Here is a 57,060-nt window from a genome sequence, read left to right as displayed (position 1 = left end):
TTGTTTCAGGACCGTCTGCACACCGCCCTGCAGCACGCCGAGCGTCAGCATGCGTGGGTGGTGTTGATGTTCCTGGATCTGGACCGTTTCAAGCCTATCAACGACTCGCTCGGCCACGCCGCTGGCGATCGCATGCTCAAGGAAATGGCTTTGCGCCTGCTGGCGTGTGTAGCCGAAGACGATACCGTGGCGCGCATGGGCGGCGACGAGTTCACCCTGCTGCTGCAACCGGGCGCCACGCAACAGGCGGCATTGACCCGCGCCATCCATGTGGCTGAACAGATTCTGGCGAGCCTGGTGAAACCGTTCGTGCTCGAAGGCCGCGAGTTCTTCGTCACCGCCAGCATCGGCATCGCGCTGAGTCCTCAGGACGGCAACGAACTGAGCCAGTTGATGAAGAACGCCGACACGGCGATGTATCACGCCAAGGAGCGCGGCAAGAATAACTTCCAGTTCTATCAGGCTGACATGAACGCCAGCGCCCTGGAGCGCCTGGAGCTGGAAAGCGACCTGCGTCACGCGTTGGAGCAGGAAGAGTTCACCCTGTATTACCAACCGCAGTTCAGCGGCGACGGCAAGCGCCTGACCGGTACCGAGGCACTGTTGCGCTGGCGTCATCCGCGTCGGGGGCTGGTGCCGCCAGGGGACTTCATCCCGGTCCTGGAAGAACTCGGGCTGGTCGTGGAAGTCGGCGAGTGGGTGCTCAAGGAAGCCTGCCGCCAGTTGCGCGAATGGCACAAGGCCAAGGTTCGCGTGCCCAAGGTGTCGGTCAACATCTCCGCGCGGCAGTTTTCCGATGGGCAGTTGGGCATGCGCATTGCCAATATCCTTCAGGAAACGGGGTTGCCGCCGGCATGCCTGGAGCTTGAGCTGACCGAAAGTATCCTGATGCGCGAAGTCAGCGAGGCCATGCAGATCCTCGACGGCCTCAAACGTCTGGGCTTGAGCATTGCGGTCGACGACTTCGGCACCGGCTACTCGTCGCTGAATTACCTCAAGCAGTTCCCCATCGACGTGCTGAAGATCGACCGCACCTTCGTTGACGGTCTGCCTTCGGGCGAGCAGGACGCGCAAATCGCCCGCGCCATTATCGCCATGGCTCACAGCCTGAACCTGGCGGTCATCGCCGAGGGTGTGGAGACCCACGAGCAGCTTGAGTTCCTGCGTGAACACGGCTGCGACGAGGTGCAGGGCTACCTGTTCGGTCGCCCGATGCCGGCCCAGCGCTTCGAAGCGCAATTCAGCAATGACGCGCTGTTTATGCTCGATTGAATGAATCGGCGCTCAGCTTTTTATGCTGGATTGATATGACACGGCGCCCACCGTAGCAGTCCGGCTTGCCGGCGGCAGCGATCCTGAGGACGTCACCGCCGGCAAGCCGGACTGCTACAGGATCAGGTGTCAGCCGTTCAGCCGTTCAGCCGTTCAGCCGTTCAGCCGTTCAGCCGCATGAAAACCGCTTGTCCACGACATGACCGGCTTTCATATGCCAGATAAAAGCCGATGGGGTAGAATGCCCCCCTTTTCTACCGCCTGATCCCCGAGGACCGCCATGTTCAGCCGTAATTTGACTATCGCCAAGTACGACTCCGACCTGTATGCCGCTATGGAGCAAGAAGCCAAGCGCCAGGAAGCGCACATCGAGCTGATCGCCTCGGAAAACTACACCAGCCCAGCCGTCATGGAAGCCCAAGGTTCGGTACTGACCAACAAGTACGCGGAAGGCTACCCGGGCAAGCGTTACTACGGCGGCTGTGAATACGTCGACATCGTTGAGCAACTGGCCATCGACCGCGCCAAAGAGCTGTTCGGCGCCGACTACGCCAACGTTCAGCCGCACGCTGGCTCGCAAGCCAACAGCGCCGTTTACCTGGCTCTGCTGAACGCCGGCGACACCATTCTGGGCATGAGCCTGGCCCACGGTGGTCACCTGACTCACGGCGCCAGCGTTTCTTCCTCCGGCAAGCTGTACAACGCTGTTCAGTACGGCATCGACGGCAATGGCTTGATCGACTACGACGAAGTCGAGCGCCTGGCGGTCGAGCACAAGCCAAAAATGATCGTGGCCGGTTTCTCGGCCTACTCGCAGATTCTGGACTTCGCCCGCTTCCGCGCCATCGCTGACAAGGTCGGTGCTTACCTGTTCGTCGACATGGCTCACGTGGCCGGTCTGGTCGCCGCCGGCGTCTACCCGAACCCGGTTCCATTCGCTGACGTCGTGACCACCACCACCCACAAGACCCTGCGCGGTCCGCGTGGCGGCCTGATCCTGGCAAAAGCCAACGCCGAGATCGAGAAGAAACTGAACTCGGCCGTATTCCCGGGCGGTCAGGGCGGTCCTCTGGAGCACGTCATCGCGGCCAAGGCAATCTGCTTCAAGGAAGCACTGCAGCCTGAGTTCAAGACTTACCAGCAGCAAGTCGTGAAGAACGCCAAGGCCATGGCCGCGGTGTTCATCGAGCGCGGTTTCGACGTGGTGTCCGGCGGTACCGAAAACCACCTGTTCCTGCTGTCCCTGATCAAGCAGGACATCTCCGGTAAAGACGCCGACGCCGCGCTGGGCAAGGCGTTCATCACCGTGAACAAGAACTCCGTGCCAAACGACCCACGCTCCCCGTTCGTCACTTCCGGCCTGCGCTTTGGTACTCCGGCCGTCACCACTCGTGGCTTCAAGGAAGCAGAGTGCAAGGAACTGGCTGGCTGGATCTGCGACATCCTGGCTGACCTGAACAACGAAGCGGTGATCGACGCCGTTCGCGAGAAAGTCAAAGCCATCTGCGCCAAACTGCCGGTTTACGGCGCTTGATAGCAGTCGCTTGAACTGAAAAGCCCGGCTCTTGAGCCGGGCTTTTTGTTGGCAGTGATGAGTACCCCGTAGGAGTGAGCTTGCTCGCGATGGGCTAGGTCAGACACTGCTCTGGCAACTGACGTACCGAATCGCGAGCAAGCTCACTCCTACGATTGCCCGGTGAGCAGACTTACTGCGCCGCCACCCTGGCAAACCCTTCCCGAATCTTTTCTTCCGGCAGATCATCGGCGATGAACACGATCACACTCTCGCGCTTTTCGTCTGCGCCCCACTCCACATCGAAGTCGAAGCCGTACAGTTTCAATACGCCCTGAAACACCAGCTTGCGGTCTTCACCGGCGATGTTGAGCACGCCTTTGTAGCGCAGCAACTGTTTGCCGTGGTCTTCGAGCAACTCGTTCATGAACTCGCTGAGTTTGTCGATATCCAGCGCCTTGTCACTGCGCAACACCAGACTGCTGATGCGGTCGATGGAGCGCCCAGCCGGCGCCGCCGGACGAAGCACCATGCCGCCGACATCGGCATTGAGGTTGAAACCACGCACATCGAGCAGCTCAGCCAGATCGATCTTGCCATGCTCGACCACGCGGATCGGGGCACGGCGGTTGATGCGGGTCAGTCGGTCGCTCAAGGCGTTGAAGGTCGCCTCGTCTACCAGATCCGTCTTGCTCACCAGCAACCGGTCAGCGAAGCCGATCTGCGCCTGAGCGATGGTTTGTTCAAGGTGGGTGTCGGCGTGGGCGGCGTCCACCAGGGTGATGATGCCGTCCAGGATGTAACGCTCGCGCAGCTCTTCGTCGATGAAGAACGTCTGTGCCACGGGGGCGGGATCGGCCAGACCGGTGCACTCGATCACCAGACGGTCGAATGCGATCTCGCCACTGTCCAGCCGTTCCAGCAGCAAGAACAGCGCCTTGGTCAGGTCGGTGTGAATGGTGCAGCACACGCAGCCGTTGGACAGGGTCATGACCTGCACCGGCTCGTCGCCCAGCAACTGGGTGTCGACGCCTGCATCNCTCTTCCTTGAGCAGGTGACGCAGCAACGTGGTCTTGCCCGCGCCGAGAAAACCACTCAGGACGGTGACGGGTATCGGTTGCGAAGCGGTCATGCGCTCTCCTAACGTGTCAATACTTCTAACTGTAGGAGCGCGCTTGCCCGCGATTCCTGTCTGTCTGTGCCTGATATGGCGACTGACACAACGCGATCGCGGGCAAGCGCGCTCCTACAAGGTGGAATGGAGCCAAGGTATCAGCCAAATGAAAACGCGCCACGACAGGCGTGGCGCGTTGTTCAACCAAGTGTAAACGGACTCAAGCCATCAACAGCACTTGGGCCCACCCTTGCCACCGTAACGCGCGTCCTGGCGCTCGCGAAAGAACGCCTCGTACGACATCACCGGCTTGTCCGGGTGTTTGTTCTGCATATGTTCGACGTAGTTATCGTAGTCCGGCATGCCCACCATCAGGCGCGCAGCCTGGCCCAGATACTTCCCCAAACGACTCAGGTCATTGAACATATGCAGCTCCTCGCCTCACAGCGCACTCAGTTGGTTTTCGGGAAGGCCTGGAATGGCGATTCCTTGTCGGTACGCTCTTTCTTGGTCCAGGCAGCTCGTCCTACCTTGATTGCGTAGAACAAGATGCTCAACACCACAAACAGGAACAGCGTGGTCAAAGCGGCGTTGGTGTAAGCGTTGAAAATCACGTGCTGCATCTGATCCATCGATTTGGCCGGAGCCAACACCTGACCGGCGTCAGCGGCCGCGCTGTACTTCTTCGCCAGCGCCAGGAAACCGACCGCAGGGCTCGGGTCGAACAGCTTGATGAAGCCCGCCGTCACGGTACAGATCAACAGCCAGGACGCCGGGAGAATGGTGACCCACACGTACTGCTGACGCTTCATCTTGATCAGCACGACAGTCGCCAGCATCAGCGCGATCCCCGCCAGCATCTGGTTGGAGATACCGAACAGAGGCCACAAGGTGTTGATGCCACCCAGCGGATCGATCACGCCCTGATACAGCAGATACCCCCACAGCGCCACGCAACCACCGGTACCAATGGCGTTGGCGGTCCAGGATTCGGTGCGTTTCAGGGCGGGCACGAAGCTGCCCAGCAGGTCTTGCAGCATGAAGCGTCCGGCACGGGTACCGGCGTCGACAGCGGTCAGGATGAACAGCGCCTCAAACAGAATCGCGAAGTGGTACCAGAACGCCATGGTGTTCTGACCGGGGAACGCCTGGTGCAGGATCTGCGCGATGCCCACAGCCAGCGTCGGCGCACCACCGGCACGCGCCAGTACGGTGTTCTCGCCAATGTCCTTGGCCGTTGCGATCAATTGGTCCGGGGTAATCACGAAGCCCCAACTGCTGACCATTTGCGCGACAGCATTGACGTCGGTCCCGACAATCGCCGCCGGGCTGTTCATGGCGAAGTAAACGCCAGGTTCGATGACTGAAGCCGCGACCATCGCCATGATCGCCACGAACGATTCCATCAGCATGCCGCCGTAACCGATGTAGCGCGCGTTGACCTCGTTATCCAGCAATTTGGGCGTAGTACCCGAGGAAATCAGCGCATGGAAGCCGGACACGGCTCCGCAGGCGATGGTGATGAACAGGAACGGGAACAGGGTGCCCTTCCAGACCGGGCCGGTGCCGTCGGTGAACTGGGTCAGGGCCGGCATTTTCAGCTCAGGCGCCAGAATCAGGATGCCGATCGCCAAGGCGACGATGGTGCCGATTTTCAGGAAGGTCGACAGGTAGTCACGTGGCGCCAGCACCAGCCACACCGGCAGCATCGCGGCCACGAACCCGTAACCGACCAGCATCCAGGTGATCTGCACGCCGGTGAAGGTGAACAGCGGCGCCCACTCGGGGCTCGCTGCGACCTGGCCGCCGATCCAGATCGACAGCAGCAATAGCACGACGCCCACCACCGAAATCTCGCCAATACGGCCCGGACGGATGAAGCGCATGTAGATGCCCATGAACATCGCGATCGGAATGGTCGCCATGACGGTGAACATGCCCCACGGACTTTCGGCCAGGGCCTTGACCACGATCAGCGCCAGCACCGCGAGGATGATGATCATGATCAGAAAGCAGCCGAACAAAGCGATGGTGCCAGGGATGCGGCCCATTTCTTCGCGGACCATGTCCCCCAGCGAGCGGCCGTTACGGCGCGTGGACAGGAACAGGATCATGAAGTCCTGCACTGCACCAGCCAGAACCACACCGGCGATCAGCCAGAGCGTGCCGGGCAGATAACCCATTTGCGCGGCGAGCACCGGGCCGACAAGCGGTCCTGCGCCGGCGATGGCGGCAAAGTGGTGACCGAAGAGGATGTGCTTGTTGGTCGGAACGTAGTCCAGACCATCGTTGTTGAGCACCGCAGGCGTGGCTCGATTCGGGTCCAGTTGCATGACGCGCGAAGCGATGAACAGGCTGTAGTAACGATACGCAACCAGATAAATGGCGACCGCAGCGACGACGATCCAGAGTGCGTTGATTGCCTCTCCCCGACGCAATGCAACCACCCCCAGAGCCCAGGCCCCGAGAATCGCAACCATCAGCCAGGGCACGTGGCGCAGCAGACTATTATTGTTTTTCATTTTTTTTTATTTCCAGCTGAGTGGACTTGTGTGAGCAGCCACCAGAGTTTAGCGCTGCTGGAGCGAAAGGCCACCCCCCACAATGGTCTGGCTCGGGATTTGACCTATAGTCAACGAAGCCAAGGAGAAGTCGACTCATGACAGATTCCCACGAAGACCGCAGACGCTTTAAACGCATTTCGTTCGACGCCAAGACCGAGTTGACTCAGGGTGACAAGAGTTGGGCGGTGCACCTGATTGACCTGTCGCTAAAAGGTCTGCTGATCGAGCGCCCATCGTCATGGCTCGGCAATCCCGCCGAGCCTTTCATCGTCGACATTCATTTGAACGTTGATATCGATGTGCAGATGGAAGTACGCCTGACCCACGACGACCACAACCATCTGGGGTTCGTCTGTGAACACATAGGGCTGGACTCAGTGACCCACTTGCGGCGATTGATCGAACTCAATCTGGCGGATCACGACGAGCTGGAACGGGAGTTGGCGGCGTTGATTGAGGTCTGAAAGCATGCATTTAACAGATACACCCCTGTAGCAGTCCGGCTTGCCGGCGGTAGCGGTTTCGAGGACGCCACCGCCGGCAAGCCGGACTGCTACAGGTGAAAAGTACAGCGCCAGCTCGCTGGTTACTCCTCAAACAACGCATCCAGCGCCTGATCGAGCCGGGTCACGGCAATCACGGTCAGCCCCGGCGGAGACTCCTTCGGTGCGTTGCCCTTGGGCACGATGGCGCGCTTGAAGCCGTGCTTGGCCGCTTCTTTCAAGCGTTCCTGACCGCTGGGCACCGGACGCACTTCGCCAGACAACCCCACTTCACCGAACACCAACAGATCACCCGGCAACGCACGGTTGCGCAGGCTGGACATCACGGCGGCCATCAGCGCCAGGTCTGACGCGGTTTCCAGCACTTTCACCCCGCCGACGACGTTGAGGAACACGTCCTGATCGTGGGTTGGAATGCCGCCATGCCGATGCAGAACGGCCAGCAGCATCGCCAGACGGTTCTGATCCAGGCCCAGCGTCACGCGACGTGGATTGGACAGATGGCTGTCATCCACCAGCGCCTGAACTTCGACCAGCATCGGCCGGGTGCCTTCCCACGTCGCCATGACCACACTGCCCGCAACCGCTTCCTGCGCTCGCGTCAGAAAGATCGCAGAGGGGTTGGAGACTTCTTTCAGGCCCTTGTCGGTCATGCCGAACACGCCAAGCTCGTTGACTGCGCCAAAACGGTTCTTCACCGCGCGCAGCAGGCGCAGACGACCGTCCGATTCGCCCTCGAAATACAACACGGTGTCGACCATGTGTTCGAGCACGCGCGGGCCTGCCAACGCACCCTCCTTGGTTACGTGACCGACGAGAAAGATGGCCGTACCGCTCTGTTTGGCGTAGCGAACCAGCAATGCTGCGCTCTCGCGAACCTGGGATACACCGCCCGGCGCCGATTGCAGTTGTTCGGTGAAAATCGTCTGGATGGAGTCGATCACCATGACTTTCGGCTGCTCGACCCGCGCCGTGGCGATGATGCTTTCGATACAGGTTTCGGTCATCACCCGCAGTTTGTCCTGCGGCAGGCCCAGACGCCGGGCACGCATGGCGACCTGCTGTTGGGATTCCTCACCCGTGACGTACAGAGCAGGCATGCGCTCAGCGATGGCACAGAGGGTCTGCAAAAGAATGGTCGATTTGCCGATACCAGGGTCACCGCCGATCAGCACCACCGAACCATCGACCAGGCCGCCACCCAGCACACGGTCCAGTTCGGCGGAGTTGGTGGAGAAGCGCGGGATCTCTTCGACGCTGACTTCGGCCAGGGTCTTGATCTGCGCCTGCTGGCCGGTCCAGCCTGCACGGCCACTGGGAGCCGCCGCGCCACCGCTTTCAATGACCGTTTCGACCAAGGTGTTCCACGCGCCGCATTCGCCGCATTGCCCGGCCCATTTGGGAAAGGTCGCCCCGCACTCGGTGCAGCCATACATGCGTTTGGCCTTGGCCATGAAACCCCCGCTGTAAAAAAGAAAGAATGATACCCCATGGCTCGAACACCTGCGTGTGAAGGGGTCGCTACCCACCTTTTCGGGTGATTCGATAAAACTTACCCAACAGGAGCCGGTCGATTGCATGGATTACGCGGGATTCGTGTAGCTGACATACACTGCATCCACCACCCTCATCTGTAACAAAGGAATACACCATGAGCGTACTAAGCGAGTTCAAAGCCTTTGCCGTCAAAGGGAACGTGGTCGACATGGCCGTCGGTATCATCATTGGCGCGGCATTCGGCAAGATCGTTTCGTCGTTCGTCGGCGATGTAATCATGCCGCCTCTGGGGCTGCTGATTGGCGGCGTGGACTTCAGTGATCTGGCAATCACCTTGAGAGGCGCAGAAGGAACGGCACCCGCCGTCGTGCTGGCTTACGGCAAGTTCATCCAGACCGTGATCGACTTCATCATCGTGGCCTTTGCGATCTTCATGGGCGTCAAGGCGATTAACCGCCTAAAACGCGAAGAAGCCAAGGCCCCAAGCGCTCCACCGGTTCCAACCCCTCAGGAAACCCTGCTGACCGAGATCCGTGATCTGCTCAAAGAGCAGAACAGCAAGCCGGCAGCGCCGCTGCCTGTAAATCCGGATCGACTCGTTTGAGTCGCATCCTTTGCTCTGGGCAAAGATGCTGTCGAGGTTAAACAACACCACCCTGTAGCAGGCCGGTTTGCTGGCGGATGCGGTCCTGAAATCGCCACCGCCGGCAAGCCGTGCTGCTACAGCGTGACAGTAGCGATCTCAATGACGCCACCGCCGGCGACCCGTGCTGCTACAGTGATCAGGAGCGACAACTACCAATAATTCTCCACTGCCACCTGCCCCGGTTTGCGGGTCAGGGCCAGGCGCATGTCGCGGGCCTTGAGAAGGGCTCGGGTGTCGTCGATCATCTGCGGATTGCCGCAGATCATGACCCGCGAGTGCTCCGGCGTCAGTGCCACCCCAGCCGCCCTTTCCAGCTCGCCGTTCTCGATCAGCGTGGTGATACGCCCATGCATTGCACCGGGATGCTCTTCGCGGGTGACCGTGGCGATGAACTGGAACTTGTGAGCGTATTCGGCCAAGTACTCACGCTGGGTCAGTTCGGCGATCAGGTCCTGGTAGGCCAGCTCCTGCGCCTCCCGAACGCTGTACACCAGAATGATGCGTTCGAATTTCTCCCACACTTCGAAGTCCTGCAGGATCGACAGAAACGGCGCCACGCCCGTGCCTGTGGATAACATCCAAAGGTCTCGACCGTCGGTGAAGCGGTCCAGCGTGAGATAACCCACCGCCTGTTTTTCCACCATCAACGTGTCGCCTTTGCGCAGGCGGCTGAGCTCACTGGTGAACTCCCCTCCCGGAACCACAATAGAGAAGAATTCCAGAAATTCGTCAAAGGGCGACGACACCACCGAGTATGCCCGCCAGACCGTGCTGCCATCGGCTTTGGTCACACCCAGCCGGGCAAACTGCCCGGCCGTGAAACGAAACCCCGGGTCGCGGGTGGTGCGCAGGGTGAACAGGCTGGGGGTCAGCGGGGTCACGTTCAGCAGCGTTTGCCGGGTGAATTTTTCTGCACTGGCAGTCATGGGCGCTCCTGGCTCCTGTCACTCATTGAAGTGCGGCCAGTTTCCCGCAAACCGGTCCCGATAAACACCGCGGGTTTGTAGTGGTATCTCGTGCACCACGCTGCAAGAGACATCCACTTTCTTAGACTATTTCGCGATTGGGTCTATCGCGTTCGGCGACAAGGATTCAATTGCGCGGACATAACCCCCTGAGTTTTCAGACATTTAAATCATCACCGACTTTTTTTCAGGCTCATCCAGCCATGAGTCGCGCGACCTCCGCGCAAATTCGCAATCGGTTTTTTTCCTAGACTCCAATTGAAACCCGATGGAGTACAAATCGAGCATGGAGGCTTGAGATGAAGCAGCAAACGCTGGATCTGGGGCAGATGACGGAGGTGTCCATTCCCCCAGCCAAAGACCTGACCATTCGTGAAGTGGAAGTCCTCAAGTGGAGCGCTGAAGGTAATACGGCGTCAGAAGTGGGGGACATTCTGAGCCTTAGATCGAGGACGGTGAACTTCCACATCAGAAATGCGATTCGCAAAATGGGCGTCAAAAACAAGATGTCAGCCGTGGTGAAGGCAGTGCGCAACGGCGTTTTCTAGCATTCGAGGCCTGGATGCCCATTGCAGACGGCGAGAAAACCACAGGTGCGCCAGACGCAAAAACACGTAAAATCGCGGCCTACATCAGCTCGATAACATTGCAACTGACGCGACCTCCGCCGACCGCAATTACGTGTCGTCACCGAACGGAATAACCCTGCGCATGCCCCTGCTCACCACACCTTTCGCCCAGCTCGACCTGATCCGCCAACCCGAGCAGTCGGATGAACCCTTGCAGGCATTCGATGCTGCGGACGAATACCTGCTCAATCATGTCGCCGAGCAGGGGCTGACGCTGCAGACCCGCGTGCTGATTCTCAATGACAGCTTCGGCGCCCTGGCAGCCAGTCTCGCGCCTCACGCCGCCGTGTTCAGCAGCACCGATTCGTTTCTGGCGGCGCAGGGGCTGGAGAAGAATCTGGTGCGCAACGGCCAGGCCTACGACGCCGTGCCTGTGATTCCCGCCAGCGAGGCACTGAGCGGCCCCTTCGACTGGGTGCTGATCCGTGTGCCGAAAACCCTCGCGCTTCTGGAAGAACAGCTGATTCGGTTGCAAGGCCAACTGGCGCCAGATGCCAAAGTCGTCGCGGCGGGAATGATCAAACACCTTCCACGCTCGGCCGGCGAGTTGATGGAGGAATACATCGGCCCGGTGCAGGCGTCTCTGGCGGTCAAAAAGGCGCGCCTGCTGATCTGCAGCCCTGAGATAAAACCGGTCCAGCCGTCACCGTTTCCGACCCGCTATACGCTCGACGAGCCGAAGATCGAGCTGATCAACCACGCCAACGTGTTCTGCCGAGACGGACTGGACATCGGTACGCGGGCGTTTCTGCCCCATCTGCCGAAAAACCTGGGCTCGGCGCGGGTGGCGGATCTGGGTTGCGGCAATGGCGTGTTGGCGATTGCCAGCGCACGGGCCAACCCCGATGCGCAGTACACGCTGGTGGATGAGTCATTCATGGCTGTGCAATCGGCGCAGGAAAACTGGAAGCTGGCCTTCGGCGATCGCGAGTCGGTGATCCGCGCCGGTGATGGTCTGGCGGGTCAGGAGCCTGATTCACTGGATGTGGTGCTGTGTAATCCGCCGTTCCATCAACAACAAGTGGTGGGGGATTTTCTGGCGTGGCGCATGTTCCAGCAGGCGCGTTCGGCGCTGGTCACTGGCGGTGCGTTGTACATTGTCGGCAACCGGCACCTGGGGTATCACAGCAAACTGGCGCGGTTGTTCCGAGGGGTGGAACAAGTGGCGGCAACGCCGAAGTTCGTGATCCTCAAAGCCCGCAAATAAGCGACATCCCTAAAGCAGCCCTCCTTGCTGGCGGTGGCATCCTCATGATCGCTACCGCCGGCAAGCCGGACTGCTACAGGGATCTGTGCTGAAATCAGTATGTCGTACACGCGAAAACCCGCCGAAGCGGGTTTTTGTTGGTCAAAAAACGCTCAATGCGTCTTCATCCCCGCCGCAGTCATGAACATGCGCAACAGGCTGGCGACGATGAACAGGGCGAACACACTGCCCGCCCAGATGATGACCAACCAGCCAATGCGCTGCCAGAGTGGTTTCTTCTGCGCAGGATCGTCGTCGTGAAAAGATTCTTTGCCGGACATCGCTAAACCCTCTTCTCTCGAATACCGGCCCCGAGGTTGATTCGGGACCGGCTCCCATCAGTGGTAACCGTCTTCGTGGGTGACCTTGCCGCGGAACACGTAGTAGCTCCAGAAGGTGTAACCCAAGATAAACGGGATGATGAACAGCGTGCCCACCAGGATGAAGCCCTGGCTCTGTGGCGGCGACGCAGCGTCCCAGATCGAGATCGACGGCGGGATGATGTTCGGCCACAGGCTGATGCCCAGACCGCTGTAGCCCAGGAAGATTAGCACCAGCGTCAGCAGGAACGGCGTGTAGTGCGCGTTGCGCTCCACAGCCTTGAACAACCCGTACATGGTCACGAGCACCAGTGCCGGCACCGGCATGAACCAGAACAGATTCGGGATGCTGAACCAGCGATCGGCGATGTCCTGATGCGCCAGCGGTGTCCACAGGCTGACGATGGCCATCACCACCAGCGTGGTAATCGCCAGTGGCCGCGCCAGATCGTGCATGGCTTTCTGCAGGCCACCTTCGGTCTTCATGATCAGCCAGGTGCAGCCGAGCAGTGCATACGCGACGATCAGCGCCAGACCGCAGAACAGCGAGAACGGCGTCAGCCAGTCCAGCCCGCCACCCGCATACGCGCGGTTGACCACCGGAATGCCATCGATGAATGCGCCCAGCGCCACGCCCTGGAAGAACGTCGCTACCAGCGAGCCGCCGATGAACGCCTTGTCCCAGAGATGACGTTTGGCTTCAGTCGCCTTGAAGCGGAACTCGAACGCCACGCCGCGGAAAATCAGCCCGATCAGCATGAAGATCAACGGCAGATAAAGCGCTTCGAGCACCACCGAGTACGCCAGCGGAAACGCGCCGAACAAACCGGCACCGCCGAGCACCAGCCAGGTTTCGTTGCCGTCCCAGACTGGCGCTACGGTGTTCATCATCACGTCGCGGTCAGTCTTGCCCTTGATGAACGGGAAAAGAATGCCGATCCCGAGGTCGAAGCCGTCCATGATGACGTACATCATGATGCCGAAGATGATGATCACGGCCCAGATCAGTGGAAGATCAATACCCATGGCTCAGTTCCCCTCACTCAGGCGGTCTTTACGATCATCGGTGCTGCTCTCATCGGCAGCGGAGAGAGGACGTGCTGGCGTGCGTTTCTGGCCAGGACCACCGTGTGGCGTGTCATCGCCTTCGTGGGTTTTGGGCCCTTTGCGTACCAGACGCATCATGTAACCGAAGCCTGCGCCGAACAGCATGAAATAGACCACGACGAACAGTACAAGCGTCAGGCTCATTTGTTCGACGCTGTGGTTGGAGGATGCATTGGCTGTGCGCATCAGCCCGTAAACCACCCAGGGCTGACGACCTATTTCAGTGGTAAACCATCCTGCCAGCAACGCGATCAGCCCCGAGGGTCCCATGCACATGACAAGGGTGAGAAACAGCCGGTTGCTGTAAAGTTTCCCGCGCCAACGTAGCCAGGCACTCCACAGACCGGTCGCGATCATCAGCAAGCCGAGCGCAACCATTATCCGAAACGACCAGAAGATGATGGTCGAGTTGGGGCGGTCTTCTGGGGGGAAGGATTTCAAGGCCGGGATCTGCTTGTCCAGGCTGTGCGTCAATATCAAGCTTCCCAGATACGGAATTTCTACTGCGTATTTTGTCCTCTCCTCTTTCATGTCTGGCCAACCAAACAGGATCAGCGGAGTGGGTTCGTCCCCTACGTTTTCCCAGTGACCTTCGATTGCGGCGATTTTCGCAGGCTGATGCTCCAGAGTATTCAGACCATGGGCATCGCCTACCATGGCCTGGATCGGCGCGACGATCAGCGCCATCCACATCGCCATCGACAACATCCGCCGAATCGCAGGATTGTCGCGACCGCGCAGCAGATGCCAGGCCGCCGATGCACCGACAAAAAACGCGGTGGCGACGAACGCGGCAATTGCCATGTGAGTAAGACGGTAGGGGAACGAAGGGTTGAAGATCACGGCAAACCAGTCGACAGGAATAACGCGGCCGTCGACGATTTCGTAACCCTGCGGCGTATGCATCCAACTGTTCGAAGCCAGAATCCAGAAGGTCGAGATCAGCGTGCCCACTGCCACCATAACGGTCGAAAAGAAGTGCAAACCCCGACCCACACGGTTCCAGCCGAACAGCATGACGCCCAGGAAACCTGCTTCTAGGAAAAATGCGGTCAGCACTTCGTAAGTCAGCAGCGGACCGGTCACGGCACCGGCGAAGTCGGAGAATCGACTCCAGTTGGTCCCGAACTCGTAGGCCATGACCAGACCGGAGACCACACCCATGCCGAAGTTCACGGCAAATATCTTCGACCAGAAGTGGTAAAGATCGCGGTAGGTGTTGTCATGAGTCTTGAGCCACAGGCCTTCGAGCACCGCGAGGAAACTCGCCAGGCCGATGGTGATGGCAGGGAACAGGATGTGAAATGAAACAGTGAACGCAAACTGAATTCGGGCGAGATCGAGTGCCTCTAAACCGAACATAGGTCTTCCTCTATCAGGTGGTACTGGCTGCAGACCCGGGGCCTTCAGCGACTGCCCCCACGGTGTATTGAGTACGACGGTGTGTGTTGGTTCTTGTAAGTTCGCGCTCAAATTGCTGACGCGGGGGTTGTGTCAAGCCGACAGATCAATCGAAACCAACCGCAGAATTGATGCAGATCAACCAACGTTGAAAGAGTAGTCCCATTTCGGCACATGATCCGCGTGGTCTTTTGTCGCGTGACGAGTTGCCTCACCCCCTGATGCAGAGCAGTCGCAGGCAGACCGGATCAGGGCGATGGGATTCGAGCGAGGAGACTGCGTCTGGCACAGAGGCCTATAAAGGGCTGCGGATAAAGCCCAGCAGTGCGCAGACCAGTCGCCGATAGAGATCGTCCACTTCCGGCACCAGGCCTTTGGCTCTCAGACTGCCGTGCACAAGCCCCGGCCCGGGATCGAAGTCGGTCGCCACACCCGCTTCGCGCAACGCCCGCTCGTAGCAGATGCCGTCATCGCGCAACGGGTCGAACTGCGCGACGGCGATGAACGCAGGCGCCAGCCGTCGAAAATCCGTCGTATTGAGCGGCATGGCGTAAGGTGAACGCTCGTCCTCGTCCATATAGAGCCGCCAACAGAACGCCAGCTCTTCAGTGCTGAGCAACGGCGCATCGAAACATTCGCTGCGGGACGGCAAGTCGTCGGCACCACCCAGAACTGGGTAAATCAGCGCCTGCCCTACCGGTTGTCGCTCTCCCGCCTCGCGTAATGCCAGACACAAGGCCGCCGCCAGATTGCCGCCAGCGCTGTCCCCGGCAATCGCTATCCGGCGAGGGTCGATGTCCAACCGTGGCGCCTGAACCTGCAAGGCATGCCAGACCTCCAGACAGTCATCGAAACCCTCTGGAAACGGATGCTCGGGCGCCAGCCGGTAATCCACGGCGATGACCACCGCATTGAGATCGCTGGCCAGGGCAGCGGTGAGAAAGTCGTGAGAATCCAGATCGCCCACCACCCAGCCGCCTCCATGCAGGTAAACCACACAGGGGGCGGGGTGTTCGAGGGACAGACGATGGGGGCGATAACTGCGCACCGCGACCCCGGCCAGGGTGAAATCCTTGACCTCGAGACCGGCCGGTCGGGTGGGGGTGAAGGCTTCGCACATACGAGAATAGGAACGTCGCTGACCGGCGATTTCCAGCGAATCGACACTGAAACTGAGGGTTTTGGCAATGAAAGCAGCCATTTCTGGCGAAAGGGGGTAACGCATTCCTGTACTCCCATCATCCCGTCTCGCGTCGCTGATATGGCCAACGACGATCACCTGTAGCCATCCGGCTTGCCGGTGGCGGCGATGTTCATAACGCCGCCGCCGGCAAACCGGACTGCTGCCGGTTCCGTGTACGAACGGTTATTTGTTGACAGCCACCTGCACGGCCGCCGCTGCGTCCTTGCCATCGAAGGTGGTCACGCCCTCCAGCCAGCGCCTGGTGTCTTCAGGATGGTCCTTGAGCCACTGTCTGGCGACGTCGTTCGGCGCCTTGCGGTCCATGATCGGCACCATCATCTGGCTTTCCTGCGCCGCGGTGAACTTCAGGTTGCTCATCAGCTTGTTCACATTCGGGCAACGGGTCGCGTAGTCCGGTGCAGTGACCACGGACACAGTCGCGGCGCCCTCGCCGGGACCGAACACATCTTCGCTGCCGGTCAGGTAGGCGATCTTCATGTTGATGTTCATCGGGTGCGGGGTCCAGCCTACGAAGACGACCCACTCATTGCGCTTGGTCGCGCGCTGCACGGCGGCGAGCATGCCCGCCTCGCCCGATTCGACCAACTGGAAGCCGCCGAGACCGAACTGGTTCTTCTCGATCATGCCCTTGATGTTGGCATTGGCGCCGGTGCCCGGCTCGATCCCGTAGATCTTGCCACCCAGCTTGTCCTTGAATTTAGCGATGTCGGCAAAGGTTTTCAGACCGCCGTCTGCCACATACTGCGGCACAGCGAGGGTCGCCTGGGCGTCGCTCATGCTCGGCGCGTCGAAGACCTTGACCTGATTGGCGGCCACGAAGGGGGCGATGTTCTTGTCCATCGCCGGTTTCCAGTACCCCAGAAACACGTCGAGACGGTCATCGCGCAGTCCACCGAAAACGATTTGCTGAGCAGCGCTGGTCTGTTTGACGTCGTAACCCATGTTCTGCAGCAGCACTTCGGCGATGGCGCTGGTGGCAATCACATCCGTCCAGTTGACCACACCCATCCGCACGCTCTGACACTTGGCGGGTTCCGCCGCCATCAGGGCGGTACTGCTCAGCATCAACACACCGCAACTGATCTGACGAATAAATCTCTTCATGCGTGCTCCTCGGGTCGGCTCGTTATTTTATTCAGCTCTTTTCGGCAGTTTTAAGGCTTCAAGACCCACGGCAATACGAATGCTGCCGCGTTGACGCAAATTACGCAGCAGCACCCTGCACGAAGCGCACCAGCGCGACCTGTGGTTGCACTGGGGCGACATTGAATGTTGAAGAGAGGTGCGACGCATAGACGGGTAGGAGTCCGGCTTGCTGGCGGTGGCCATTTTAAGGGCGCAACCGCCGGCAAGCCGTGCTGCTACACAAGAACGCTCAACACCACCGTCGGCAATCCGTGTTGTTATAGCCAACGTTGGCAAGCCTTTCTGCTGATAGCGTCAGAGCACCTTGTCCAGCGTGATCGGCAACTCCCGCACGCGCTTGCCGGTCGCGTGATAGATGGCATTGGCTATGGCCGAGGCCACGCCGACAATACCGATCTCGCCAACGCCCTTGGAACCCAGTTCGTTGACGATGTCGTCGTTTTCCTCGACGAACACCACATCGATGTCGCCGATGTCCGCGTTTACCGGAATGTGGTACTCGGCCAGGCTGTGATTCATGAAGCGGCCCAGATTGTGGTCGGTCAGGGTTTCTTCCTGTAACGCCTGGCTGATACCCCACACCACACCGCCGAGAATCTGGCTGCGGGCCGTCTTGGGGTTGACCACCCTCCCCGCCGCTACGGCACTGACCACCCGATTGACGCGAATCGTCCCCAGATCTTCATCGACCAGCACCTCAACGAATACCGCCGAATGCGTTGCGGTGGCGAAGCCTTCGCGTTTCTCGTCAGGCTCGGCGTCGATGCGTACCTCCAGAACCTCATGGGACGACTGGCGAACGATGTCGGCATACGCAAACCGCTGCCCGCGAATCTGCAGACAGCCATCGCCGATCTCGACCTCTTCCATGTCCACCACCGCGAACTCCGGATGGGCCATGCGCACCGCGTCCAGCAATTTGGTGCGCAACCCTCTACAGGCCTGCTGCACCGCGGTGCCCACCGAAGACACGGTGAACGAGCCGCCCTGCAACGGCGCGGTAGGAAGCGAACTGTCGCCCAGTACGAAATTGACGTCTTGGGTCTTCACCCCCAACGCTTCGGCAGCGATCTGGGTCATGACCGTGTACGTACCGGTGCCAATGTCAGTGGTGGCGCTGCTGACGGTGATCTTGCCGTCGCTGTCGATACTGGCCTTGGCGCTGGCCTTCATCTGCATCGCCTCCCAGACGCCACCCGCCATGCCCCAGCCGACCAGTCGCTGGCCCTGGCGCATGCTGCGTGGTTCGGCGTTGCGCTTGCTCCAGCCGAAGCGCTCGGCGCCTTGTTCGTAACAGGCAAGCAGTTCCTTGCTGGAGTACGGCTTGTCTTCGTTACCGTTTCGCTCGGCAAAGTTGACTCTGCGCAACTGCACCGGATCGACGCCCGCCGCACACGCCAGTTCGTCCAGTGCGCATTCCAGGCCGACCATGCCCGAAGTCGCTCCCGGCGCGCGCATGTCCAGCGGCGTGTACACGTCCAGCGGCGCCAATTTGTAGGTGAGCTGCACGTTGTCGCATTGATAGAGCATGCCGCTCCATTCCACGACATGCTCGGTGAAATCCTCGAATCGCGACGTCTGACCGATTACATCGTGTCCCACCGCCACCAGCCTGCCCTCCGCTGTCGCACCCAGCTTCAGGTGCTGCAACGTATTGGGGCGATAGCCGAAGGTGAACATCTGTTGACGCGTCAACGTCACGCGGACCGAGCGCTTGAGATGCAATGCCGCCATGACCGCCAACGGCAACTGATACTGCGGGCGCAGTCCCGATCCGAACGCGCCGCCGACGAATGCGGCCAGGATACGAATCTTCTCCTTCTCCAGCCCGAACACCTTGTGCAGGTAGTCCTGACAGTTCTGGGTGCCTTGGGTCTTGTCGTGAATTTCGAGGCTGCCGTCATCCTGGTACACCACCGTAGAGGCGTGTGGCTCCATCGGATTGTGATGTTCGTTCGGCGTACTGTACTGCGCGTCAACCGTGACCGCCGCTTGCGTCCAGGCACTTTGGAAATCTCCGCGAGGCTTGGGCGTTTCTGCGGGCGCAGTGTGGGCGTCGCCTTGCGCTTGAGTCAGGTCGGTCTGGTGAGCGTGAACGTCGTACTCGATGCGCACCAGCGAACCCGCGAAACGCGCTATTTCCAGCGTCTCGGCGACCCCCAGAGCCAAGGGCTGGCCGCTGTACAGGACGTTATCGTTGTATAGCGGCCGAAAAGGTGAGCCCTCGGCCGCGTCAGCGTCCGCATAGTTCTTATCGTAACTGGCGACCGGTGGCCGGTTGGTGTGGTCAAGCACCGCGACCACGCCCTTGACCTGCATGGCCTCGGAGGCGTCGATCTTCAGCACCCGGCCGCACGCGATGCTGCTGGACACGACGCTGCCATGCAGCAGCCCCGCTTGCGGGTACTCTGCGGCGTACCGAGCCTGACCTGTGACTTTCAGATGACCATCGACCCGGTCAAGTGGCTGCCCCACGGGAGACACTTTACCGTTGGGAGACATTTTCGCGTTCATCAGACATTCCCTCCCACAGCGGCTTCACTCAGCGCGCGAACAATCGCGCGCTGGGCCAGCTTGATCTTGAAAGCGTTGTGCGCGAGCGGCCTGGCGTCCCGCAGCATGGCATCGGCAGCGGCGACAAAATTCTCTCTGGACACCGGTTTGCCCCTGAGCGACTGCTCGACCGACTTGTCCCGCCAGGGTTTATGGGCCACGCCTCCCAAGGCCAGGCGCACGTCACGGATGACATCGCCATCGAGTTCAAGCGCTGCAGCCACTGATACCAGGGCGAAGGCGTAAGACGCCCGGTCGCGAATCTTCAGGTAGTGGTTGTGGGACACGAATCCGGCGGGTGGCAACTCGATCGCCGTGATCAACTCGTCATCGGCGAGCTGGTTGTCTCGCTGGGGGGCGTTCTCCGGCAGACGGTGAAAGTCTGCGAATTCGATGCTGCGTTTTCCGGCACGACCTTCGACATGCACCACCGCCTCCAGTGCTGCCAGCGCCACGCACATGTCGGAGGGGTGAGTCGCCACGCATTCGTCACTGGCGCCCAGAATGGCGTGGATCCGGTTCAAACCGGTCTTCGCCGGGCAGCCACTTCCCGGCTCGCGCTTGTTGCAGGGCATCGCAGCATCATAAAAGTAGTAGCAACGGGTGCGCTGCAGCAGGTTGCCGCCGGTACTGGCCATGTTCCTCAGCTGAGGAGAGGCGCCCGCCAGAATGGCCTTGGACAGCAGGGGGTAACGCTGCTCAATCAGTGGATGCCAGGCCAGATCGGCATTGCTGACCAGCGCGCCGATCAGCAACCCGCCGTTTGGCGTTTCCTTGACCTCCTTGAGTGGCAGTCCGGTGATGTCGATCAGATGGTCAGGGCGGTCGATGTTTTCTTTCATCAGGTCCAGAAGGTTGGTGCCCCCTGCGATGAAGCGGCTCGCGCCATCGGCGAGGCTGATCGCCTGACTGACCTGCGATGGCTTGCTGTAATTGAAAGGGTTCATGGCTGACGCCCTCCATCCTTGCTCGCCGATTGCGGCAATGCCTCTTCGACAGCCGCCAGAATGTTGCTGTAGGCGCCGCAACGGCACAGGTTGCCGCTCATCAACTCCTTGATTTCGTCCGCATTGCCAGCGCGCCCTTCGTTCGCCAGCCCTACTGCCGAGCAGATCTGCCCAGGCGTGCAATAGCCGCACTGAAACGCGTCATGCTTGATGAACGCCTGCTGCATAGGGTGCAGAACGTCGCCGTCTGCCAGGCCTTCGATGGTGGTCAGCTCGGCGCCGTCGCACATGATCGCCAGCGTCAGGCAGGCATTGATGCGTTTGCCGTCACGCAACACGGTGCAGGCGCCACACTGGCCGTGATCACAGCCCTTCTTGGTGCCGACCAGGTCCAGTTGCTCGCGCAGAACGTCGAGCAAGGTAACCCAGGGCTGTACCTGCAATTGTCGGGGTTGGCCGTTAAGGGTCAGAGCAATGGCGTGCTCCGCGAAATCCTTCTGGTTCGTCGCGCTCATGGGGTGCCTCACGGTAGATACTTGATCAGCGCAGTGGATCTGCGTCTCTGGGGTAGAGACTGGCGGGTTTTGGCAAACGTTCACGGTTTTTGATGAGCGTGTCTCGACCGCAGGGTGCGCCTGCCACGTCGGACGGCCACTCTTTCTGCCATCGTGAGCTGCCGATCAACGTCAGCAGCCTTTCCCGGGGGACGCTGGTATGATGCGCGGCTTTTTGCGACTGGCAGAATTTGTGCAGGCTCTTTGGGCGAGCTGTGCTTTGCTGTTTTAGTCGATTTCATTAATGGCGCAATGCGTCACCGGGGAGCCACACATGCTGGAGCGGCTGTTTCAACTCAAGGCACATGACACCAATGTGCGCACGGAAATCCTGGCCGGGATCACGACGTTCCTCGCCATGGCCTACATCCTCTTCGTCAACCCGAGCATCCTCGGCGAGACCGGCATGGACAAAGGCGCCATCTTCGTCGCCACCTGCCTTGCAGCTGCCATCGGCTCCACGGTCATGGGCCTGATTGCCAACTACCCGATTGCGCTCGCGCCGGGCATGGGCCTGAACGCGTTCTTCACCTACACCGTCGTCCTGCACATGGGCCATACCTGGCAAGTGGCGCTGGGTGCGGTGTTCATCTCTGCCGTGATGTTCTTCCTGCTGTCGATCTTTCGCATCCGCGAATGGATCATCAACAGCATCCCGCTCCCGTTGCGCTCGGCGATCGCCGCCGGTATCGGTCTGTTTCTGGCGCTGATTGCCCTGCACAACGCCGGAATCGTAGTCAGCAACCCGGCGACCATGGTCGGTCTGGGCGATCTGGCAAAACCCGCACCGGTCCTCGCGACCCTCGGTTTCGCCCTGATTGTCGCGCTGGAAGCCCTGAAAGTGCGCGGTGCAGTGCTGATCGGCATTCTGGCGGTGACCATCGTCTCCATCCTGATGGGCTTCTCGCCGTTTGGCGGCGTCGTCTCCATGCCTCCTTCGCTGGCCCCGACCTTTCTGCAACTGGACATCGCCGGCGCATTGAACATCGGGCTGGTCAGCGTGATCTTCTCCTTTCTCTTCGTGGACCTGTTCGATAACTCGGGCACGCTGATCGGCGTTGCCAAGCGCGCCGGCCTGATGGGCAAGGACGGCCACATGCCGAAAATGGGCCGTGCGCTGGTCGCCGACAGTACCGCCGCCATGGCAGGCTCGCTGCTGGGCACTTCGACCACCACCAGTTACATCGAATCGGCAGCGGGCGTGAGTGCCGGTGGCCGTACCGGTCTTACAGCCATCGTGGTTGCCGTCCTGTTTCTGCTGGCGCTGTTCTTCGCACCTTTGGCGGGCAGCGTTCCGGCGTTCGCCACCGCGCCTGCCCTGCTGTTCGTGGCAGTGCTGATGACCTCGGGTCTGGCGGAAATCAATTGGGACGACATCACTGAAGCGGCGCCGGTGGTACTCACCGCGCTGGCGATGCCGTTCACTTACTCCATCGCCAACGGCATCGCTTTTGGCTTCATTTCCTGGACAGTGATCAAGCTGTTGTCGGGCCGTGGCCGTGAGCTGAATTCGGCGCTGGTCATCCTGTCGATCCTGTTCGTGATCAAGCTGGGCTTCTATCCATGAGTTCTACGTTCGACCCTGCGAGCTACAGCCGTCAGCTCGACGAAAAAGCCGATCGCTTGCGCGAGCTGCTCAAACCGTTCGACGCGCCTGAACCTCAGGTCTTCGATTCGCCGCGAGAGCACTATCGCCTGCGCGCCGAATTTCGCCTGTGGCGCGACGAGGGCAAGCGGCACTACGCGATGTTCACGCCGGGCGACAAGTACACGCCGATCCTGATCAACGATTTCCCCATCGCAAGCGAGCAGATCAACGCGCTCATGCCGGTATTGCGCGAGCGCTGGGAAGCCAGCAAGACCCTCAACCACAAGCTGTTTCAGGTCGACTTTCTGACCACGCTGGCCGGCGACGGCATGATCACCCTGTGCTATCACCGCCCGCTGGACGACGCCTGGAAACTGGAGGCTGAACAGTTGGCCGCCGATTTGAAGGTCAGCGTCATCGGCCGCTCCAAGGGTCAGCGCCTGGTGATCGGTCGCGATTACGTGACGGAAAAGCTGGACGTCGCAGGTCGCACGTTCAGCTATCGCCAGCCAGAAGGCGCGTTCACTCAACCCAACGGCACCGTGAACCAGAAGATGTTGAGCTGGGCCTATGAAGCCTTGGGCGAGCGCCAGGACGATCTGCTGGAGCTGTATTGCGGCAACGGCAACTTCACCCTGCCGCTGGCGACCCGCGTGCGTAAAGTGCTGGCGACCGAGATCAGCAAGACGTCGGTCAATGCGGCGCTGAGCAATCTGGCGGATAACGCTGTGGATAACGTCAGCCTGGTGCGTCTGTCGGCCGAAGAGCTGACCGAAGCACTGAATGACGTGCGTCCGTTTCGGCGTCTGGCTGGTGTCGATCTGAAGAGCTACGACTTCGGCAGCGTCTTCGTCGACCCGCCGCGTGCGGGCATGGACCCGGACACCTGCGAACTGACCCGTCGCTTTGAGCGGATTCTGTACATCTCCTGCAACCCCGAAACCCTGGCTGCCAACATCGCGCAGTTGCATGACACCCATCGCGTGGAGCGTTGCGCGCTGTTCGATCAGTTTCCGTACACCCACCATATGGAATCGGGTGTGCTGCTCGTCAGACGTAAGTAGCCTGGATCCAACACCTGTAGGAGCGCTTGCCCGCGATTGGCCGCGTCAGACGACGTGAATACGTCGGATGTACCGACGCCATCGTGGGCAAGCGCGCTCCTACAAGGATGTCTGATCGCCCACGCAGTCCGCGGGAGAGCGACCATTACCCCGCCACCCATCATTAAATTTCTGACAGTAAGAGGCATATACCTGCTTACAGGTGTATAACACTCGGCCGTCTTTCGCTTCGATGGATGTCCTGCCTTGAGTTCCGAATCGCCTGCTACGCCCTCCGAATCTGCCTCTGAAAGCATTCTGAAGCAGCCCGGTTTCTTTGCGTTCCTGACGGCCCGCCTTGCCGCTGTGTTTGCCATGCAGATTCAGGCGGTCGTGGTCGCCTGGCAGGTGTATGACATGACGCGCAGCCCGATCTCGCTGGCGTATGTCGGCCTTGCGCAATTCATCCCGATGCTGCTGTTGCTCATGCCCGCCGGCGATTTGATCGACCGTTACGACCGCAAGTTGATCCTGACCATAAGCTGGAGCGTGCAGGGGCTTTGCAGCCTGATGTTGATGCTGTTCTCGGTCACGCATCACCAGGACACCCGCCTGATCTACGCCACGCTGGCGCTGTTCGGTTGTGCCCGGGCGTTCACCGGCCCGGCGCTGCAAAGCCTGCTGCCGCAAGTCGTGCCACGGGAGAAACTGGCGGCCGCCATCGCCACCAACAGCATGATCATGCGTATCGCCACCATCGCCGGGCCTCTAGTCGGCGGCGGGCTGTATGCGCTGGGTGGGGGCGGCTTGACCTACTCGGTGTGCATGGCCAGCTTCATCGCGGGTGTGCTGCTGCTGATGCGTGTTCCGGTGTTGTTTGCAGGCAAAAAGCAGATTCTCGAATCCACCGCCTGGAAGCGCTTCACGGCGGGGATCGCCTTTATCCGCTCGCGGCCGATCATCCTCGGCACCATCTCACTGGACCTGTTCGCGGTATTGCTCGGCGGCGTGGTAGCCCTGCTACCGATCTACGCCCATGAAGTGCTGCACCTGGGGCCACAAGGTCTGGGCGCGTTGCGCAGCGCGATGAGCCTGGGCGAGGTCGCCACCGGTCTCTATCTGAGCGTGCGCCCGTTCGACCGTAACGTGGGCATGGTGATGTTCATCGCCGTGGCTGTATTCGGCCTGGCGAATCTGGTGTTCGCACTGTCCACGCTGTTCTGGCTGTCGTTGCTGGCACTGATGATCGCCGGCGCGGCGGACATGGTCAGCGTGTACATCCGCTCGACACTGGTGCAATTCTCGACACCCGACGAGATGCGCGGCCGGGTGAACGCCGTGAACATGCTGTTCATCGGTTCATCCAACGAGCTGGGCGAGTTCAGGGCTGGCAGCAGCGCCGCGTTGTGGGGCGCCGTGCCCGCGGCAATCATCGGCGGGTTGTGTACGCTGGGTGTGGTCGGTACCTGGATGTGGGGTTTCAAGGCCTTGCGTCAGGTCAACCACTTCGCCGATGCGTCTCCCGCTGAAATGACCGAGAAGCAGACGGCACGGGTTTGATCATGTGAACCTCGACTTGTAGCAGCACGACTTGCCGGCGGTGGCGATCCTCAATCCGTCACCGTCGGCAAGCCGTGCCGCTACAGGTCTACCGACTACCGCGGTGAATCAGTCCCCTCATCCACCAACCGCTGTAATCCCAGTGGATTGGCGTCCTGCAGAGCATCCCTTAAAGCGCCTTGATCTGACCGATCGCCACAGGGCGCGGGCCTTCGCCAATACCGTTTTCAAGCGGCGCGCCAAAGGCATCCAGGCTGATCTGGAAACGATCGCCAGGCCGGGTTTTCACGCCATCGGCGAACGACAGAGTCGCAGTCCCGAAGTAATGAATGTGCACATCGCCCGGACGCAGGAACTGCGCGTATTTGAAATGGTGGTATTCCAGGTTCGCAAGGCTGTGGCACATGTTGTCTTCGCCACTGAGAAACTCCTTTTCCCAGATCACTTCACCACCACGCTTGATGCGGCTCATGCCTGACAGATGACGCGGCAGCTCGCCTACGCGAAGCTCAGGGCCGTAGGCGCAATAACGCAGCTTGGAATGGGCGAGATAGAGGTAATTTCTCCGCTCCATGACGTGGTCGGAGAACTCGTTACCCAACGCGTAGCCCAGTCGATAGGGTTGGCCATCGTCGCCAATGACATACAGGCCCGTCAGTTCGGGCTCTTCGCCGGCGTCTTCGGCGAAGGCCGGCACCGGAAAGTCAGCCCCGGGACGCACGACGATGCTGCCGTCGCCTTTGTAGAACCACTCCGGTTGCGCGCCAACATCACCTTGCGCAGGTTTGCCGCCTTCGATGCCCCACTTGAAGATCTTCATGGTGTCGGTCATGCCGGCTTCGACCTGACCGTCGTGCTGGTGCATCTTGTCCCGCGCCGATGCGCTGCCCAGATGGGTCAGGCCGGTGCCGCTGATCAGGCAGTGGGCAGGGTCTTCGTGGTCCAGTGGCGGCAGGATCTGGCCGTTTTGCAAAAGACCTGCGTATTCAGGACCAGACTCAGTGCCACGACTGCTCACTTCATCCTCGAGGCTGCGTTGGCTGCGAATGGCCGCGAGGGCCAGTTCGCGAGTGCTTGTGGTGTTGCGGACGACATTGACCTGCAAGCCCTCGACAACGCCGACCTGGCGCTGTCTCTGGCTGTTTTCGAACTGGATAAGGCGCATGGGCTGAATCTCCGAAAAAATATGGAATACGATCTCGCCTCTGCCCGAAGGGCGTGGGAGCGCAGCTTGCTCGCGATCGGCTGCGAAGCAGTCGCAAAACCTGATGACACGTGGTATCTGAAGCCCCCATGCGCAACATCAGTGCGGATCGTAATCAAATCGCGCTTCATCAGAGACGATGCGCGACCTCTGGCGACATCACTCGATAATGTTGAACTCGCTCAGGTATTCGTCGGAGATTTCCAGCCCAAGGCCTGGCTTGTGGTCGTCCAGCTGGATGTAGCCGTTGACTGGCTGTGGCTCGCCCTTGAAGACGTAGTAGAACAACTCGTTGCCGACCTCGACGTCGAACACCGGGAAGAATTCGGCCATCGGCGAGGCGGTGGTGGACATGGTCAGGTGGTAGTTGTGCATCTGGCCCGCGTGGGGAATGACCGGCACCGACCACGCTTCGGCCATGGCGTTGATCTTGCGCGCTGCCGTGATACCACCGACGCGGTTGGTGTCGTACTGGATCACGTCGACAGCGCGGCGTTCGAGCATGTCCTTGAAGCCGTATGACGTGAATTCGTGCTCGCCGCCGGAGATCGGCATGATGCCCATCTTCTTCAGCTCGATGTAGCCTTCGAGGTCGTCCGCGATGACCGGCTCTTCCAGCCAGCGCGGTTCGAACTCAGCCAGTTTCGGCAACATGCGACGGGCATACTCCAGGGTCCAGCCCATGTAGCACTCAAGCATGATGTCGACGTCAGGGCCGGCCAGCTCCCGCAGCGCACGCACCTGCTCGATGTTGCGACGCATGCCCGCCGGGCCGTCTTTCGGGCCGTAGCCGAAGCGCATTTTCATCGCCGTGAAGCCCTGACTCAGATAGCCCTGGGCCTCTTCCAGAAACAGGTCCAGGTTGTCGTTGGCGTACAGCTTGGAAGCGTAGGTCCAGATCTTTTCTTTGGTGCGGCCGCCAAGCAGTTTGAACACTGGCTTGTTCACGGCCTTGCCCATGATGTCCCAGATGGCGATGTCGATTGCCGAGATGGCTGCCATGCCGATGCCTTTGCGGCCCCAGGCGTGGCTCTGGCGATACATTTTCTGCCAGATGTATTCGTTGTCGAACGGGTCTTCGCCGATGGCGATGGGGGCCAGATAGGTGTCGATGATTTCCTTGGCGACACGTGGCGCCAACGCGCAGTTACCGATGCCGACGATGCCGTTGTCGGTCTCGATTTCCACCACCAGCCAGCCGTGAAAACGGAAGGAGCCCATGGCATCGCCACGCTCGAACAGGATGTCGCTCGCATTGGTGCAGAAGTGCGCCTGCGGTGGAACGACCTTGCCCTTCCATTCGAATACGCGGGTACGGATTGCCTTGATTTTCATGAGTATGATTCCCTGGATCGGCTTCTTGTAATTGTTGTTCGAACGTCGCCGCAGAGCGCTGCGTCGCGTGTCGATGAGCAGATTTAGCCAGCGGCAACGGGGATCGGCTAATCACTTATGCGTATCCAGTGATAGCTACAGGTGATCGCTCTGGCCGCAGACTTGTACGCTCAGTTATAGGAGCACCACAGGGTATTGCGGGACCGACTGGATTACAGAAGCGTGCTGGTTACTATTCGCTTCCGCCGAACAAATAACCATGCCAACTACACCGAGCTGCTTCTGCCGAAGGCGTGGGAGGCCGGCTTGCCAACGATCTTCCGGGCACCGGCAGCGAACATTGAGCACGCGGTGTATCAGGCAGATCGAGGGGGCTGATTTTACGACTGCTGCGCAATCGATCGCCCACAAGTCGGCCTCCCACGCCCTCCCGGGCCGAATCAACGCATTGGGGCGCCGTCTGAATTGAAGCACAGCAAAAAAAACCGCAGAGCGCTGATAGAGCGTTCTGCGGCAAAAACGTGGCCGGTTATGAACCGGGTAAAACGTCACGCCATCAAACGTTGCTCTGCCCCATCCGGCAACCGATCTCGAACGCCTGGCGAATCGCGCCAACGTTCGCCTTGCCCTGACCCGCAATATCGAATGCGGTCCCGTGAGCGGGCGTGGTGATCGGAATCGGCAACCCGCCCTGCACCGTCACGCCGCGCGAGAACCCCATCAGTTTGATCGCGATCTGTCCCTGGTCGTGGTACATCGTCACCACCGCGTCGAACGCATTGGCGTCGCCCTGCACCTTCAGAAAGATCGTATCCCCCGGATACGGCCCATCGGCATTCATGCCCTGCGCCTGCGCGGTTTTCACGGCAGGGCCGATGATGTCGATCTCTTCACGCCCAAACGAACCGTTGTCGCCGTTATGCGGGTTCAAGCCGCAAACACCGATGCGCGGTGCCTTGAGGCCATTGCGTTTGAGCGCGGTGTCGATCAGTCGAATGGCTTCGATCACCCGCTCCTGACTGAGCATCCCCGGCACTGCCGACAACGCCACATGGGACGTCACGCGGGAGGTCCAGAGGTTGTCCATCACGTTGAATTCGCAGAACGGCCCGTTGAAGCCCAGCAGCTCGGCGAACCAGTGCAGCTCGTCGTTGTGGTCCATGCCCGCCATGTGCAACGAGGTCTTGTTCAGCGGCCCGAACAGCACCGAGTTGGTGACTTTGGCTGCGGTCAGTTCAACCGCAATCTTCAACGTATCGAGGCAGTAACGACCACCGATGGCACTGGCTTCACTGCGTGGAAACTCGCCCACCGCATCGCCGCGAAAGTTGTAGAACAGGGGCGTGTCATCAGAGAACTCCAGCGAGTCCAGCGAATCGATCTGCCGATACGGAAACGATACGCCCGCGATGTCCATCCCCCGGCGCATTTCTGCCTCGTCGGCAATCAGCAGAACATGGGCCTGGCTGCGCACTTTTTCTTCGCTAAGCAAACGTGCGATCAATTCCGGGCCGATGCCCGCCGGATCACCCAGTACCATTGCAAATCGGGTTTTGTTCATGCCTGACTCCTCATCTGTTCCGGCCACGGACGTGCCACGGCGCACGGCTCGCAACGGTAAATTCGCTGCGCATTGCTGTAGAAAAGACGCACTTGATCGGCACTCGGCAGATCACGAACGATGTGTTTGAAACCGCTGTAGATGTCGTCGAACGCGCCACACAGGCTGTCGACCGGGAAATTGCTGGCGAACATTGCGCGCTCGGTGCCGAACATGGCGATGATCTCGCGCACGATCCATGCGTTGTCAGCAGCCCTCCAGCGGATGCCGCGCAGGCCGAGCCCGGAAATCTTCACCACCACATTGGGCTGTTCGGCCAGTTTCGCCATCGCGGCATGCCAGCCTGCGAGGCCTTCAACGCTGCGATCTGACGGCAGTCCGGCGTGGTTGAGAATCAGCGTGGTGTCCGGAAAGTCACGCGCCAGCCATTCGGCTTCCGTCAGGTTCCACCAAGGGGTCTGCAAATCGAAATGCAGGCCCAGGTCGTGCAAGGTGGCGTAACTGCGGCGCCAGCGCTCGTCGCTCATCAATGTGCGTTGCTCGCCGACTTCTTCAGGCGTCGTTGGGCCGCCCGGCTTATGCCGAACGCTACGCACACTGGCGAACAGAGCCTGTTCGGCGAGCACCGCGATGGCGTCTGGATGGTCGAGCCAGGCCTGGGCCACGACTGCATTGGGTACGCCATACCGTGCAGCGATCTGCTCGACGAATCGGGTCTCGCCAATCGGGTCGCCTGGGTCCCATTCGGTCTCGACGTAGACCGTCTGCACGACGTTGTGCTCACCGGCATCAGCGAAGTAATCAGGCGGCAGATAACGCCGCTTGATCGCAGAGTAATCGCCGTAGCGAAACGGGATGTCGGCCCCCTCCGAAAGCCAAGGGTGATAGTTGGCCTGCGGGTCCCAGAAGTGATGATGGGCGTCGACAATCGGGCCGTTATACAACGCATCAGCCATTGCTCACCTCACGCTGGCCGTCCAGACCGATCAGCAATGTCGCGAGCACGAACAGCGCAGCGCAGATCGCAAAGAAGCCCAGCACTGCGCCGAAACCGCCGAAGAACTGCAGGATCACCCCCACCAGAATCGGCACGAAGATGCCGCCGATACTGCCCGCCAGGTTCATCACGCCGCCGATCAGGCCAACCCGGGCCGGGGCGGCGAGCAACGCGGGGAAGCTCCAGTACAGGCTGCCCCACATCAGGAAGAACGCCGTCATTGCCAGCAGCGCAACGGCGGCAATCGGGTCGCTCAATTGCGGCAAGACCAGCAAAGCACCCAAGGCAATCACACCGGAGAACGTCAGCAGGCCTTTGACCGCCACGCCACGGCGCACGCCCTTGCGAATCAAACCATCGCAGAGGAAACCGCCGGTTAACGAACCCAGGGAACCGCAAATGAAGATCACGAACGTCGCGAAACCGATGCCTTTGATGTCGAAGCCCCGCGCCTGAGCCAGATAACTCGGGCCCCAGGTGAGCAGACCGAAATACACCATCGCCCAGGTCGAGCGACCGATCAGCAGGCCGGTCAGCGAACGCGCCGCAATGCCAAGGCCCTTGACCTTGGCCCGGGCGGCTTCGGCAGCCGGCGTTTCACGGCCTGCGTTGATCTTGGCAAGCTCCGCTTCGTTGACTTGCGGGTGCACCGAAGGATCGTCACGCAGGTAGCGCCACGACACCCAGCCCAACAGCAGCGTCGCGACACCGGCGATGACGAAGGCCGAGCGCCAGGAGTCCAGCACCACGATCAGATACGCAATGATCAAACCACCCAGCGCCACGCCCAACGGGCTGCCGCTGTCCATCATCACCGCACCACGGCTGCGTTCACTCGGCGCCAGCCACAGAGAAATCAGTTTGCCGCCCGAGGGGAACAATGGCGCCTCGGCGGCCCCGAGAAACATCCGTGCGAATAACAACGACGCGCCGCCGGTAGCAAAACCCGCCAGCACCTGAAACGTGCCCCACAACCCGGTTGACCAGGTGATCACCCGGCGCGGTCCGAACCGGTCGATCATCCAGCCGCCCGGAATCTGCAACAACGCATACGCCCAGAAGAAACTGCTGAGAATCAGACCCTGCATCGCAGGCGAAAGGGTGTATTCCTTGGCGATGGTCGGCATGGCGATCGACAACGAAACCCGGTCGATCAGGTTGACCATGGTGAGCACGAAGATGATTGCGAAGATGCGCCAGCGAACCGTACTGGCCTTGGTCGCGCTGGCAACGCTGGAAACGGGAGGGGCATACGATTGACCTGTCGCGGACAGGTGCACGTCGGCGCTGCTGCGGGCCATGGTGCGTACCTCGGTTTGTTGTTTTTATTGTTGACGTCCTTCTGCGAGAACGCCCGTCGTGGCCGTCACTATCGAAGGCGCAGCGATAACCGTCTAATCAAAACTGGAAATACGGTGATAGCCGCAGGATATAGCAACTCCGACATCCGGTAATAAGTCAGTCCGTTGCGCACGAGCTTTTTCAACATGAAACCCTGACGCTGCCACCGCCGGCAAGCCGAACTGCTACAGGGTTGGGCGCTTGCAGGCCCAACTTCGTAAATCCACAGACCGATGTAGCAGCACGGCTTGCCGGCGGTGGCGTTCTTTAGGGCGCCACGCTGGCGAGCCAGAATGCAGCTGGCGAATCTAAAATTGTCCCCAAATCAGAATCAGTAAGTCTCGATTTGGCCGGATTGTTATCAAATCATTCCCTGCCTAAAGTACACCCATGCCGCAGCAACTGAGCTAAACGCCTAAACGCGGCGCCCTTACGACACTCAAACTTCTCGACTCAAAAGGAATGCACCGATGACAACTTACAAGCGCCTGGACAAGAACGACGCCGTACTGCTGCTGGTTGACCACCAGACAGGTCTGATTTCGCTGGTGCAGGATTTTTCGCCGAACGAGTTCAAGAATAACGTGCTGGCCTTGGCCGATTGCGGCAAGTTTTTCGACCTGCCGACGATCCTGACCACCAGCTTCGAGCAAGGCCCGAATGGTCCGTTGGTGCCTGAGTTGAAAGAGATGTTCCCGGATGCGCCGTACATCGCTCGTCCTGGTCAGATCAACGCCTGGGACAACGAAGATTTCGTCAAAGCAATCAAGGCAACCGGTCGCAAGCAACTGATCATTGCCGGTGTGGTGACTGACGTTTGTGTGACGTTCCCGACCCTGAGTGCGCTGGCCGAAGGTTTTGATGTGTTCGTGGTGACCGACGCATCCGGCACCTTCAACGAAGGTGTGCAGCAAGCGGCGTGGAATCGCATGTCGGCGGCCGGTGCGCAATTGATGAACTGGTTCGCCGTGGCCTGCGAGCTGCACCGCGACTGGCGCAACGACATCGAAGGCCTGGGCAACCTGTTGTCCCAGCGCATCCCGAACTATCGCAACCTGATGAACGGCTACACCGCGCTGACAGCCAAGAAGTAATCGACTGTAGATCCCCATCTGCCCCTGTAGCAGTCTGGCTTGCCAGCGGTGACGTCCTTGAGATCGCCACCGCTGGCAAGCCGGACTGCTACAGGGTTATGGCTTACAGTCATATCTTCGTAGATCCCCAAACCCGATGTAGCCACACGACCTGTCGGCAATCGCTCACGCGAACTGTGCCATCAACCATTCCTTCAAGCGCCGGCACGCCGGATCGTCGGCCTTCTTCTCGTCGATCAGCAGGTATTGGACGGCGTCCTTGAGGTCCAGTTGTTCGGCGACGGGTCTGACCAGTTTTCCCTGTTCGATCAGATGCCCGATCAGGTGATCCCACCCCAAAGCCACGCCTTGATCGTCCAGCGCCATCTGCGTGAGCAGGCTGTAGTCGTTGGTGCTGAAATACTGCGGGCTTTGGGACGCAGGTATCTGCACCTCGACGTTCTGGAAGGAAAACCAGACATTCCAATCGACCTGCTCCGACAGTTGCGAGCGCCCGTAAGGGTTGAGGTCCAGCAGGATGCTTTCGCGCAAGCCTTCCATCGTCCGAACCTGCGGATGCTCCTGAAGATAACCCGGAGTGCAGACCGGGTAGACGACCTCGTGAAACAGCGGCGTGCGGTCGTACCCCGGACGCAGATCGAACACTTTGGTGATGAAGATATCCGGCGTGACACCCGGCTCCATCGCGAGAAAATGCTGGGTGGTGATCACGTTCAGGTCGACATCGGGATTGGCGCTGAAGAAGTCCTTCATCCGGTGCGCGAGCCACATCGACGAAAACGCTGGCGAGCAGCACAGCGTCAAGGTTCGCTTGTCATTGCTTTCACGTCGAATGCGTTCGGTGGCGTTGAAAATGTTGGTTAGCGACAGCTGAGCGGCGTCGAACAACGCGGTACCGGCGTCGGTCAACTTCACTTCCCGGCCGGTGCGAATGAACAGCTCGGTATTCAGATAAAGCTCCAGATCGCGAATCTGCCGGCTGATCGCAGCCTGGGTGACGCAGAGCGCTTCAGCGGCGCGGGTGAAATTCCGATATTTTGCCGCTGCCACGAATGACCTCATTGCCTTGAACGAGGGCATCTGCATCAAGGCATGATCCTGTCGCGCGTCTTTCGCCATAACAAAAACTACCTGCTTTCTCACAAAAAAAGTCGATTCAGCCGACCGCCACCAGCCCCTATGATTTATCCCACGCCGCTTCATGTGACGCTAGCGAATCCAGCCTTCGGGCGTCAGTCAGCGGGAACAGAAAAGGACAAGAAAAAATGCATTATCGGAGCGCAGGACATGCTTTTGGTCATGGCGTACAGACACTCATTCCGCTGATTCCCGGCGTGATTCCTTTCGGGTTGGTGACGGGAGTCATGGCGACCGAGATGGGCATGTCGCCGGGCACCACCATGGGCATGACGTTACTGTTCTATTCGGGCTCGGCGCAGATGGTTGCGCTGCAGTTGATGCACACCGCAGCGTTGCCACTGACGATCGTGGTGACCGCCTTGATCATCAACCTGCGTTTCATGATGTACAGCGCATCGCTGGCTCCTCACCTGCACAAATTGCCCCGGCGCTGGACCTGGCCGATGTCCTATCTGCTCTCCGATCAGTCCTTTGCGCTGTCGAGCCTGAAACTGGTCTCTGGCGAGCTGGGGGTTCATGCCAGGCACTTTTATATGGGTACGGCCCTGGCAATGTACCTGGCGTGGCAGTTTTCGGTGTTGGCAGGGGTGATTCTGGGGGCGCGCATTCCTGAAACCTGGTCGCTGGGTTTTGCCATTCCGTTGTCGTTTCTGGCGTTGCTCGTTCCCAACCTGCGAAGCCCGGCAACGTTAGGCGCGGCCATCGTTGGCGGAGCCATTGCGGTGCTGGCGATCAAGCTGCCGTACAACCTCGGCCTGGTGACGGCGTCTATCGGTGGCGTCGTCGCGGGGGTCCTGATCGAGAACCTGCGCAAAGACACTGCTCGTGATGCTTCGACAAACGCCATTGAGGGAGAAGCGCAGTGAGCGATCTGGCCTTGTGGGGACTGTTTCTGGCGGTGGGTCTCGGGACATTCGCCATGCGTCTTTCTTTTGTCGAACTCTACGGAAAGTGGCAAATGCCCGCGTTCCTGGACCGAGCGCTGCGCTACGTCCCGGCGAGTGTATTGGCGGCTTTGGTGCTGCCTGCGGTGATTTACCCGCCCGGCCAAAGCGAGTGGATGTTGAACAACCCACAGATCCCTGCGGCCGTCATCGCAGCCTTCATCGCATGGAAAACCCGGAGCACGTTGCTGACGTTGGGCATTGGCATGGGCGTACTGTGGGCGTTCAAGTTTCTGGGAGGCTGAGTTGCAAACGTCCACCCTGTAGCAGGACGGCTTGCCGGCGGTGGCGGTAGCGGTAGCGGTGGCGGTAGCGGTAGCGGTGGCGGTGGCGGTCCTGAGAATCTCACCGCCGGCAAGCCGGACTGCTACAACGGCGTGGACACACCTTCCCACATCATCTGCCAGATCACCTCTACCTGAGGACCTTCGCACCATCACCTATAACCTCAGGCTATCGGTGTATGTGATGTTTTGACTAGACGCGACATAGCAACCTACACACACTCCTCGCATGGCTGATCGACAGGTCGGCCTCTCATAACAAATACAAGAAAGAGGATCACCATGCGAACCGCATCCTTTCGACGCGCGTCCCGTCTGCTGTTCGGCTGCACGCTGATGTGCGCCACGGCGCTTCCAGTTTTGGCTTTTCCAACCCCTGCCCTCGCGGCATGGCAACCCGACAAGAATGTCGAGATCGTCGTGGCCGGTGGTCCAGGTGGCGGCACCGATCAACTCGGCCGCTTGATTCAGTCGATCATCAGCACCCACAAGCTCCTCGACGTCAATACCGTGGTCCTGAACAAGGGCGGCGGCAACGGTGCAGAAGCTTTTCTCGACATGAAGGTCTCCAAAGGTGACGCCGATAAGCTGGTGATCGCCACCAACAACATTTATCTGCTGCCGCTGGTGTCCAAGCTCGGCTACGAGTGGCAGGAACTGACCCCGGTCGCTGCCGTTGCCGAGGACGATTTCATCCTCTGGACCTACAAGGACGCGCCGTGGAAAGACGCCAAAGACTTCTACGCAGCAGTCAAATCCGACCCGTCGAAAATGCGCATGGGCGGCAGCCAGTCCAAGGACGTCGACCAGACCCTGACCTTGCTGCTGAACCAGACCAACAACACCAAGCTCGTCTACATCCCGTTCAAGAGCGGCAGTGAAGCCGCCACGCAACTGGCGGGCAAACACATTGCCGCCAACGTCAACAACCCCGCCGAAAGCATCAGCCAGTGGCGCGGCGATCAGGTGCAACCGCTGTGCGTGTTCAGCAAGGAGCGCATGGGCTACACGAACAAGATCGCTGGCGACAAATCCTGGGCCGACGTACCGACCTGTCACGAAGCCGGACTGGGCATCGACCAATACCGTTTCCCGCGCACCATCTTCATGCCGGGCAATGTCACCGCCGAGCAACGTGCCTTTTACATCGACCTGATGCGCAAGGTCTCGCAAACACCTGAGTTCAAGGCGTATGTGACGCAGAACGCGCTGGTGCCGACCTTCCTCGAAGGCGATCAACTGACCGCTTACATCGAGAAAGACACCGCCCGCGTCACCCCGGTCTTCAAGGAAGCCGGCTGGCTGCGCAACTGATCCGCCCCGCTGCCGCGCGCCTTGATACGAGGGCGCACGGCGGTCACTCGCTGGAGGTGTTAGATGTCCAATTCTTTTCATTCGACCTCGCTGGTCGGCACCCGCTGGGTCGAACTCGGTCTGGCTGCGTTCACCTTGCTGGTCGGTTTGGTGGTGATGTTCGGCAGTGTCGAACAAGGCATTGGCTGGGGCGATGCCGGTCCTGAGCCCGGCTATTTCCCTTTCTATATCGGCCTGCTGCTGGCCACCGCCAGCCTGGCGAACGCCGTGTTGACGTTCGTGCGCTGGAAACCCCTGAGCGTCAGCTTCGTCAGCCGCGGCGAGTTCAGACAGGTGCTGTCGGTATTCATCCCTATCGCACTGTTCGTCTGCGCGATGCCCTTCACCGGTATCTACCTGGCGTCGGCAGTGTTCATCGCCTGGTTCATGTGGCGTGACAAGGTCCGCGCCAAGCCTTATGGGCTGATCATGATCGGTACGGTTTCGGTCGGGGCTGTCGTCGCGAGTTATCTGATTTTCGATCTGTGGTTCAAGGTGCCGCTGGACGCAGGCCCCATGAGCGACTGGATTGCCATGGCCGGGAGATCGATGAAATGAGCGAATTCGACTCCCTGCTGCAAGGCATGAACCTGATCCTCACGCCTGGCCATATCGGGCTGATGGTCGTGGGCGTACTGCTGGGCATTCTGGTCGGGGTGCTGCCCGGCCTCGGCGCGCCTAACGGGGTGGCGCTACTGCTGCCGATCACGTTCACCATGTCGCCGGTCTCCGCCATCATCCTGTTGTCATGCATGTACTGGGGGGCGTTGTTCGGCGGATCGATCACCTCGATCCTCTTCAACATTCCCGGCGAGCCGTCATCGGTGGCCACGACCTTCGACGGTTATCCCATGGCTCGTGACGGCCGCGCCGCCGAAGCCCTGACTGCCGCTTTCAGCTCAGCCCTGATCGGGGCGTTGGCGGGCGTGTTGTTGCTGACATTTCTCTCGACTCGTATCGCCGAATTCGCCATGACTTTCAGCTCGCCGGAGTTCTTCGCGGTGTACCTGCTGGCGTTCTGCACCTTCATCGGCATGAGCAAGAACCCGCCGCTGAAAACAGTCGTCGCGATGATGATCGGCTTCGCCATGGCCGCTGTCGGCATGGACACCGTGTCCGGCAACCTGCGCCTGACCTTCGATCAACCGGTATTGATGACCGGCATCAGCTTCGAAGTGGCAGTGATCGGCCTGTTCGGGATCGGCGAAATTCTGTGCACGGTCGAAGAAGGCCTGGTGTTTCGCGGCGAACATGCGCGGATCACCCCGATGGTCATCCTGCGCACCTGGGCAAAACTCCCCCGTTACTGGTTCACTATCCTGCGCAGCACGCTCGTCGGTTGCTGGATGGGCGTGACGCCCGGCGGGCCGACGGCGGCGTCATTCATGAGCTACAGCATCGCCCGTCGTTTCTCGAAGAATCGCGACAACTTCGGCAAGGGTGAAATCGAAGGCGTCATCGCCCCGGAAACCGCCGACCACGCTGCGGGCACCAGCGCCCTGTTGCCGATGCTGACTCTGGGCATTCCGGGCTCGGCGACTGCGGCAGTCATGCTCGGCGGGCTGATGATCTGGGGACTGCACCCCGGCCCTACCCTGTTCGCCGAGCAGCACGATTTCGTCTGGGGCCTGATCGCCAGCATGTACTTGGGCAACGTGGTCAGTCTGCTGGTGGTGTTGGCGACGGTGCCGCTGTTTGCGTCGATCCTGCGCATCCCGTTCTCGATCATTGCTCCGATCATCATCATGGTCTGCGCCATCGGTGCTTACTCTGTGCATAACTCAATGTTTGACGTGATGCTGATGCTGGGCTTCGGCGCGCTGGGTTATCTGTTCAAGAAACTCGGCTACCCGATTGCACCGCTGGTACTCGCCGCTGTGTTGGGCGACAAGGCCGAGGATGCGTTTCGTCAGTCGATGCTGTTCTCGGACGGGCAACTGGGGATCTTCTGGTCCAACCCGCTGGTGGGCAGCCTGACCACCGCCGCGTTGCTGATGTTGTTCTGGCCGCTGATCTCGGGTGGCATCAAAGCCGCCTTTGGCTGGCGTAATCGTCACGCAATCAAACCGAAAACCCTGTGATGACACGCAATGCTGGAAATGCCCTGCAGTTCTTGTCAGGCTCGCCGCAACCTTTCACGCGAGCCAATCACATGACCAGAATTCCCGAGGCCAACGTTATCCACAGCCGACTGCGCCTGCGCCAGTTGCGGTTGATGCTGGCCTTGCAGGAATTCGGTTCGTTGCGCCGCGCCGCCGACAACATCGGCATGACCCAACCGGCGGCGACCAAGATGCTGCACGAAGCCGAGGACCTGCTCGGCGTCGAACTGTTCGAGCGCCTGCCACGAGGCATGCGCCCGACGCCATTCGGTGAAACGGTCATCTATTACGCGCGCATGGTCTTCGCCGAGTTGAGCGGCATGCGCGAGGAACTGGTGGCACTGGAGTCGGGCAACCTCGGCCGCGTGGCGGTCGGTGCGATCCCTGCGCTGGCCTCGGGGTTGCTGACGCGCACCATCGCCACTCTCAAGCAAAGCCATCCACGCTTGTCGATGAGCATTCAGGTCGACACCAGCGATGTGCTGGTTCAGGCCCTGTTACAAGATCAACTCGACGTGGTGCTGGGCCGGATTCCCGGCGGCGCAAGGGCGGAAGAACTGTTGTTCGACAGCCTCGGCGAAGAAGAACTGTGCGTCATCGCCGGCGCCAGGAATCCGCTGGTCAATGCCAAGGACCTGAGCTGGTCCGCGCTGCAAAACGAAACCTGGGTCTTGCAGCAACACCCAAGCCCCATGCGCGCCATCGTCAATCAGGTGTTTCACAACGCCCGTGTCGACATCCCCAACAGCATCGTCGAAACCACCTCGATCATGACCTTGCTCTCGCTGGTGCAACAGACCGACATGCTGGGCATCACCCCGGTTTCCGTGGTCCAGGATTACCCCGGCCGAGACTTGCTGGCCGTGTTGCCCATCAGCTTCGAAGCACGCCTGCCGCCCTACGGCCTCATCACCCGCCGTCACCGCATTCAGTCCTCCGCGATGCAAGCATTCATCAATTCCGTGAAAGCTGAACAACCGGACGCTCCGGCCTGATCATTCACCAAAACCTGCGTTTTTGACCGCAATAGGAAGCCTCCGTAAGACGACCTATATCGCCCGCGTAGGACCGTTCTGAAAATGCAAAAACTTTCCCTTCCTACCCCTTACCCGCCCGATTTGCGCGCCCCTATCCTTGCCAGCACCTCACTCAGCAAGGAATCGGCGACATAGCTTTCGACGGATTTATCAAACTGGACGGCATTGCAGGGGAGTCACTCGATCAGCGCCACAAAGACTGGATCGAGATCGTTGCCTATAAGAAATCGAACAGATGCACTACGCCCGAAACGTCCGCCGCCAACTGAGGAACCATCAGGCCGGAGGCGATGGGCAGGTCATCAAGAACTACGACCTGCTGCAGCACATGCTCGGGTATGGATCGCTCGGATTGGGCGCCGCGACGGGAAGCTGGGGCGCGCATCTGGAGGGCGTCAAGAACACCCTGAATGACATCGAGCGACTGTACAAATTGTCCCTCACCCGACGCACCCCCATCGCCCGACAAGAGTTCATCAACCAGCGCAAAGCCCTCTTCGCGAAGCTCGATATTCAATTGCAAGGCATTGCACGATGGGGAACGAGGCTGAAAAAGAGAGGATCGATCAAAAAAATGCTGGGGATTTCGACGAAGAGCTATTTGCATACGGGGGAGATACAGGGGTATGCGAAGAAGGTCGGGGGAGTGGCGAAGGCTGCCAAGTTGCTACGTGCCGGAACGCCTATCGGGATTGGATTGAACAGTGTCTCCACTTATCTTGAAATTAAAGAAGCCTGCTCGATAGGACGGGAGGAGATGTGCAGAAAGGCGAAGTATGTTGAAGGGGCGAAGCTGGTATCAGGGGTGGCTGGGGGAATGGCGATGGGTGCCGTAGGCACCTACCGCACTGGCACCTCTCTGTATTCTCGTTTTTGGAATACCTACCGCTGGGTTAGGCGCTTTAGGGTGCAGCATTGTCTCCGGCGTAATGAGTGGATACGCAGGAGGTGTCGGAGGTGAATTTTTTGGAGAACAGGCAGGCGAAGTAATTTACGAGTGGAGACCCTAATGCAATCACTGTCATACGGCCACTGGGGACTGATTTTAGTAGGATCTCTGTTGACAAGCCTTATCTCGACAATTTGGTTTACGTACAAAAAAATAGACTTCTTGGAAGAGCGATTATTGGGGTGTCGATGTATTACTGACACCAAGAACCTTTGGCAAGGGGGATTTATCGGACGGCACATGCGACTCAACATGGTGTTCATGGTGACTTACATGCCCGGAATCATGCATCGTCGGGGCCTCATCACGGAAAATGCCCATCTCAATATTCCTCGCTATCTGAGAGGTTGGATATGGGGGATTTACCTTTGGCTTTTTTCCAACGGCATTGCCATGGCTATCTTGTGCTATTTAATAAAGAGATATCCATAATGACCTTTGACGAATGGAGACGGACGCTCAATACTTTTGGGCATAAGCTTTCTCGACCGATCGTTACCGAGTGACGCTCTACAGTTGGGTACTTATATGATGCAGCCGACGCTGGGTATTTTGTCACTCATCCTGCTTTGCTGTACGCTCTTAACGACACTGACCATGGTCATTTTCTGCTATCGAAAAATCGATCTACTCGAGGGTTATATAGAAGACTGCAAGGGCATATCGGACACTCGATCTAGCTGGGGCGGCGGCCTCATTGGAAGGCAAATGCGGATGAACATGATTTCGATAGTCATGACATTCCCCAAAACAATGCACGCCAAGGGATACATAACTGTAGATGCCAATCTGAGAATCCCTATAAATCTGAGAAGGCAGGTATTCTGGCACTATCTAGCCCTCCACTTGGTCTTCGGATCCATGATCGCATTTTACGGTTTCATTAAGATCCAATGAGGGTTTGGAGAGTATTTCCATGAGTGGACACCATGAGCAATGTTCATAGCGGATTACTAGCACTCATCCTACTGTCCGCCACATTAGTGCACATCGCGGGAGCCTATCTTTTTTTCCGAGTGAATTTGGAAAAAATAGAAGCTCAACTCAATGATATCGAGATGTTCTCTCTAAACAAAAACTACTACGGCGACAGTTTCCTGGGTCGCAAAATGAGAGAAAACTTCATCATGCTGGTGGTCGTAGCCCCAGAAATATTTAAGAAACAGGAGATTATCCCCCGACACAAGCTTCTAAAGCTTTCGTATGGTTTGAGATGGGGAGTACGGTTCATATTTCTTTCGATGCTGGCCATCTGTTTATCAGCGGTGCTGTTGTACTTTTTTCGACTTCGCCACTAAAAGCAGAGAGTCGGACACTTAGCGAGAGGCTGAGCGCTCAGCCTCTCTGAACTGATGACTCTAGACTCGACAGGGCCTGAAGCCTGCCAGCGCTCCAGCTGTTCGACGCCCGCTGCTACGCAGAAAGAGTTTACGAATTGGAGGGCCTAATGCCGGTTCTAGCCTGTTTGGTGTTGATTTGGCTAATTTCTTCCTGCGCCAACCTCATCGTTATGACGTGGTTTACCTACCACAATATCGATGTTATCGAGCGCTACCTGTCTGGCTGCAAAGGCATTGCTGCCACCAGGGAGCTATGGAAAGGAGGCTTCAGAGGGAGGCAGATGCGACTCAGCATAATCTTCGCGACTATGTACATGCCTGGTGTGATGTATCGCCGAGGGGACATTACAAAAATTGCTCACTTCAATATTCCTCTCCAGCTACGAAGAAAGATTTGGGCAATTTACATCTGGCTTTTCGTCAATGCCGGGGTCCTCGCTGCGGTGTACTACGCGGTCAAGATTGCTAGATAGCCGATCCGCGCTAAGCACGCGCTGCCCCGGCAAACACAAGCCCTGAACCATTCCCTCGCTTTTCCTCTCTTAGTCCCAGCAAGCCAGACGACCGGCGTCTCCCGCCGTCTACACTTCCCACACGACTAAACGAGGATTCCCCCATGCTCTGGAAAAAAGGACGTCGCAGTGACAACGTCGTCGATGCGCGCGACGACAGCGGTGGCGGGGGTGGAATGCGCATCGGCGGCAAGGGTCTGGGGTTGGGCGGGATTGTGATCATCGTCGCAATCGGGCTGTTGACCGGGCAGGATCCGATGCAGATCCTCGGGCAGATCACAGGCCAGATGGGCTCTCAACAGACCACGGCCGTGAACCCGCAAACGCGTCAGGCGCCTCCGGCCAACGACGAGCAGGCGGACTTCGTGCGAGCGATTCTTGGCGACACCGAGGACACCTGGGGCCAGATTTTCCAGCAGGCGGGTCGTCAGTATAAAAATCCGACGCTGATTCTGTTTCGTGGCCAGGTGCAGTCGGCATGCGGTTACGCAACTTCTGCCAGCGGGCCGTTTTATTGCCCGGGGGATCAGCGGGTGTATCTGGACATGGATTTCTTCCGCGAAATGACGCAAAGGTTCAAGGCGGCAGGGGATTTCGCTCAGGCGTACGTCATTGCACATGAAGTTGGCCATCATGTGCAGACCTTGCTAGGGGTTTCAGCTAAAGTTGACGCCGCCCGTCAGCGCGGAATGCGCATGGAGGGCGACAACGGTCTGCTGGTGCGCCAGGAGTTGCAGGCTGACTGCCTCGCCGGTGTCTGGGCCTCTAACGCACAAAAGCGTTTGAACTGGCTTGAACCCGGTGATATTGAAGAGGCGCTGAACGCGGCCAACGCCATCGGCGATGACCGTTTGCAGCAACAGAGCCAGGGCCGTGTGGTGCCGGACTCGTTCACCCATGGGTCGTCTGCCCAGCGAGTGCGCTGGTTCAAGACAGGTTTTGCCCAGGGACAAATCAACCAATGCGATACATTCGCCGCCAAGAGCCTCTGATCACATGATGAAACCGCTTTCGATCCTGTTGTTGGGCACCCTGATGAGCGTTACGGCTCATGCTGCGGATCAGGCGGTCAAATCCATCAGCCCCGACCGGCTGCTGATCAACGGAACGTCCCAGGCCACGCTGGGCCTGAGCCAGAGTTGGGTACATCCCAACCCGCAGATCCAGCGGGTGGTCATCGTTTTTCACGGTCGCCTGCGCAATGCGCAGACGTATCTGCGCAGCGTCGAACGTGCGGCCAACCAGTCCAAGCAGCGGTCGAAAACCCTGCTGATTGCGCCGCAGTTCCTCGACGAGAAAGACATCACCGCGCACCATTTGCCGGAAACCATTCTGCGCTGGCATGGCAATGACTGGATGGCAGGCGATAAGTCCCTGGGGGCCAAGCCGATCAGTTCGTTCGTGGTCATCGACCATATTCTCAAGCGTCTGAGCGACAGCAAGCTGTTCCCGAACTTGAAGGAAATCGTGATCGCCGGGCACTCCGGTGGCGCGCAGGTGGTGCAGCGCTACGCGATGATTGGTGGCAAGGAAGATGCGCTGCTGAAAAAGGAAGGCATCAAGCTGCGTTACGTGATCGCCAACCCGTCGTCTTATGCGTATTTCGATGCCACTCGCCCGACGCCGGTGACGGCTGCGACCTGCCCTGCTTTCGACACCTGGAAATACGGTCTGAACAAATTGCCGGCTTATGCGGGCAAAGACACCCCGGCTGAACTGGAAGCCGCGTATGTGAAGCGTGACATCACTTACATGCTGGGCGAACTGGACACTGACCCGAACCACCCGGCGCTGGACAAGGATTGCGGTGCAGAGGCACAAGGGCCGAACCGCATGGCTCGCGGGCACAATTACTTCGACTACCTGAGCAAGCGCCATCCTGAAGGTTTGAACCAGCGTCTGGTTGAGGTGAAGGGTGTCGGTCACAACGGCGACGGGATGTTTACCTCGCCAGAGGGGCAGACCGCGTTGTTTAAGGGGAATTGATTCACGGAGTGGATCAGCCAGTTTCTGTAGCAGCACGGCATCAATTTCGCCCACCGCCGACTGCGGTAGCAGTCCGGCTTGCCGGCGGTAGCGATTTCAAGAAAGCCACCGCCGGCAAGCCGTGCTGCTACAGAAATGATGCCGGGTGGAATCAGACCTAAGGGTTTTCCTGCAGCATCCCCCGCAACGCCACGCAATCATTGGCATGCCAATCGGTCAGCTCCGGCCACGGGTTTTCCGGGAGGTTGACCAGCACGGTATGCGTTCCCGCAGCCTTGCCGCAGGCGAGATCGAACTGGTAGTCGCCGACCATCACCATCTGCGCAGGCTCGACATTCCAGGCTTTGGCGAGTTTCAGCAGGCCACCGGGATCGGGCTTTGGCGGTGCCTCGTCGCGCCCCAGCACATCGTCCACATCGAAACAGTCGGCGACGCCGATGGCTTCCAGCGTCACATGCGCCAACTCACGGGCGTTGCGAGTGAGGATCCCCAATCGATAGCCGCGTCCGGCCAATTCGCGCACCAGTTCGACCGCGCCGAGGGCAGGCTTCGACGCCACGGCCAGTTCGCGCTCGTGCTCCAGTAACCAGGCGTGCTTGGCCGCAGCGACATCGGCAGGCAAGGCGGCGAGATGCGTGAGGATGTCGTCCTCTTGGGGAATGCTCAGCGCGCGTTTGATGGCGGGGAAATCATGCACCGCGATGGTCAGGGTGCCGTCCATGTCGAACACCCAGTGACGCATCTGCGACAGGCTCATGCCCAGTCCTTGCGATGCCGGATCAACCCTTCCTGGCTGACCGACGCCACGAGCTTGCCCGCCCGGTTGTACACGCTGCCACGGGAGAAGCCCCGAGAGTTACCGGCCCAAGGGCTGTCCATCGCGTAGAGCAGCCAGTCATCGGCCCGCAGTTCGCCGTGAAACCACAACGAATGATCGAGGCTGGCGATCTGCATGTCTTTCTGCCAGACCGTCTTGCCGTGAGGCAGCAACGAGGTGGTCAGCAAATTGAAGTCCGAGGCGTAGGCGAGCATGTATTTATGAAGCGCGGGGATGTCCGGCAGTGTGCCGTCGGCGCGAAACCAGACGTACTTCACAGGGTCGGTTGGCTTGGGGTTGTAGGGGTCGGATTCGGTGACCGGGCGAAACTCGATCGGTTTCGGGCACAGCAACTTGTCTTTCATATGCGCGGGGATCAAGTGTTCGCGCTGGCGCATCAGTTCAAGTTCGGACGGCAGGTTTTCCGGACCGACCACTTGCGGCATCTGGCTCTGATGCTCGAAGCCTTCTTCGTCGTACTGGAACGACGCGCTGCAGGTGAAGATCGGGTGGCCCTTCTGAATGGCGGTGACGCGACGGGTGCTGAAACTGCCGCCGTCGCGCACGCGGTCGACCTGATAGACCACCGGCAGATGCGCATCGCCAGGCCGCAGGAAGTAACCGTGCAGTGAGTGCACATGACGCTCGTCTTCAACGGTCTTGCTCGCCGCCGACAGCGATTGCCCCAACACTTGCCCCCCAAACAGCTGGCGGAAGCCAAGGTCCTGGCTGCGTCCACGGAAGAGGTTTTCTTCGATTGGCTCCAGGCTCAACAGCGACACCAGATCATCCAGCACATGGCTCATTCGGGGTTCCTCACACAGTCATCACACAAATCCAGCCACGGGCGCCGAACGGCCGCAAACATGGGGGGTTGGGCGAGATGATACAGATGTTTGCCAGCCGATTCCCCCATTCAGAGGGTCGCGAGCCACTGTTGACGGTTGATGCGGTACAGCACATGCGGCCTCAACGGGTGGTCTTCGGGAAGGTTGGGATGATCGAAATCTTCTGACGAGACGTGCTGCATGCCAATGGCCTGCATCACCTTCTGCGACGGCAGATTGCAAACAGCGGTGAAGGACACGATCTCCTGAAGTTCGACGTGCTCGAAGCCGCAGCCAAGCACGGTCCAGGCCGCTTCGCTGGCATAGCCCAGCCCCCAATGCTCGCGGGCCAGGCGCCAGCCGATTTCAACTGCCGGCGTGAACCCGGCGTCGAAACCCACCACATTCAACCCGGTGAAACCGATGAACTCGCCGGTGTCCTTGCGTTCAAGCGCCCACAGACCGAAACCGTATTCGGCGAAATGGCCGCGCACGCGTCCGATCATCTTGGCGCTCTCCAGCCGTGTCAGCGGCTTCGGAAAATATCGCATCACGTGCGGGTCGGCACACATCTGCGCAAATGCCGGCAAGTCATCATCGCGCCATTGACGCATCAACAAGCGTGCGCTGCTGAGCTCAAGTATCGGCTCCATAGAACATCTCCCCTGCCCCGCCCCTCACATTGCCCGCCAGTGTAGCAATCCCGCACTTCGCCAAATGGCTGTGCGGTAGCAACCATAACTGGCAAGATTCCCCTTCGAAACCGACGCGTACGCACTATGTCCCTGCCCCTGATTTACCACGAAGACTACAGCCCGGCGTTTCCGCCCGATCATCGCTTTCCCATGGACAAGTTCCGCCTGCTACGCGACCACCTTATCGACAGCGGACTGACCACGGATGCTCAGTTATTCCGCCCACAGGTCTGCCCCGACGATATTCTCGCGCTTGCCCATGAACCTTCGTATATCCGCCGGTACATGGACGGAGACCTTTCCCGCGAGGATCAGCGCCGGCTTGGCCTGCCGTGGAGCGAAGATCTGGCCCGACGCACGGTACGCGCGGTAGGGGGTTCGTTGCTGACCGCCGAGAAGGCGTTGCTGCATGGTCTGGCCTGCCACCTCGCAGGCGGTACCCATCACGCGCATTACGATTATCCGGCCGGTTTCTGCATCTTCAACGACCTGGCCATCATCAGCCATTACCTGCTGCAAAGCGGTCGTGTCGACCGGGTGCTGATCTTCGACTGCGATGTCCACCAGGGCGACGGCACCGCGCGCATTCTCGAACACACGGAAGACGCGATCACCGTATCGCTGCACTGCGAAAAAAACTTCCCCGCGCGCAAGGCCCAGAGCGACTGGGACATTCCGCTGCCGATGGGCATGGGTGACGATGATTACCTGAAAGTAGTCGATGACACGCTCAATTACCTGCTGCCGCTGTATCGGCCTGACCTGGTGCTGTACGACGCGGGGGTCGATGTCCACAAGGATGACGCGCTGGGTTACCTGCAATTGACTGACGAAGGCGTGGCCCGACGGGATGAAGCCGTGATGCGCCACTGCCTGGGGCGAGACATTCCGGTGATGGGCGTGATCGGGGGTGGCTACAGCAAGGATCGCGAAGCGCTGGCGCGCCGCCACGGCATTCTGCATCACAGCGCGCAGCGGGTTTGGGTTTCAGAAGGGTTGTAGACGAACCCGCGTTGTAGATTCCGACCGTAGGCCGTGGGAGACCTGCTCCGGCCATAAGCGAGTGTATCGGACCGCCAGTTACCCACATCCACTGTGGAACCGCCTGTGGATAACCTGCGTGCAACGCTGCAGACGCCATATGGCGCAAGGCTTTGCGAGCACTGTACGTTTTTTGCTCAATAGTTTTCCACAGGCCGTTCGTTTGCCATGAGCCTCGGGTAGAATGCGCGCCCCACCTTAATGATTCCAAGCGTGCCCATGACCTCAGACACACCCTGCTCCGCACAATCCGTCGCCATCATCGGCGGTGGCCCGGCCGGGCTGATGGCTGCCGAAGTGCTGAGCCAGGCGGGTTTCAAAGTCGATCTCTACGATGCCATGCCATCGGTGGGACGCAAGTTTCTGCTGGCGGGCGTGGGCGGGATGAACATCACTCATTCCGAAGCCTACCCCGCGTTTCTTTCACGCTACGCCGGGCGTGCGCCGATGATCGCCCCGCTGCTGCGCAGTTTCGGCGCCGAGGCGCTGTGCGAGTGGATTCACGGATTGGGCATTCAGACCTTCGTCGGCAGTTCTGGCCGGGTGTTTCCCACCGACATGAAAGCCGCGCCTCTGTTGCGTGCCTGGCTCAAGCGCCTGCGTGATGGCGGTGTCGTTATCCACACCCGCCATCGCTGGCTGGGCTGGAATGCCGACGACAGCCTGCGCATCGCCAATGCCGAGGGAGAACTGGCAATCCGTCCGGCCGCGACGTTGCTGGCATTGGGCGGCGCGAGTTGGGCGCGTCTGGGTTCCGATGGCGCGTGGGTGCCCATGCTCGAACGGCGTGGCGTGAAGATTACGCGGTTGCAGGCAGCCAATTGCGGGTTTGAAGTTTCATCATGGAGTGTATTGCTGCGCAGCAAATTTGCCGGTGCGCCGCTGAAAAACATCGCCATGGGCCTGGCGGGGCTACCCCTGCGCTTGGGCGAATGCGTGCTGACCCACACGGGCCTGGAAGGCAGTCTGATCTATGCGCTCTCGGCGCAGATTCGAGAAACGATCAACCTGCAAGGCTCGGCCACGGTGGAGATTGATCTGCTGCCGGGCAAAAGCCTGGTGGATGTTCAGAAGGCCCTGAGCAAACCCCGCGGTTCGCGCTCGGTCGCCAAACACCTGCACAATCAGTTGGGGATCGATGGCGTGAAGGCCGCGTTACTGCGCGAAGTGGTGCCAGCGGCATCGTTTGCCGATCCGGCGCTGCTGGCCCATGCCGTGAAGGGGTTGAAGCTTACGCTGATCAGACCGCGCCCGATGGATGAAGCGATCAGCACCGCGGGCGGTGTCGCCTTCGAAGCCATGGACCAGCGATTGATGCTCAACCTGGCGCCGGGTGTGTTCTGCGCCGGAGAGATGCTCGACTGGGAAGCGCCCACCGGCGGCTACCTACTCACTGGCTGTTTCGCCAGTGGCCGCGCCGCCGGATTGGGGATGGTGGAGTGGTTGCGCCACGCCTGACGCAACCGTAACAACATTGTTTGCCAACGCACCGACTTCAAGGACTCTGCCGCCGGCAAGCCGGACTGCTACGAGTCAGGCCACACGATCGATTTGCGGCTTCATCGCGGGTACCGAGTCCGGCTTTTGCGCCGGCGTTTTGGCTTTGCCCGCGCGGCCTACGAAACGCTTGCCCAGTTCGTAGCCTTTCATCTCTATGTATTTGTGGGCGAACGCTGCCACGACCACGCAAGACACAGCCACTGCCACGACGAAGATGTTGTTGGCCAGCATTGACCCGGTGTCCATGAACCGCTGGCCGTCGACCATTGGCGCCAGCTCGATACCCGTGATCTTCTGCGCCACGATGAACAGTGTCACCAGACAGAACAGTACTGCCGCATGGGTCATGTAGATCGAGTACGACAGTTTCCCGAGCAAGACGAACACGCTGGTCTTGAGCAACACCGACACCAGCCCGCCCTCGAACGCGAACAACAGCACCAGGCCGCAGAACGTCAGGCTGCCAAACGGCGAGCGATAGTCGAAGTCGTTCATCACGATCCAGTAAGTGGCGTACATCATCGCGCACTCGAGCACGGTCATCAGCCACAGCCTTGGCACGAACTTGTCGCGAATCAGCAGGTACACGACATAAGTGATGTTGCCGGCGAAGAAGCACGACAGGCCAAGCATCGCACGCTCGACGAGCGGCTCGTTCCCCGAAAAAATCAGCACGAACGCCACCAGCGAAATTGCCGCGAACGCCAGGAAGCGGTTGCGCATGGACAGCATGCACAGCCCGCCGAACAGCATGTAGATGTAGAACTCGATGCTGATGGTCCAGGACGGATAGTTGAACGACATGGTTTCGGTGAGCGTCGTCCACGCCTGCACCAGGAACAGGTTAGGCAGGATCTCCTGCGGCGCGAACAGCCCGGTGAACGGCACGTTGTTCAGGTAGAAGCCCTTTTTGTAGGCGATCCAGCGCACCGTTTCGAACAGGATGAAAAGCGTCAGCATCACCAGGTGCAGCGGGTAGAGGCGGAAGACCCGGGAAATGAAGAAGGACTTGAAGGAAAGACTCGGCTTCATGCCATAGGTGTGGGCAAGAACAAATCCGCTCAGGACGAAAAAGAAATTGAGGAGAACCTCATCGCGCCGAAAGAACGGCAGCTGGATGAACGTGTCAACGACGTGCAGATGGAAGAACACAACCAACAATGCGCAGACACCTCTGAAACTGTCGAGTGTGGTAAATCGCTGAGCAGGTTTCATAACGCAACTTCCGTACTGGTTAAGAGAACGCCACCGTTGGCGGAGCTGGAGCCAGTACACGGTATTTCGTTCAGCCATTGCTCGACAGTTGAAATATTTCATCCCTGATACACATCAGAGCGGGAAAGTTGACGCCAGTCTTTGACGACGGTGACTGGTCAGTCATGCAGAGACCCGACGTTGCAAGACGCCAGAAAAAACAGCCGCCGATTTGCTGACGCGGACCGTCCGGGTCCAGGAAACGAGATACTCGAACTATCAACGGTGACGATGAGTCGCTACCCATCATCTTCAGAACTGCTCCCCTGCCCGCCTCACCCGGCTTGTCAGAAAAACCTCAGTCACGGTTCCGACATTTCTTCAGAATTTTCGCCCGCGGCCGATGCATTCCTACGTTTGAATGTTTTGCTGGCCATCTATAACAACAAGCCTCCAGCTGACGACTGCGAAAATTAGACATTCTGGAGAATCGAGATGAACAGCTGGTTTGCGAACATCAGCGTCAATCTGAAACTGGCCCTCGGGTTCGGTGTGGTACTTGTTTTCACTGCCTTACTTGCGCTCATCGGCTGGACCAGCCTGGGCAACATGACCTATCGCAGCGACCGCGTTGCCGATATCGCAAAACTGAGCAACCAGCTCACCGACCTGCGCGTGACCCGCCTGCAGTACATGATCAGCAACGGTGACGAGGCCGTTGCGCAAACCGTGCAGACCGCGCTCGACGCCTACAAGGCGCAGCAGCAGTACCTGCAAACCACCTTCAGCCACCCCCTGAACGTGCCGCTGATCAAGTCTCTGGGTGAGCAGATCAATGCATACCAAACGTCGCTGAACAAAATGCGTGATGGCTTCAGAGCCAGCGCCAAGGTACGCGCCGACATGGGCGTGGATGCCGTGAAAGCCGCCGAGCTCATCGCCGCCATCAACGACGACGTAATGAAGCTCGAACCGACTGACGAACGCCGCTTCGAGCAATACCAGGCCATCATCAAGGCCAAGGAAGATGTGATGCTGGTGCGCTACGAAGTTCGTGGCTACACCGGGAACGTCACGGCCAAGACCGAAGAAGCGGCAACGCGCCAGCTGTCCGCCGCCATCGCCGGCCTGGAACAACTCAACGCCACGTTCGGCGGCACGCAAGCCGACCGCCTCAAACAACTGGAAGCCTCATTGATCGGCTATCGCAGTTCGGTCCAGGGCTTCAAGGTTGCCAACGAGAACATCAATGCCGCGCGCGCTGAAATGACTGCCGAGCAGGCTGTCATCGTCAAACTCAGCCAACAGTTGATCGACCTTCAGACTTCCCTTGGCGCGGAAGATACTCATCAGGCGCGTACCTTGCAGATTGGCGGCACCCTGCTTGCCCTCATCTTCGGTGCACTGGCGGCGCTGCTCATTACCCGCCAGATCACTCGCCCTCTGCAGGAAACGCTGGCCGTGGTCGATCGCATCGCCTCGGGCGATCTGTCCCAAGACCTGATCGTCACCCGCAAGGACGAAATTGGCGTACTGCAACAGGGCATCCAGCGCATGGGCGCGACCCTGCGCGAACTGATCGGCGGAATCCGTGACAGCGTCACGCAGATCGCCAGCGCCGCCGAAGAACTTTCGGCCGTTACCGAACAGACCAGCGCCGGCGTCAACAGCCAGAAAGTGGAGACCGATCAGGTCGCCACCGCCATGCACGAAATGTCGGCCACCGTTCACGAGGTCGCACGCAATGCCGAACAGGCATCCGTTGCCGCCTCCGCTGCCGACACCGAAGCGCGTGATGGCGACAAGGTCGTGGGCGAAGCGATTGCCCAGATCGAGAAGCTGGCCAGCGAGGTGATTCGCTCCACCGACGCCATGAGCGTGCTGGAGCAGGAAAGCGACAAGATCGGCAAGGTCATGGACGTGATCAAGGCCGTCGCCGAACAGACCAACCTGCTGGCCCTCAACGCCGCNGGTCGCCGACGAAGTTCGCGGCCTGGCCCAACGCACGCAGCAATCGACCGAAGAAATCGAAGGGCTGGTCGCCGCGTTGCAGAACGGCACGCGCCAGGTCTCAGACATCATGCTCAGCAGCCGCAACCTGACCGACAGCAGCGTCGCGCTGACACGCAAGGCCGGAACTTCACTGGAAAGCATCACCAACACGGTCTCCAACATCCAGGCGATGAACCAGCAGATCGCCGCCGCCGCCGAACAGCAAAGCTCGGTGGCCGAAGAGATCAGCCGCAGCATCCTCAACGTGCGCGACGTCTCCGAGCAGACCGCCGCCGCCAGCGAAGAAACCGCGGCCTCAAGCGTCGAACTGGCCCGGCTGGGTAACCAGTTGCAGATGCTGGTCAGCCACTTCAAGGTGTGACCTGATGAAAAAGCCGCGCCGGGACCCACTGCCCGGCGCGGCTTTTTTAATGATTTTGAAGACGAAAAGGCGTTTTCTAACAATAATGAGGGCTTCGTAACGATTTTGAGGGCCTCTTATGCGCAATTCAGCCGGTTATACCTGGCTTGCAAACACCTACAAGGTTGTTGTCTGCCAACCGCTGAAAGTGCGCAGTGAAATCGGTAGCACCCGAAAAGAGAGCCTCGTCAACGGCATTCTCGAGCAAACCTTCCCCGCCCAGTATCAACCCGGCCCGACGTTGGCAGAACACCTGACGTTCGCCTTCAAACGCGAACCTCTGCACCTTGAATTTCTCGCCAGACTTTTCTCCATCATCGACCCCGTCGAACTCGAAACATGGATCAAGGCAGAGCCGACCGGCCAGTTCGCTCGCAAAGCCTGCTTCCTCTACGAATGGTTCGAAAACCCAGCCCTGTCATACGCAGGCGTGGAGAAAGGCAACTACGTCGACTTTATGGATGACGCAAATTATCTGGTGAGTCAGGCACCACAGCGCAACACGCGATGGCGAGTGATCGATAACCTTCCCGGCACACCGGCTTTTTGCCCGACCATCCGTACCACTCCCACGCTAATGAGCCTGATTGATTACGACCTGAACGCGGAACTGGCTCGACTGGGCGGCGAGTTCGGTCACGACACCCTCTTGCGCAGCGCTGTGTGGCTGACAATCAAGGAGAGTAAATCGAGCTTTGCCATCGAACACGAAGAGCAGCAAACCGACCGGATCAAACGCTTTGCAGCGGTCATGGAACAACGCTGCGGAACTGGCGCGCCCCCTTTGACTCAGGAGCAGATTGCGTCCATCCAGCAAGAGATTCTCGGCCCTCGGGCGCTGTCCTATGGCATCCGCAAATCGCCCGTGTTCGCCGGGCAAACCCGTGGCTTCCAGAACGTGCTGCATTACCTGGCCCCGGCATGGCAAGACGTTGAAGCCATGCTTCGAGGATTGCAGGCTTTCGAATCCAACACCCGCGGCAGCTCTTCGATACTGCGCGCTGCCGTGATCTCCTTCGGTTTCGTGTACATCCATCCGTTGAGCGATGGCAACGGGCGGATCTCGCGCTTTCTGATCAACGACATCCTGCGTCGCGACGGCGCCTTGCCGCCGCCCTACATCCTCCCTGTTTCGGCAGTCATGCAGGACCACACCCTACGTCCGCAGAACTACGATCAGGTACTCGATGAGTTTTCACGCCCTCTGATGCAAGTCATTGAGACGGACGTTCGCTTCAAAGGCTATGTGAAATACGCCGATGGAATGGAATCGAATCTGCACTACGACGGCTACCTGCACAATTCTGCGGCGTGGCGATTCATCGATCTGACCCCTCACGCCGAATACATCGCGCGGGTCATTCGTCAGACCGTTCAGAAGGAAATGCGGGACGAAGCCAGCATCTTGCGCAATCACCAGCTCTTGCGCGACGCGATAAAGAATGTGTTCGAGGGCCCGGACGCGGACATCGACCGCATCATTCGCTCGATTCACCAGTCGGAGGGCCAGGTAGGCAACAAACTACTGAAGCAATATCCGCTGCTGGAGCAAGCGCCAATAAGAGCGGAGATAGTCGCTTTAGTATCCCGATTCCTAGGATGAAAACCTCTTAGTACGGCAACCGGCCGGGTTTCTAACAATTTTGAAGACGAAAAGCCGTTTTCTAACAAAAATGAAGACGGCCTAACGATTTTGAGGGATCAGTTCGACAGTTGGTTGGCAAACTGTCCGACGGCGCTGACCACGCGTTGCGCGCCGTCCTGAATTTCGACGATCACCGACCCCGCCTGCCCCGCCAGTTCCAGTCCCTGTTGCGCCTGTTGCTTGCCGCTGATGATGACGTTTACAGCCTGCTCGGCCAGTTGCTGGTTCTGCTGCACCACACCGACGATTTCCTCGGTGGCCTTGCTGGTGCGCGAAGCCAGTTGCCGGACTTCGTCGGCGACCACGGCAAAACCGCGCCCCTGTTCACCGGCCCGGGCAGCTTCGATGGCCGCGTTGAGCGCCAGCAGGTTGGTCTGGTCGGCGATGCTGCTGATGCTCTGGATGATTGAGCCGATGAGCTGCGATTGTTTGTCCAGCGCGCCAATCCGGTCGGCGGCCTGTTCCATGTGTTCGGCCAGCTCTCGCATGACATCGACGGTCTGCTGCACCACGGCCGCACCTTTCTGGGCGCTGCCATCGGTTTGCTGCGAGGTGCTGAATGCAATGTTGGCCGCTTCGGCAACGGCGATTTCGCGATTGACCTGATCGGTGATGATGGTCGCGAATTTCACCACTTTGTACAGCCGGTCGTGGGCGTCGGTGATCGGGTTATACGAAGCTTCGAGCCAGACCACCCGCCCACGGCTGTCGACGCGTTTGAAGCGTTCGGCAACGTACTCACCCCGGCGCAGTTTGTCCCAGAACCCTTGATATGCGGCTGAATTGTATTCCTCCGGCTCGCAGAACATGCGGTGATGTTTGCCCTGAATCTGCGCCAGCGTGTATCCCATGGAGCCCAGGAAGCGTTCATTGGCGGTCAACACTTCGCCAGCCAGATTGAATTCGATGGCCGCTTTCAGCGCGTCGCGGCGGCGTGAACCAAGAGGCCGGAATGGCGTTCTTGAGTCTGTGCCCTCAAGAAAGGGATTTACTCATCGCTCAATTGCCACATACTGCCCGCGCTGTTTTTCATTCGTCAGAGTCATTTCCAGTTTTCAATTACGCCAGGTTCATCTTCATGAAAAAAATTCTGCCTTATCTGCTGAGTGCCGCCATTTCCTTCATTCCGGTGGCATTCACCCAAGCCGCAACGCCTGCCGCTCCCGTGCAACTGATCGTGCTGAGTTCTGGCGGCATCATGGGCGCCTTCAAAGCCGTGACCCCGGATTACGAACAACGCGTGGGCGTCAAATTGCAGGGCGAGGTGGCGCCGTCCATGGGCGCGACCCCACAAGCGATACCCAATCGCCTGGCCCGACAGGAGCCCGCCGATGTGGTGCTGATGGTCGGGGCGGCGCTGGACAAGCTGATCAAGGAGGGCCAGGTCGATCCGAAAACCCGCGTTGACCTGGGCAAATCCTATATCGCCATGGCAGTCAAACATGGTGCGCCACACCCGGATATCAGCACCATGGACGCCTTCAAACAGACGCTGCTGGACGCCAAAAGCATCGCCTACTCCGACAGCGCCAGTGGCGTATACCTGTCGCGCGTGCTGTTCAATCAGATGCACATCGCAGAACGGGTTCAGAGCAAGAGCCACATGATCCCCGCCGAGCCGGTGGGCGAAGTGGTTGCGCGGGGCGATGCCGAGATCGGCTTTCAACAGTTAAGCGAATTGAAGCCGGTTGACGGTATCGACATCATCGGCCTGATTCCCGACCAGGCCCAGCAGATGACGCTGTACTCGGCGGGCGTCGTCTCCAGGAGCAAGCACCCGGAACAGGCGAAGCAGTTTCTGGAGTTCCTGAGTTCGTCGGCGGCCGCACCCGCGATCAAAGCCAGCGGCCTGGACCCGATTGCCAAATAGGACATCCCGTTTGGGGCGAAGTCAGACCTGAAGCTCGATCAACTCGCCCCGCACATCGAGGCCATCGATGTGCAGCATCCCGACGGTAATCGGCAGTTTGAAACGCCGAGGGCCCGCGCTGCCGGGGTTGATGAACAGCACGCCATGGCGAGACTGCTGCAAGGGCTTGTGCGAGTGACCGGTGACCACGACAGCGACATCCGGCGGCAGAGTTTCGGGCACGTCCGCCAAAATGTGCGTCACGTAGATCGCCAGCTTACCCACTCGCAGTACCGCTTCATGCGGCACATCGGACGCCCAGCCGTCGTCGGTATCGTTATTGCCGCGCACCACGGTCAACGGCGCAATCTCGCGCAAGGCTTGAAGGATTTCCGGCTTGCCGATATCCCCGCCATGAATCAGAAAATCACAGCCGCGCAATGCCTCCAGCGCTTGTGGACGCAGAAGGCCGTGGGTGTCTGATATCAGTCCGACTTTCACTGCCATCGATCAGCCTCCGGACGCCG

Annotated in this window: 50 protein-coding genes and 5 pseudogenes (1 of these 55 cut by a window edge); 28 read left to right on the top strand and 27 right to left on the bottom strand. The window is 59.5% G+C overall.

Annotation, left to right across the window (positions count from 1 at the left end; all coding sequences use genetic code 11):
* Together D3M70_RS07875 and glyA are read left to right on the top strand one after the other, a co-directional pair.
* Positions 1–1,272 carry the end of an EAL domain-containing protein gene (locus D3M70_RS07875; RefSeq protein ID WP_120125238.1) on the top strand. 2,511 nt of this gene lie to the left of the window's left edge, so the window shows 1,272 of its 3,783 coding nt (coding positions 2,512–3,783); the start codon falls outside the window, past its left edge; the stop codon is at positions 1,270–1,272.
* Between the two features lie 280 nt (positions 1,273–1,552).
* On the top strand, positions 1,553–2,806 hold the full coding sequence (gene glyA / locus D3M70_RS07870) for a serine hydroxymethyltransferase (RefSeq protein ID WP_120125237.1): 1,254 nt from the start codon (positions 1,553–1,555) through the stop codon (positions 2,804–2,806).
* 172 nt (positions 2,807–2,978) lie between these two features.
* On the opposite strand, the pseudogene D3M70_RS07865 reads toward glyA, so the two are convergent.
* From D3M70_RS07865 to D3M70_RS07855, 4 genes and pseudogenes are all read right to left on the bottom strand, one after another.
* Positions 2,979–3,824, bottom strand: a pseudogene (locus D3M70_RS07865) (GTP-binding protein); the annotation flags it as partial.
* A 1-nt stretch (position 3,825) separates the two neighbouring features.
* Positions 3,826–3,918, bottom strand: a pseudogene (locus tag D3M70_RS32835) (GTP-binding protein); the annotation flags it as partial.
* A gap of 210 nt (positions 3,919–4,128) precedes the next feature.
* Positions 4,129–4,326 carry a YbdD/YjiX family protein gene (locus D3M70_RS07860; protein ID WP_081566497.1) on the bottom strand — a complete coding sequence of 66 codons (198 nt, stop codon included), beginning with the start codon at positions 4,324–4,326 and terminating at the stop codon, positions 4,129–4,131.
* Positions 4,327–4,352: 26 nt separating this feature from the next.
* A complete protein-coding gene (locus D3M70_RS07855; RefSeq protein ID WP_120125236.1) occupies positions 4,353–6,422 on the bottom strand; it encodes a carbon starvation CstA family protein in 2,070 nt (689 codons plus the stop codon).
* A gap of 137 nt (positions 6,423–6,559) precedes the next feature.
* On the opposite strand from D3M70_RS07855, the gene D3M70_RS07850 reads away from it, so the two are divergent.
* Positions 6,560–6,928 (top strand): PilZ domain-containing protein, encoded by a 369-nt coding sequence (locus D3M70_RS07850; protein WP_120125235.1) that lies wholly within the window; start codon positions 6,560–6,562, stop codon positions 6,926–6,928.
* Positions 6,929–7,050: 122 nt separating this feature from the next.
* Here the strand turns inward: D3M70_RS07850 and radA are convergent, their stop codons facing one another.
* On the bottom strand, positions 7,051–8,421 hold the full coding sequence (gene radA, locus D3M70_RS07845) for a DNA repair protein RadA (protein ID WP_062390018.1): 1,371 nt from the start codon (positions 8,419–8,421) through the stop codon (positions 7,051–7,053).
* Positions 8,422–8,618: 197 nt separating this feature from the next.
* On the opposite strand from radA, the gene mscL reads away from it, so the two are divergent.
* The gene (mscL, locus tag D3M70_RS07840; RefSeq protein ID WP_120125234.1) at positions 8,619–9,068 is read left to right on the top strand and encodes a large-conductance mechanosensitive channel protein MscL; all 450 of its coding nucleotides are present in this window, start codon (positions 8,619–8,621) and stop codon (positions 9,066–9,068) included.
* A gap of 191 nt (positions 9,069–9,259) precedes the next feature.
* Here mscL and D3M70_RS07835 read toward each other — a convergent pair whose 3' ends face one another.
* Positions 9,260–10,036, bottom strand: a complete 777-nt coding sequence (locus D3M70_RS07835; RefSeq protein ID WP_120125233.1) for a ferredoxin--NADP reductase — start codon at positions 10,034–10,036, stop codon at positions 9,260–9,262.
* Positions 10,037–10,374: 338 nt separating this feature from the next.
* Here D3M70_RS07835 and D3M70_RS07830 point away from each other — a divergent pair, with 338 nt between their 5' ends.
* Positions 10,375–10,623, top strand: coding sequence for a helix-turn-helix transcriptional regulator (locus D3M70_RS07830; RefSeq protein ID WP_256659749.1), 249 nt, complete (start codon positions 10,375–10,377; stop codon positions 10,621–10,623).
* A 163-nt stretch (positions 10,624–10,786) separates the two neighbouring features.
* The gene (locus D3M70_RS07825; RefSeq protein WP_120125232.1) at positions 10,787–11,911 is read left to right on the top strand and encodes a methyltransferase; all 1,125 of its coding nucleotides are present in this window, start codon (positions 10,787–10,789) and stop codon (positions 11,909–11,911) included.
* 152 nt (positions 11,912–12,063) lie between these two features.
* Here D3M70_RS07825 and D3M70_RS07820 read toward each other — a convergent pair whose 3' ends face one another.
* The 8 genes from D3M70_RS07820 to D3M70_RS07785 form a co-directional block, all read right to left on the bottom strand.
* Entirely contained in the window at positions 12,064–12,231 is a 168-nt protein-coding gene (locus tag D3M70_RS07820; protein ID WP_120125231.1) for a DUF2474 domain-containing protein, read from the bottom strand.
* A 57-nt stretch (positions 12,232–12,288) separates the two neighbouring features.
* On the bottom strand, positions 12,289–13,296 hold the full coding sequence (gene cydB, locus D3M70_RS07815) for a cytochrome d ubiquinol oxidase subunit II (RefSeq protein WP_120125230.1): 1,008 nt from the start codon (positions 13,294–13,296) through the stop codon (positions 12,289–12,291).
* Between the two features lie 3 nt (positions 13,297–13,299).
* On the bottom strand, positions 13,300–14,739 hold the full coding sequence (locus D3M70_RS07810) for a cytochrome ubiquinol oxidase subunit I (RefSeq protein ID WP_120125229.1): 1,440 nt from the start codon (positions 14,737–14,739) through the stop codon (positions 13,300–13,302).
* A gap of 334 nt (positions 14,740–15,073) precedes the next feature.
* Positions 15,074–16,003 (bottom strand): alpha/beta hydrolase, encoded by a 930-nt coding sequence (locus tag D3M70_RS07805; protein WP_120125228.1) that lies wholly within the window; start codon positions 16,001–16,003, stop codon positions 15,074–15,076.
* A 141-nt stretch (positions 16,004–16,144) separates the two neighbouring features.
* The gene (gene choX / locus D3M70_RS07800; RefSeq protein WP_120125227.1) at positions 16,145–17,086 is read right to left on the bottom strand and encodes a choline ABC transporter substrate-binding protein; all 942 of its coding nucleotides are present in this window, start codon (positions 17,084–17,086) and stop codon (positions 16,145–16,147) included.
* 336 nt (positions 17,087–17,422) lie between these two features.
* Positions 17,423–19,630, bottom strand: a complete 2,208-nt coding sequence (locus D3M70_RS07795; RefSeq protein ID WP_120125290.1) for a xanthine dehydrogenase family protein molybdopterin-binding subunit — start codon at positions 19,628–19,630, stop codon at positions 17,423–17,425.
* A gap of 11 nt (positions 19,631–19,641) precedes the next feature.
* The gene (locus D3M70_RS07790; RefSeq protein ID WP_120125226.1) at positions 19,642–20,628 is read right to left on the bottom strand and encodes a xanthine dehydrogenase family protein subunit M; all 987 of its coding nucleotides are present in this window, start codon (positions 20,626–20,628) and stop codon (positions 19,642–19,644) included.
* On the bottom strand, positions 20,625–21,143 hold the full coding sequence (locus tag D3M70_RS07785) for a (2Fe-2S)-binding protein (RefSeq protein WP_120125225.1): 519 nt from the start codon (positions 21,141–21,143) through the stop codon (positions 20,625–20,627). Before D3M70_RS07785 ends, D3M70_RS07790 begins: the two co-directional genes overlap by 4 nt.
* A gap of 313 nt (positions 21,144–21,456) precedes the next feature.
* Here D3M70_RS07785 and D3M70_RS07780 point away from each other — a divergent pair, with 313 nt between their 5' ends.
* The 3 genes from D3M70_RS07780 (at position 21,457) to D3M70_RS07770 (ending at position 25,373) form a co-directional block, all read left to right on the top strand.
* Positions 21,457–22,749, top strand: a complete 1,293-nt coding sequence (locus D3M70_RS07780) for an NCS2 family permease (protein ID WP_120125224.1) — start codon at positions 21,457–21,459, stop codon at positions 22,747–22,749.
* Positions 22,746–23,834 (top strand): tRNA (uridine(54)-C5)-methyltransferase TrmA, encoded by a 1,089-nt coding sequence (gene trmA, locus D3M70_RS07775; protein WP_120125223.1) that lies wholly within the window; start codon positions 22,746–22,748, stop codon positions 23,832–23,834. The genes D3M70_RS07780 and trmA overlap by 4 nt, the downstream gene beginning before the upstream one ends.
* A gap of 246 nt (positions 23,835–24,080) precedes the next feature.
* Complete coding sequence (locus D3M70_RS07770) at positions 24,081–25,373, top strand: MFS transporter (RefSeq protein ID WP_120125222.1); 1,293 nt, start codon at positions 24,081–24,083, stop codon at positions 25,371–25,373.
* Between the two features lie 169 nt (positions 25,374–25,542).
* Here the strand turns inward: D3M70_RS07770 and araD1 are convergent, their stop codons facing one another.
* The 5 genes from araD1 to D3M70_RS07745 form a co-directional block, all read right to left on the bottom strand.
* Positions 25,543–26,538 (bottom strand): AraD1 family protein, encoded by a 996-nt coding sequence (gene araD1 / locus D3M70_RS07765; RefSeq protein ID WP_120125221.1) that lies wholly within the window; start codon positions 26,536–26,538, stop codon positions 25,543–25,545.
* 198 nt (positions 26,539–26,736) lie between these two features.
* Entirely contained in the window at positions 26,737–27,912 is a 1,176-nt protein-coding gene (locus D3M70_RS07760; RefSeq protein WP_120125220.1) for an L-rhamnonate dehydratase, read from the bottom strand.
* Between the two features lie 556 nt (positions 27,913–28,468).
* Positions 28,469–29,473 (bottom strand): 4-hydroxythreonine-4-phosphate dehydrogenase PdxA, encoded by a 1,005-nt coding sequence (locus tag D3M70_RS07755; protein WP_120125219.1) that lies wholly within the window; start codon positions 29,471–29,473, stop codon positions 28,469–28,471.
* On the bottom strand, positions 29,470–30,429 hold the full coding sequence (locus D3M70_RS07750; protein WP_120125218.1) for an amidohydrolase: 960 nt from the start codon (positions 30,427–30,429) through the stop codon (positions 29,470–29,472). Before D3M70_RS07750 ends, D3M70_RS07755 begins: the two co-directional genes overlap by 4 nt.
* Positions 30,422–31,771: an MFS transporter gene (locus tag D3M70_RS07745; RefSeq protein ID WP_120125217.1), complete on the bottom strand. Its 1,350-nt coding sequence runs from the start codon at positions 31,769–31,771 to the stop codon at positions 30,422–30,424. The genes D3M70_RS07750 and D3M70_RS07745 overlap by 8 nt, the downstream gene beginning before the upstream one ends.
* Positions 31,772–32,281: 510 nt before the next feature.
* Here D3M70_RS07745 and ycaC point away from each other — a divergent pair.
* On the top strand, positions 32,282–32,905 hold the full coding sequence (gene ycaC / locus D3M70_RS07740; protein ID WP_120125216.1) for an isochorismate family cysteine hydrolase YcaC: 624 nt from the start codon (positions 32,282–32,284) through the stop codon (positions 32,903–32,905).
* 165 nt (positions 32,906–33,070) lie between these two features.
* On the opposite strand, the gene D3M70_RS07735 is transcribed toward ycaC, so the two are convergent.
* Positions 33,071–34,024, bottom strand: a complete 954-nt coding sequence (locus D3M70_RS07735; protein WP_256659747.1) for a LysR family transcriptional regulator — start codon at positions 34,022–34,024, stop codon at positions 33,071–33,073.
* Positions 34,025–34,170: 146 nt separating this feature from the next.
* Here D3M70_RS07735 and D3M70_RS07730 point away from each other — a divergent pair, with 146 nt between their 5' ends.
* From D3M70_RS07730 to D3M70_RS07665, 12 genes are all read left to right on the top strand, one after another.
* Positions 34,171–34,911: an AzlC family ABC transporter permease gene (locus D3M70_RS07730; protein ID WP_120125215.1), complete on the top strand. Its 741-nt coding sequence runs from the start codon at positions 34,171–34,173 to the stop codon at positions 34,909–34,911.
* Entirely contained in the window at positions 34,908–35,234 is a 327-nt protein-coding gene (locus tag D3M70_RS07725) for an AzlD domain-containing protein (protein ID WP_120125214.1), read from the top strand. The genes D3M70_RS07730 and D3M70_RS07725 overlap by 4 nt, the downstream gene beginning before the upstream one ends.
* Before the next feature lie 321 nt (positions 35,235–35,555).
* Positions 35,556–36,587, top strand: coding sequence for a tripartite tricarboxylate transporter substrate binding protein (locus D3M70_RS07720; RefSeq protein ID WP_120125213.1), 1,032 nt, complete (start codon positions 35,556–35,558; stop codon positions 36,585–36,587).
* Positions 36,588–36,650: 63 nt separating this feature from the next.
* The gene (locus D3M70_RS07715) at positions 36,651–37,184 is read left to right on the top strand and encodes a tripartite tricarboxylate transporter TctB family protein (RefSeq protein WP_120125212.1); all 534 of its coding nucleotides are present in this window, start codon (positions 36,651–36,653) and stop codon (positions 37,182–37,184) included.
* Entirely contained in the window at positions 37,181–38,707 is a 1,527-nt protein-coding gene (locus D3M70_RS07710) for a tripartite tricarboxylate transporter permease (RefSeq protein WP_120125211.1), read from the top strand. Before D3M70_RS07715 ends, D3M70_RS07710 begins: the two co-directional genes overlap by 4 nt.
* Before the next feature lie 71 nt (positions 38,708–38,778).
* Positions 38,779–39,723, top strand: a complete 945-nt coding sequence (locus D3M70_RS07705) for a LysR family transcriptional regulator (protein WP_120125288.1) — start codon at positions 38,779–38,781, stop codon at positions 39,721–39,723.
* Positions 39,724–39,887: 164 nt separating this feature from the next.
* Positions 39,888–40,034 carry a type VI secretion system tube protein Hcp gene (locus D3M70_RS34090; RefSeq protein ID WP_375232936.1) on the top strand — a complete coding sequence of 49 codons (147 nt, stop codon included), beginning with the start codon at positions 39,888–39,890 and terminating at the stop codon, positions 40,032–40,034.
* Positions 40,001–40,726 carry a hypothetical protein gene (locus D3M70_RS07695; RefSeq protein WP_120125210.1) on the top strand — a complete coding sequence of 242 codons (726 nt, stop codon included), beginning with the start codon at positions 40,001–40,003 and terminating at the stop codon, positions 40,724–40,726. The genes D3M70_RS34090 and D3M70_RS07695 overlap by 34 nt, the downstream gene beginning before the upstream one ends.
* Before the next feature lie 917 nt (positions 40,727–41,643).
* Positions 41,644–42,012 carry a hypothetical protein gene (locus D3M70_RS07680; protein WP_120125207.1) on the top strand — a complete coding sequence of 123 codons (369 nt, stop codon included), beginning with the start codon at positions 41,644–41,646 and terminating at the stop codon, positions 42,010–42,012.
* Positions 42,013–42,161: 149 nt separating this feature from the next.
* Positions 42,162–42,527 carry a hypothetical protein gene (locus D3M70_RS07675; protein ID WP_120125206.1) on the top strand — a complete coding sequence of 122 codons (366 nt, stop codon included), beginning with the start codon at positions 42,162–42,164 and terminating at the stop codon, positions 42,525–42,527.
* 143 nt (positions 42,528–42,670) lie between these two features.
* Complete coding sequence (locus D3M70_RS07670; protein WP_120125205.1) at positions 42,671–43,558, top strand: neutral zinc metallopeptidase; 888 nt, start codon at positions 42,671–42,673, stop codon at positions 43,556–43,558.
* Between the two features lie 4 nt (positions 43,559–43,562).
* The gene (locus tag D3M70_RS07665) at positions 43,563–44,552 is read left to right on the top strand and encodes an alpha/beta hydrolase (RefSeq protein WP_120125204.1); all 990 of its coding nucleotides are present in this window, start codon (positions 43,563–43,565) and stop codon (positions 44,550–44,552) included.
* Between the two features lie 157 nt (positions 44,553–44,709).
* Here D3M70_RS07665 and D3M70_RS07660 read toward each other — a convergent pair whose 3' ends face one another.
* From D3M70_RS07660 to D3M70_RS07650, 3 genes are all read right to left on the bottom strand, one after another.
* The gene (locus D3M70_RS07660; protein ID WP_120125203.1) at positions 44,710–45,309 is read right to left on the bottom strand and encodes an HAD family hydrolase; all 600 of its coding nucleotides are present in this window, start codon (positions 45,307–45,309) and stop codon (positions 44,710–44,712) included.
* Positions 45,306–46,175, bottom strand: coding sequence for an acyl-CoA thioesterase II (gene tesB / locus D3M70_RS07655; protein ID WP_120125202.1), 870 nt, complete (start codon positions 46,173–46,175; stop codon positions 45,306–45,308). The genes D3M70_RS07660 and tesB overlap by 4 nt, the downstream gene beginning before the upstream one ends.
* Before the next feature lie 110 nt (positions 46,176–46,285).
* On the bottom strand, positions 46,286–46,849 hold the full coding sequence (locus D3M70_RS07650) for a GNAT family N-acetyltransferase (protein WP_120125201.1): 564 nt from the start codon (positions 46,847–46,849) through the stop codon (positions 46,286–46,288).
* 126 nt (positions 46,850–46,975) lie between these two features.
* On the opposite strand from D3M70_RS07650, the gene D3M70_RS07645 reads away from it, so the two are divergent.
* A complete protein-coding gene (locus tag D3M70_RS07645; RefSeq protein ID WP_120125200.1) occupies positions 46,976–47,893 on the top strand; it encodes a histone deacetylase in 918 nt (305 codons plus the stop codon).
* A gap of 258 nt (positions 47,894–48,151) precedes the next feature.
* Complete coding sequence (locus D3M70_RS07640; RefSeq protein ID WP_120125286.1) at positions 48,152–49,390, top strand: TIGR03862 family flavoprotein; 1,239 nt, start codon at positions 48,152–48,154, stop codon at positions 49,388–49,390.
* 75 nt (positions 49,391–49,465) lie between these two features.
* On the opposite strand, the gene D3M70_RS07635 is transcribed toward D3M70_RS07640, so the two are convergent.
* Positions 49,466–50,647 (bottom strand): acyltransferase, encoded by a 1,182-nt coding sequence (locus tag D3M70_RS07635; RefSeq protein WP_165869757.1) that lies wholly within the window; start codon positions 50,645–50,647, stop codon positions 49,466–49,468.
* Between the two features lie 474 nt (positions 50,648–51,121).
* Between D3M70_RS07635 and D3M70_RS07630 the strand changes: the two are divergent.
* The 3 genes and pseudogenes from D3M70_RS07630 to D3M70_RS07625 all read left to right on the top strand — a co-directional run.
* Positions 51,122–52,596: pseudogene (locus tag D3M70_RS07630) on the top strand (methyl-accepting chemotaxis protein); the annotation flags it as partial.
* A gap of 1 nt (position 52,597) precedes the next feature.
* Positions 52,598–53,000: methyl-accepting chemotaxis protein (locus D3M70_RS32830; RefSeq protein ID WP_256659746.1), on the top strand; the 403-nt coding region annotated here is incomplete at its 5' end.
* 118 nt (positions 53,001–53,118) lie between these two features.
* A complete protein-coding gene (locus tag D3M70_RS07625; RefSeq protein ID WP_120125198.1) occupies positions 53,119–54,642 on the top strand; it encodes a Fic family protein in 1,524 nt (507 codons plus the stop codon).
* A 98-nt stretch (positions 54,643–54,740) separates the two neighbouring features.
* Here the strand turns inward: D3M70_RS07625 and D3M70_RS34085 are convergent.
* Together D3M70_RS34085 and D3M70_RS34080 are read right to left on the bottom strand one after the other, a co-directional pair.
* A pseudogene (locus D3M70_RS34085) lies at positions 54,741–55,175 on the bottom strand (methyl-accepting chemotaxis protein); the annotation flags it as partial.
* Positions 55,176–55,289: 114 nt separating this feature from the next.
* Positions 55,290–55,592, bottom strand: a pseudogene (locus D3M70_RS34080) (PAS domain-containing protein); the annotation flags it as partial.
* 170 nt (positions 55,593–55,762) lie between these two features.
* Between D3M70_RS34080 and D3M70_RS07615 the strand changes: the two are divergent.
* Entirely contained in the window at positions 55,763–56,554 is a 792-nt protein-coding gene (locus D3M70_RS07615; RefSeq protein WP_120125197.1) for a substrate-binding domain-containing protein, read from the top strand.
* 21 nt (positions 56,555–56,575) lie between these two features.
* On the opposite strand, the gene D3M70_RS07610 is transcribed toward D3M70_RS07615, so the two are convergent.
* Positions 56,576–57,040, bottom strand: a complete 465-nt coding sequence (locus D3M70_RS07610; RefSeq protein WP_165869756.1) for a metallophosphoesterase family protein — start codon at positions 57,038–57,040, stop codon at positions 56,576–56,578.
* Positions 57,041–57,060: the final 20 nt, after the last annotated feature.

Source organism: Pseudomonas sp. LS-2, from assembly GCF_003605735.1.
Taxonomy (GTDB): Bacteria; Pseudomonadota; Gammaproteobacteria; order Pseudomonadales; family Pseudomonadaceae; genus Aquipseudomonas.
The sequence above is the reverse complement of the archived record's forward strand: the minus strand, read 5'-3'. Positions and strand labels throughout refer to the sequence as shown.

What these genes read in the sequence shown, in the direction of transcription:
- D3M70_RS07635 (WP_165869757.1), bottom strand. Translation starts at nt 50,647, where the DNA reads ATGAAACCTGCTCAGCGATTTACCACACTCGACAGTTTCAGAGGTGTC.
- D3M70_RS07715 (WP_120125212.1), top strand. Translation starts at nt 36,651, where the DNA reads ATGTCCAATTCTTTTCATTCGACCTCGCTGGTCGGCACCCGCTGGGTC.
- D3M70_RS07760 (WP_120125220.1), bottom strand. Translation starts at nt 27,912, where the DNA reads ATGAAAATCAAGGCAATCCGTACCCGCGTATTCGAATGGAAGGGCAAG.
- mscL (WP_120125234.1), top strand. Translation starts at nt 8,619, where the DNA reads ATGAGCGTACTAAGCGAGTTCAAAGCCTTTGCCGTCAAAGGGAACGTG.
- trmA (WP_120125223.1), top strand. Translation starts at nt 22,746, where the DNA reads ATGAGTTCTACGTTCGACCCTGCGAGCTACAGCCGTCAGCTCGACGAA.
- D3M70_RS07790 (WP_120125226.1), bottom strand. Translation starts at nt 20,628, where the DNA reads ATGAACCCTTTCAATTACAGCAAGCCATCGCAGGTCAGTCAGGCGATC.
- D3M70_RS07610 (WP_165869756.1), bottom strand. Translation starts at nt 57,040, where the DNA reads ATGGCAGTGAAAGTCGGACTGATATCAGACACCCACGGCCTTCTGCGT.
- D3M70_RS07615 (WP_120125197.1), top strand. Translation starts at nt 55,763, where the DNA reads ATGAAAAAAATTCTGCCTTATCTGCTGAGTGCCGCCATTTCCTTCATT.
- ycaC (WP_120125216.1), top strand. Translation starts at nt 32,282, where the DNA reads ATGACAACTTACAAGCGCCTGGACAAGAACGACGCCGTACTGCTGCTG.
- D3M70_RS07665 (WP_120125204.1), top strand. Translation starts at nt 43,563, where the DNA reads ATGATGAAACCGCTTTCGATCCTGTTGTTGGGCACCCTGATGAGCGTT.
- D3M70_RS07755 (WP_120125219.1), bottom strand. Translation starts at nt 29,473, where the DNA reads ATGAACAAAACCCGATTTGCAATGGTACTGGGTGATCCGGCGGGCATC.
- D3M70_RS07735 (WP_256659747.1), bottom strand. Translation starts at nt 34,024, where the DNA reads ATGGCGAAAGACGCGCGACAGGATCATGCCTTGATGCAGATGCCCTCG.
- D3M70_RS07785 (WP_120125225.1), bottom strand. Translation starts at nt 21,143, where the DNA reads ATGAGCGCGACGAACCAGAAGGATTTCGCGGAGCACGCCATTGCTCTG.
- D3M70_RS07640 (WP_120125286.1), top strand. Translation starts at nt 48,152, where the DNA reads ATGACCTCAGACACACCCTGCTCCGCACAATCCGTCGCCATCATCGGC.
- tesB (WP_120125202.1), bottom strand. Translation starts at nt 46,175, where the DNA reads ATGAGCCATGTGCTGGATGATCTGGTGTCGCTGTTGAGCCTGGAGCCA.
- D3M70_RS07745 (WP_120125217.1), bottom strand. Translation starts at nt 31,771, where the DNA reads ATGGCCCGCAGCAGCGCCGACGTGCACCTGTCCGCGACAGGTCAATCG.
- D3M70_RS07660 (WP_120125203.1), bottom strand. Translation starts at nt 45,309, where the DNA reads ATGAGCCTGTCGCAGATGCGTCACTGGGTGTTCGACATGGACGGCACC.
- D3M70_RS07645 (WP_120125200.1), top strand. Translation starts at nt 46,976, where the DNA reads ATGTCCCTGCCCCTGATTTACCACGAAGACTACAGCCCGGCGTTTCCG.
- radA (WP_062390018.1), bottom strand. Translation starts at nt 8,421, where the DNA reads ATGGCCAAGGCCAAACGCATGTATGGCTGCACCGAGTGCGGGGCGACC.
- D3M70_RS07795 (WP_120125290.1), bottom strand. Translation starts at nt 19,630, where the DNA reads ATGTCTCCCAACGGTAAAGTGTCTCCCGTGGGGCAGCCACTTGACCGG.
- D3M70_RS07705 (WP_120125288.1), top strand. Translation starts at nt 38,779, where the DNA reads ATGACCAGAATTCCCGAGGCCAACGTTATCCACAGCCGACTGCGCCTG.
- D3M70_RS07820 (WP_120125231.1), bottom strand. Translation starts at nt 12,231, where the DNA reads ATGTCCGGCAAAGAATCTTTTCACGACGACGATCCTGCGCAGAAGAAA.
- D3M70_RS07750 (WP_120125218.1), bottom strand. Translation starts at nt 30,429, where the DNA reads ATGGCTGATGCGTTGTATAACGGCCCGATTGTCGACGCCCATCATCAC.
- D3M70_RS07850 (WP_120125235.1), top strand. Translation starts at nt 6,560, where the DNA reads ATGACAGATTCCCACGAAGACCGCAGACGCTTTAAACGCATTTCGTTC.
- choX (WP_120125227.1), bottom strand. Translation starts at nt 17,086, where the DNA reads ATGAAGAGATTTATTCGTCAGATCAGTTGCGGTGTGTTGATGCTGAGC.
- D3M70_RS07830 (WP_256659749.1), top strand. Translation starts at nt 10,375, where the DNA reads ATGAAGCAGCAAACGCTGGATCTGGGGCAGATGACGGAGGTGTCCATT.
- D3M70_RS07720 (WP_120125213.1), top strand. Translation starts at nt 35,556, where the DNA reads ATGCGAACCGCATCCTTTCGACGCGCGTCCCGTCTGCTGTTCGGCTGC.
- glyA (WP_120125237.1), top strand. Translation starts at nt 1,553, where the DNA reads ATGTTCAGCCGTAATTTGACTATCGCCAAGTACGACTCCGACCTGTAT.
- D3M70_RS07860 (WP_081566497.1), bottom strand. Translation starts at nt 4,326, where the DNA reads ATGTTCAATGACCTGAGTCGTTTGGGGAAGTATCTGGGCCAGGCTGCG.
- D3M70_RS07810 (WP_120125229.1), bottom strand. Translation starts at nt 14,739, where the DNA reads ATGTTCGGTTTAGAGGCACTCGATCTCGCCCGAATTCAGTTTGCGTTC.
- D3M70_RS07695 (WP_120125210.1), top strand. Translation starts at nt 40,001, where the DNA reads ATGCACTACGCCCGAAACGTCCGCCGCCAACTGAGGAACCATCAGGCC.
- D3M70_RS07780 (WP_120125224.1), top strand. Translation starts at nt 21,457, where the DNA reads ATGCTGGAGCGGCTGTTTCAACTCAAGGCACATGACACCAATGTGCGC.
- D3M70_RS07670 (WP_120125205.1), top strand. Translation starts at nt 42,671, where the DNA reads ATGCTCTGGAAAAAAGGACGTCGCAGTGACAACGTCGTCGATGCGCGC.
- D3M70_RS07835 (WP_120125233.1), bottom strand. Translation starts at nt 10,036, where the DNA reads ATGACTGCCAGTGCAGAAAAATTCACCCGGCAAACGCTGCTGAACGTG.
- D3M70_RS07805 (WP_120125228.1), bottom strand. Translation starts at nt 16,003, where the DNA reads ATGCGTTACCCCCTTTCGCCAGAAATGGCTGCTTTCATTGCCAAAACC.
- D3M70_RS07855 (WP_120125236.1), bottom strand. Translation starts at nt 6,422, where the DNA reads ATGAAAAACAATAATAGTCTGCTGCGCCACGTGCCCTGGCTGATGGTT.
- araD1 (WP_120125221.1), bottom strand. Translation starts at nt 26,538, where the DNA reads ATGCGCCTTATCCAGTTCGAAAACAGCCAGAGACAGCGCCAGGTCGGC.
- D3M70_RS07650 (WP_120125201.1), bottom strand. Translation starts at nt 46,849, where the DNA reads ATGGAGCCGATACTTGAGCTCAGCAGCGCACGCTTGTTGATGCGTCAA.
- D3M70_RS07710 (WP_120125211.1), top strand. Translation starts at nt 37,181, where the DNA reads ATGAGCGAATTCGACTCCCTGCTGCAAGGCATGAACCTGATCCTCACG.
- D3M70_RS07625 (WP_120125198.1), top strand. Translation starts at nt 53,119, where the DNA reads ATGCGCAATTCAGCCGGTTATACCTGGCTTGCAAACACCTACAAGGTT.
- D3M70_RS07675 (WP_120125206.1), top strand. Translation starts at nt 42,162, where the DNA reads ATGCCGGTTCTAGCCTGTTTGGTGTTGATTTGGCTAATTTCTTCCTGC.
- cydB (WP_120125230.1), bottom strand. Translation starts at nt 13,296, where the DNA reads ATGGGTATTGATCTTCCACTGATCTGGGCCGTGATCATCATCTTCGGC.
- D3M70_RS07680 (WP_120125207.1), top strand. Translation starts at nt 41,644, where the DNA reads ATGAGCAATGTTCATAGCGGATTACTAGCACTCATCCTACTGTCCGCC.
- D3M70_RS07730 (WP_120125215.1), top strand. Translation starts at nt 34,171, where the DNA reads ATGCATTATCGGAGCGCAGGACATGCTTTTGGTCATGGCGTACAGACA.
- D3M70_RS07825 (WP_120125232.1), top strand. Translation starts at nt 10,787, where the DNA reads ATGCCCCTGCTCACCACACCTTTCGCCCAGCTCGACCTGATCCGCCAA.